Source organism: Irregularibacter muris (assembly GCF_024622505.1).
GTDB classification, from domain to species: domain Bacteria; phylum Bacillota; class Clostridia; order Eubacteriales; family Garciellaceae; genus Irregularibacter; species Irregularibacter muris.
Window position 1 is genome coordinate 57,672 of the sequence record NZ_JANKAS010000011.1, and the last position, 52,349, is coordinate 110,020.

47 protein-coding genes, 2 pseudogenes and 2 other annotated features (1 of these 51 only partly in view) are annotated in these 52,349 nt (G+C 35.4%); of the genes and pseudogenes, 39 read left to right on the forward strand and 10 right to left on the reverse strand.

Features of this window, described 5'->3' with window-relative positions; genetic code table 11:
* Together NSA47_RS11545 and NSA47_RS11550 are read left to right on the forward strand one after the other, a co-directional pair.
* Positions 1 to 1,313, forward strand: the 3' portion of a protein-coding gene (locus NSA47_RS11545; protein WP_257532140.1) for a hypothetical protein. The gene continues 172 nt to the left of window position 1, outside the view; the window shows 1,313 of its 1,485 coding nt (coding positions 173–1,485); the start codon falls outside the window, past its left edge; it ends in the stop codon at positions 1,311 to 1,313.
* A gap of 183 nt (positions 1,314 to 1,496) precedes the next feature.
* Positions 1,497 to 2,195 carry a M15 family metallopeptidase gene (locus tag NSA47_RS11550; RefSeq protein ID WP_257532141.1) on the forward strand — a complete coding sequence of 233 codons (699 nt, stop codon included), beginning with the start codon at positions 1,497 to 1,499 and terminating at the stop codon, positions 2,193 to 2,195.
* A 125-nt stretch (positions 2,196 to 2,320) separates the two neighbouring features.
* Here the strand turns inward: NSA47_RS11550 and NSA47_RS11555 are convergent, their stop codons facing one another.
* The gene (locus NSA47_RS11555) at positions 2,321 to 3,304 is read right to left on the reverse strand and encodes a carbonic anhydrase/acetyltransferase (protein WP_257532232.1); all 984 of its coding nucleotides are present in this window, start codon (positions 3,302 to 3,304) and stop codon (positions 2,321 to 2,323) included.
* 209 nt (positions 3,305 to 3,513) lie between these two features.
* Here NSA47_RS11555 and NSA47_RS11560 point away from each other — a divergent pair, with 209 nt between their 5' ends.
* The 4 genes from NSA47_RS11560 (at position 3,514) to NSA47_RS11575 (ending at position 8,679) form a co-directional block, all read left to right on the forward strand.
* Positions 3,514 to 4,269 carry a DUF438 domain-containing protein gene (locus tag NSA47_RS11560; protein WP_257532143.1) on the forward strand — a complete coding sequence of 252 codons (756 nt, stop codon included), beginning with the start codon at positions 3,514 to 3,516 and terminating at the stop codon, positions 4,267 to 4,269.
* A 167-nt stretch (positions 4,270 to 4,436) separates the two neighbouring features.
* Positions 4,437 to 4,673 (forward strand): DUF2249 domain-containing protein, encoded by a 237-nt coding sequence (locus tag NSA47_RS11565; RefSeq protein ID WP_257532145.1) that lies wholly within the window; start codon positions 4,437 to 4,439, stop codon positions 4,671 to 4,673.
* Positions 4,674 to 4,847: 174 nt separating this feature from the next.
* Positions 4,848 to 5,420, forward strand: a complete 573-nt coding sequence (locus NSA47_RS11570) for a TetR/AcrR family transcriptional regulator (RefSeq protein ID WP_257532147.1) — start codon at positions 4,848 to 4,850, stop codon at positions 5,418 to 5,420.
* A gap of 19 nt (positions 5,421 to 5,439) precedes the next feature.
* Positions 5,440 to 8,679 (forward strand): hydrophobe/amphiphile efflux-3 (HAE3) family transporter, encoded by a 3,240-nt coding sequence (locus tag NSA47_RS11575; RefSeq protein WP_257532149.1) that lies wholly within the window; start codon positions 5,440 to 5,442, stop codon positions 8,677 to 8,679.
* A gap of 658 nt (positions 8,680 to 9,337) precedes the next feature.
* Here NSA47_RS11575 and NSA47_RS11580 read toward each other — a convergent pair.
* From NSA47_RS11580 to NSA47_RS11590, 3 genes are read right to left on the reverse strand one after another with little or no spacing between them, the layout of a single operon-like run.
* Positions 9,338 to 10,021 carry an ABC transporter ATP-binding protein gene (locus NSA47_RS11580; RefSeq protein WP_257532151.1) on the reverse strand — a complete coding sequence of 228 codons (684 nt, stop codon included), beginning with the start codon at positions 10,019 to 10,021 and terminating at the stop codon, positions 9,338 to 9,340.
* Positions 10,018 to 10,794 (reverse strand): ABC transporter permease, encoded by a 777-nt coding sequence (locus NSA47_RS11585; RefSeq protein WP_257532153.1) that lies wholly within the window; start codon positions 10,792 to 10,794, stop codon positions 10,018 to 10,020. Before NSA47_RS11585 ends, NSA47_RS11580 begins: the two co-directional genes overlap by 4 nt.
* Complete coding sequence (locus tag NSA47_RS11590; protein WP_257532154.1) at positions 10,769 to 11,779, reverse strand: ABC transporter substrate-binding protein; 1,011 nt, start codon at positions 11,777 to 11,779, stop codon at positions 10,769 to 10,771. The genes NSA47_RS11585 and NSA47_RS11590 overlap by 26 nt, the downstream gene beginning before the upstream one ends.
* 232 nt (positions 11,780 to 12,011) lie before the next feature.
* Here NSA47_RS11590 and NSA47_RS11595 point away from each other — a divergent pair, with 232 nt between their 5' ends.
* The 11 genes from NSA47_RS11595 to NSA47_RS11645 all read left to right on the forward strand — a co-directional run bounded on the left by NSA47_RS11595 (position 12,012) and on the right by NSA47_RS11645 (position 24,954).
* Entirely contained in the window at positions 12,012 to 12,593 is a 582-nt protein-coding gene (locus tag NSA47_RS11595) for a CDP-alcohol phosphatidyltransferase family protein (RefSeq protein ID WP_257532157.1), read from the forward strand.
* A 167-nt stretch (positions 12,594 to 12,760) separates the two neighbouring features.
* A complete protein-coding gene (locus NSA47_RS11600) occupies positions 12,761 to 13,462 on the forward strand; it encodes a response regulator transcription factor (protein WP_257532159.1) in 702 nt (233 codons plus the stop codon).
* On the forward strand, positions 13,459 to 14,532 hold the full coding sequence (locus NSA47_RS11605; protein WP_257532161.1) for a sensor histidine kinase: 1,074 nt from the start codon (positions 13,459 to 13,461) through the stop codon (positions 14,530 to 14,532). Before NSA47_RS11600 ends, NSA47_RS11605 begins: the two co-directional genes overlap by 4 nt.
* 73 nt (positions 14,533 to 14,605) lie before the next feature.
* Positions 14,606 to 15,289, forward strand: coding sequence for an ABC transporter ATP-binding protein (locus NSA47_RS11610; protein WP_257532163.1), 684 nt, complete (start codon positions 14,606 to 14,608; stop codon positions 15,287 to 15,289).
* Positions 15,283 to 17,946 (forward strand): ABC transporter permease, encoded by a 2,664-nt coding sequence (locus NSA47_RS11615; protein WP_257532165.1) that lies wholly within the window; start codon positions 15,283 to 15,285, stop codon positions 17,944 to 17,946. Before NSA47_RS11610 ends, NSA47_RS11615 begins: the two co-directional genes overlap by 7 nt.
* A gap of 348 nt (positions 17,947 to 18,294) precedes the next feature.
* Complete coding sequence (locus NSA47_RS11620) at positions 18,295 to 19,740, forward strand: sigma-54 interaction domain-containing protein (protein WP_257532166.1); 1,446 nt, start codon at positions 18,295 to 18,297, stop codon at positions 19,738 to 19,740.
* A gap of 456 nt (positions 19,741 to 20,196) precedes the next feature.
* On the forward strand, positions 20,197 to 21,651 hold the full coding sequence (locus NSA47_RS11625) for a 4-hydroxyphenylacetate 3-hydroxylase family protein (protein WP_257532168.1): 1,455 nt from the start codon (positions 20,197 to 20,199) through the stop codon (positions 21,649 to 21,651).
* A gap of 50 nt (positions 21,652 to 21,701) precedes the next feature.
* On the forward strand, positions 21,702 to 22,004 hold the full coding sequence (locus NSA47_RS11630; RefSeq protein ID WP_257532170.1) for a NifU family protein: 303 nt from the start codon (positions 21,702 to 21,704) through the stop codon (positions 22,002 to 22,004).
* The gene (locus NSA47_RS11635; RefSeq protein ID WP_257532172.1) at positions 21,988 to 22,272 is read left to right on the forward strand and encodes a hypothetical protein; all 285 of its coding nucleotides are present in this window, start codon (positions 21,988 to 21,990) and stop codon (positions 22,270 to 22,272) included. The genes NSA47_RS11630 and NSA47_RS11635 overlap by 17 nt, the downstream gene beginning before the upstream one ends.
* Positions 22,269 to 23,567: an acetyl-CoA hydrolase/transferase family protein gene (locus NSA47_RS11640; protein ID WP_257532174.1), complete on the forward strand. Its 1,299-nt coding sequence runs from the start codon at positions 22,269 to 22,271 to the stop codon at positions 23,565 to 23,567. Before NSA47_RS11635 ends, NSA47_RS11640 begins: the two co-directional genes overlap by 4 nt.
* 16 nt (positions 23,568 to 23,583) lie before the next feature.
* Entirely contained in the window at positions 23,584 to 24,954 is a 1,371-nt protein-coding gene (locus tag NSA47_RS11645) for a permease family protein (RefSeq protein WP_257532176.1), read from the forward strand.
* A gap of 110 nt (positions 24,955 to 25,064) precedes the next feature.
* On the opposite strand, the gene NSA47_RS11650 is transcribed toward NSA47_RS11645, so the two are convergent.
* Positions 25,065 to 25,415, reverse strand: coding sequence for a helix-turn-helix domain-containing protein (locus tag NSA47_RS11650; protein WP_257532178.1), 351 nt, complete (start codon positions 25,413 to 25,415; stop codon positions 25,065 to 25,067).
* Positions 25,416 to 25,600: 185 nt separating this feature from the next.
* Here NSA47_RS11650 and NSA47_RS11655 point away from each other — a divergent pair, with 185 nt between their 5' ends.
* From NSA47_RS11655 to NSA47_RS11690, 8 genes and pseudogenes are all read left to right on the forward strand, one after another.
* The gene (locus NSA47_RS11655; protein ID WP_257532180.1) at positions 25,601 to 26,548 is read left to right on the forward strand and encodes an ABC transporter permease; all 948 of its coding nucleotides are present in this window, start codon (positions 25,601 to 25,603) and stop codon (positions 26,546 to 26,548) included.
* Positions 26,545 to 27,495 carry an iron chelate uptake ABC transporter family permease subunit gene (locus NSA47_RS11660; protein WP_257532182.1) on the forward strand — a complete coding sequence of 317 codons (951 nt, stop codon included), beginning with the start codon at positions 26,545 to 26,547 and terminating at the stop codon, positions 27,493 to 27,495. Before NSA47_RS11655 ends, NSA47_RS11660 begins: the two co-directional genes overlap by 4 nt.
* Positions 27,492 to 28,247 carry an iron ABC transporter ATP-binding protein gene (locus tag NSA47_RS11665; RefSeq protein WP_257532184.1) on the forward strand — a complete coding sequence of 252 codons (756 nt, stop codon included), beginning with the start codon at positions 27,492 to 27,494 and terminating at the stop codon, positions 28,245 to 28,247. Before NSA47_RS11660 ends, NSA47_RS11665 begins: the two co-directional genes overlap by 4 nt.
* Before the next feature lie 220 nt (positions 28,248 to 28,467).
* Entirely contained in the window at positions 28,468 to 29,409 is a 942-nt protein-coding gene (locus tag NSA47_RS11670) for a siderophore ABC transporter substrate-binding protein (RefSeq protein WP_257532186.1), read from the forward strand.
* Between the two features lie 233 nt (positions 29,410 to 29,642).
* On the forward strand, positions 29,643 to 31,376 hold the full coding sequence (locus NSA47_RS11675) for a sigma 54-interacting transcriptional regulator (protein ID WP_257532188.1): 1,734 nt from the start codon (positions 29,643 to 29,645) through the stop codon (positions 31,374 to 31,376).
* Positions 31,377 to 31,671: 295 nt separating this feature from the next.
* Positions 31,672 to 33,168, forward strand: a pseudogene (locus NSA47_RS11680) (alanine/glycine:cation symporter family protein).
* Positions 33,169 to 33,350: 182 nt separating this feature from the next.
* Positions 33,351 to 34,043, forward strand: a complete 693-nt coding sequence (locus NSA47_RS11685) for an SDR family oxidoreductase (protein ID WP_257532190.1) — start codon at positions 33,351 to 33,353, stop codon at positions 34,041 to 34,043.
* Between the two features lie 232 nt (positions 34,044 to 34,275).
* Positions 34,276 to 34,785 (forward strand): YbhB/YbcL family Raf kinase inhibitor-like protein, encoded by a 510-nt coding sequence (locus tag NSA47_RS11690; RefSeq protein WP_257532192.1) that lies wholly within the window; start codon positions 34,276 to 34,278, stop codon positions 34,783 to 34,785.
* A 477-nt stretch (positions 34,786 to 35,262) separates the two neighbouring features.
* On the opposite strand, the gene NSA47_RS11695 is transcribed toward NSA47_RS11690, so the two are convergent.
* Entirely contained in the window at positions 35,263 to 36,147 is an 885-nt protein-coding gene (locus tag NSA47_RS11695; RefSeq protein WP_373370325.1) for an SDR family oxidoreductase, read from the reverse strand.
* Positions 36,148 to 36,375: 228 nt separating this feature from the next.
* Between NSA47_RS11695 and NSA47_RS11700 the strand changes: the two genes are divergently transcribed.
* The 5 genes from NSA47_RS11700 (at position 36,376) to NSA47_RS11720 (ending at position 40,138) form a co-directional block, all read left to right on the forward strand.
* Complete coding sequence (locus NSA47_RS11700) at positions 36,376 to 36,549, forward strand: hypothetical protein (protein WP_257532196.1); 174 nt, start codon at positions 36,376 to 36,378, stop codon at positions 36,547 to 36,549.
* A gap of 161 nt (positions 36,550 to 36,710) precedes the next feature.
* Positions 36,711 to 37,625, forward strand: a complete 915-nt coding sequence (locus NSA47_RS11705) for an ABC transporter ATP-binding protein (protein WP_257532197.1) — start codon at positions 36,711 to 36,713, stop codon at positions 37,623 to 37,625.
* Positions 37,625 to 38,863, forward strand: a complete 1,239-nt coding sequence (locus NSA47_RS11710) for an ABC transporter permease (protein WP_257532200.1) — start codon at positions 37,625 to 37,627, stop codon at positions 38,861 to 38,863. The genes NSA47_RS11705 and NSA47_RS11710 overlap by 1 nt, the downstream gene beginning before the upstream one ends.
* Before the next feature lie 175 nt (positions 38,864 to 39,038).
* Positions 39,039 to 39,953, forward strand: a complete 915-nt coding sequence (locus tag NSA47_RS11715; protein ID WP_257532203.1) for a YIEGIA domain-containing protein — start codon at positions 39,039 to 39,041, stop codon at positions 39,951 to 39,953.
* A gap of 2 nt (positions 39,954 to 39,955) precedes the next feature.
* Entirely contained in the window at positions 39,956 to 40,138 is a 183-nt protein-coding gene (locus NSA47_RS11720) for a capping complex subunit for YIEGIA (protein ID WP_257532204.1), read from the forward strand.
* A gap of 53 nt (positions 40,139 to 40,191) precedes the next feature.
* Here the strand turns inward: NSA47_RS11720 and NSA47_RS11725 are convergent, their stop codons facing one another.
* The gene (locus NSA47_RS11725) at positions 40,192 to 41,106 is read right to left on the reverse strand and encodes a DMT family transporter (protein ID WP_257532206.1); all 915 of its coding nucleotides are present in this window, start codon (positions 41,104 to 41,106) and stop codon (positions 40,192 to 40,194) included.
* Positions 41,107 to 41,326: 220 nt separating this feature from the next.
* Here NSA47_RS11725 and NSA47_RS11730 point away from each other — a divergent pair, with 220 nt between their 5' ends.
* Positions 41,327 to 41,527, forward strand: a complete 201-nt coding sequence (locus tag NSA47_RS11730; protein ID WP_257532208.1) for an alpha/beta-type small acid-soluble spore protein — start codon at positions 41,327 to 41,329, stop codon at positions 41,525 to 41,527.
* 73 nt (positions 41,528 to 41,600) lie between these two features.
* Here NSA47_RS11730 and NSA47_RS11735 read toward each other — a convergent pair whose 3' ends face one another.
* Complete coding sequence (locus NSA47_RS11735; protein WP_257532210.1) at positions 41,601 to 42,140, reverse strand: prolyl-tRNA synthetase associated domain-containing protein; 540 nt, start codon at positions 42,138 to 42,140, stop codon at positions 41,601 to 41,603.
* A gap of 367 nt (positions 42,141 to 42,507) precedes the next feature.
* Between NSA47_RS11735 and NSA47_RS11740 the strand changes: the two genes are divergently transcribed.
* The 3 genes and pseudogenes from NSA47_RS11740 to NSA47_RS11750 all read left to right on the forward strand — a co-directional run bounded on the left by NSA47_RS11740 (position 42,508) and on the right by NSA47_RS11750 (position 43,529).
* Complete coding sequence (locus NSA47_RS11740) at positions 42,508 to 42,984, forward strand: DUF2975 domain-containing protein (protein ID WP_257532212.1); 477 nt, start codon at positions 42,508 to 42,510, stop codon at positions 42,982 to 42,984.
* A gap of 9 nt (positions 42,985 to 42,993) precedes the next feature.
* Positions 42,994 to 43,080: pseudogene (locus NSA47_RS11745) on the forward strand (helix-turn-helix domain-containing protein); the annotation flags it as partial.
* A gap of 17 nt (positions 43,081 to 43,097) precedes the next feature.
* Positions 43,098 to 43,529, forward strand: a complete 432-nt coding sequence (locus NSA47_RS11750; RefSeq protein WP_257532214.1) for a YhfM domain-containing protein — start codon at positions 43,098 to 43,100, stop codon at positions 43,527 to 43,529.
* Between the two features lie 75 nt (positions 43,530 to 43,604).
* On the opposite strand, the gene brnQ is transcribed toward NSA47_RS11750, so the two are convergent.
* A complete protein-coding gene (brnQ, locus tag NSA47_RS11755; protein ID WP_257532216.1) occupies positions 43,605 to 44,948 on the reverse strand; it encodes a branched-chain amino acid transport system II carrier protein in 1,344 nt (447 codons plus the stop codon).
* 62 nt (positions 44,949 to 45,010) lie between these two features.
* Positions 45,011 to 45,268 (reverse strand) — a binding site (T-box leader).
* Between the two features lie 204 nt (positions 45,269 to 45,472).
* Positions 45,473 to 45,705, forward strand: a binding site (T-box leader).
* Between the two features lie 58 nt (positions 45,706 to 45,763).
* On the opposite strand from brnQ, the gene NSA47_RS11760 reads away from it, so the two are divergent.
* From NSA47_RS11760 to NSA47_RS11780, 5 genes are all read left to right on the forward strand, one after another.
* Positions 45,764 to 46,942 (forward strand): ABC transporter substrate-binding protein, encoded by a 1,179-nt coding sequence (locus tag NSA47_RS11760; RefSeq protein WP_257532218.1) that lies wholly within the window; start codon positions 45,764 to 45,766, stop codon positions 46,940 to 46,942.
* A gap of 200 nt (positions 46,943 to 47,142) precedes the next feature.
* The gene (locus NSA47_RS11765; RefSeq protein WP_257532220.1) at positions 47,143 to 48,027 is read left to right on the forward strand and encodes a branched-chain amino acid ABC transporter permease; all 885 of its coding nucleotides are present in this window, start codon (positions 47,143 to 47,145) and stop codon (positions 48,025 to 48,027) included.
* Between the two features lie 13 nt (positions 48,028 to 48,040).
* Positions 48,041 to 49,000 (forward strand): branched-chain amino acid ABC transporter permease, encoded by a 960-nt coding sequence (locus NSA47_RS11770; protein ID WP_257532222.1) that lies wholly within the window; start codon positions 48,041 to 48,043, stop codon positions 48,998 to 49,000.
* Positions 48,969 to 49,748 (forward strand): ABC transporter ATP-binding protein, encoded by a 780-nt coding sequence (locus tag NSA47_RS11775; RefSeq protein ID WP_257532224.1) that lies wholly within the window; start codon positions 48,969 to 48,971, stop codon positions 49,746 to 49,748. The genes NSA47_RS11770 and NSA47_RS11775 overlap by 32 nt, the downstream gene beginning before the upstream one ends.
* On the forward strand, positions 49,742 to 50,446 hold the full coding sequence (locus NSA47_RS11780) for an ABC transporter ATP-binding protein (protein WP_257532226.1): 705 nt from the start codon (positions 49,742 to 49,744) through the stop codon (positions 50,444 to 50,446). The genes NSA47_RS11775 and NSA47_RS11780 overlap by 7 nt, the downstream gene beginning before the upstream one ends.
* A 142-nt stretch (positions 50,447 to 50,588) precedes the next feature.
* On the opposite strand, the gene metG is transcribed toward NSA47_RS11780, so the two are convergent.
* Positions 50,589 to 52,214 (reverse strand): methionine--tRNA ligase, encoded by a 1,626-nt coding sequence (gene metG / locus NSA47_RS11785; protein WP_257532228.1) that lies wholly within the window; start codon positions 52,212 to 52,214, stop codon positions 50,589 to 50,591.
* Between the last annotated feature and the right edge of the window lie 135 nt (positions 52,215 to 52,349).

A 52,349-nucleotide genomic window follows, 5' to 3' on the forward strand; every position in this document is an offset into this window, starting at 1 on the left:
ATTCGAGTACCTATAAAGACTGGATAGGGAAAAGAATTTATTTTAATAGGGAGAATGCCCTTCTAGGAGAATATTTTTTACCCCATCCTACCTATCAATTCAAAAAGGTGGAAGGAAGCGCTTATCTTTTATATAACCACCAAGCCTTTCCAGAGGAGTACCAGTTTGATGAAAGGGAGATCCAGGTTATTAATGTTACGGATAATAAAAATGCCCTATGGGAAGTCATAAAAATAAAAGAGGATGAAATCATTATTAAAATCTTTAATAGCAGTTATAGGGCAAAGAGACGGTCAAAGGAAGTAAATCCAGAAGTTTTTCAATCCTATCAGAAGCACGACCAAAAGGAAGATGTCAAAAAGAAAAGTAATACAGAAAGTATAAGAGCCGGTGTATTACTGGGCTTGAGGAGCCCCACTACCCAGGAAGAAAACTATCAGTACAGAACCCTATGGATTGGTATGGAAAATGAAAAGATATTTCCTATAAAGGATATGAATCATATTGTTTTTCCTCGGAAAAATGGTTTTTATGAAATGAAGGTAGAAAAAAACCATGGAGAGGATTCTTTAGTTCTAAAGAGCATCTTGACCGAGCTAAAGAGCAATCCCCAACAAGAAAGTATGGATGCGTTAAGCATTGATCATAAGGAGGAGATCTATAGGAAAATTAATTATATAGGCAATGACTACCTTTCTATTGAAGAAACAAAGGTCACCTTGGCAGAAGATAGAAAAAATAAGCAGGAAAAAAGTTATTTAAAGATGCTTGCTGTAGATAGCTTACCCAATATAAAGGCCATAAAAATATCTGATTTACTAGGAGAAGCTGGGCTAAAGGCTATGGAGGAAGAGGTAAATAAACGAAAGAAGTCATTGGAAATAGATGAAGGGACTACTTCGAAGATAGAAGAAAACTTTGGTTTAGAAAGAAAAATGGGATATTGGTTTTTAAAAGGTAGAATGACTCCAGTGGGAAATAACACTGTTGAATGGGATTATCCTATAAATCTTATTCCTTCTAAACCGATTATATTTTATAATGAATTAAGCGTACCTTGGACTGGGGTGAAGGATCGGGTGCCCAGTGCTATTGATATATTCACCGCCCCTAGTAAGGATATCGCCTTAATTGTGACCAAAGAAGAAATATATATTTACCAGATAGAACAGGGAATATTAAAAAGTCCTTTGGAGAGAATTCCCTTAAAAGAAGGGGAAAGCGTCATTATGGCAGAATGGGCAACAGGCCCTTATGTAAAAAGTTGGAATGCCACTCTATCAAAATATATTTCCGAAGAAGAAAAAAACTAAAAACAAAGGCGGACTCCCAAACCTTATGATATAGGGGAAGCCGTTACTAACCAGTTAAGTTGTCCTACGTTGTAAAATATACTTTCGCTACTTAGTTTCATAGGGTATTATAAATTATGATATAATACTCTTAATCAAGCAAAAACCACCTAATCCAATACTATGAAATAAGGATGTGTTTGCATGAGAAGCAAGATGAAAATAACCTTGGGAGTGGTTGTTTTAGTAACAATAATTGGTGTTTTTTTCCCTCAATTAATTCATAAAGACAGTCCTATAGCTTCAGAAAATATAAACAGGGCCCAAGAGGTTTTCAATAACAATGGGACAAGCCTTGAAGAACCAGAAACAGTTACCGAAAAAACAATCATTAAAGGAATTATATTGGTAAATAAAACCTATGGACTTCCCTCAAATTATAATCCTGGAGAAAATCCTGAGGCAGTAGAGGCATTATATAAAATGACAAAGGCGGCTCAGGAGGAAATAGGAAAAACCATTCAATCAGTTTCGGGATTCAGAAGCTATGAGTATCAAAAAAACCTTTTTAACCAATATGCCCAAAAAGACGGTGTAGAAAAAGCCTCTACCTATTCGGCCAGAGCGGGACATTCAGAACATCAAACAGGACTTGCCTTTGATATAGGAGGAAGAAATAAAGAACATTGGGTGAAAACTTCCTTTGAACGTACAGAAGAAGGAAAATGGCTAAAGGACAATGCCCATAAATATGGCTTTATCCTTAGATACCCAAAGGGCAAAACTCACATCACCGGATATACATATGAACCATGGCATTTTAGATATGTGGGAGTAGAACACGCAGAGATTATTTATAAGAATGATCTTACCCTAGAAGAATATTTACTAGAAGGCAATTAGAGCACAGCAAAACAGAGGATATCGTGATGAAGATATCCTCTGTTTCTTCATTTAGAATAGGAAAATTGCCCTTACGGACAAAAGCAAACTTTTCTAGTTGATAAAAATGAGGCTACAGTCCGTCATTATTTTGTCAATCTATCTTTTTGAAAAGCCCAAGGAGGTTTTTCCAAAGATTTCTCCAACTTACCTATTTCTATGGCAGGAAAGCCTTCTAGAATGGAGTTATTCTTAAAAATACTTCGCTGTTTTACCAAGCTGCCAGCCTTTACCAAAGTATTTTTTCCTAGATTACTATAGTCACATACAATGGAACCTGGTTCAATAATGGTTCCTTCTCCTATAGTGGATCCGTGAATGATGCAGCCTGGCCCTATGGTCACATTGTCTTCAATAATTAATTCATTGTCTGGTAAAAGATGCAAAACACAATTTTCATGTATTTCTACATTCTCTCCAATGGTTACTGGACCATGAGAATCTCCAATGATCTTGACACCGGCGCCGATAATAGAAGTTTTCCCTATGGTTACATCACCAGTGACTTCAGCAGAGTCAAACAAATAAGCCAATTCACTAATCTTTGGGAATTTATTTTTGTATGAATATAGTTTTCCCATTGTTTCACCTTCCTTTGGAATATTTTCAAAAACATTTTCAGTAGTCGGGGGTAGGGAAATATCATGATTTCTCATTCTTTTAATCATATCTCTATCCTCTTGGGTAAGCTTTCTGATGATTCTTGCTGGTCTACCCACCACCACAGATTCATCAGGTATGACCATTCCCCCAGGAATGAGGGTACCCTCACCGAAAATACACATATTCCCTATTTTGCATCCCGGCATAAAAATAACTCCATTTCCAATCTCACATAGATGTCCTATTTTTGCTCCAATAGCTATACATTTATGTCCAAAAATGGTTTTACTCCCTACTTTTAATGGGTTTTCTAGGGTACCTATCAGTACAGAGTTTTCTAAAGCCCAACTATGATTTCCCATGGTAATATTATCTCCATGGGAGCGTAGAACAGTTCCCTGGGCTATGTAAGCCCCTACTCCTAAACAAACTTTTCCCATAATAGTGGCAGAATCTGTTATTCTCACTTTGTTCAAGAATTTTCCCTCCTTAGGTTATGTTGTAATCATCAAACCCACCAGGTCCATAAAGAAGCATATACCCTATTTCCATTCTTTATCACTTTTATTCCATGGAGATTGATGAATATGTTTTTCTACAGGTAATGTGACCCAAATCACATTATCTTCTATACGAAAGGTATAATATGGAGATAACAATATTGGGAGGTAATTTTATGGATAATAAAAGAATTGAAAAACTAACTACGGTACTAGAAAGATTGAATACTGAAGGTGTGACTGAAGAGTTAAGGAAGGAAGCCCTGGATATTGTCTCCAATATAGACCCTATAGAATTATCCATAGCAGAGCAAAAGCTCATTGAAGGAGGCATGGATCCACAGAATCTAAGACATCTTTGCGATGTTCATATGGAAGTATTAAAAGATGAGCTAGAAAGTATGAAAACCAAAATAGAACCGGGTCATGTCATAGACACCCTCATTATAGAACATGAAAAGATAAAGGAATTTTTAACAGAATTAGAAGAGATTAATTTTAAAATCCAAAAAATGCAAAGTAAGGATGAAGACTCTGAAATATTTAAAAAATTACTGGAAGTTGCTGAGCAGATTTTGGATGCTGAAAACCATCATAAGAGGGAAGAAGATGTTCTTTTCCCAGAGATGGAGAAGAGAAATATTACAGGTCCTACTAGGATTATGAGAATGGAACATGATGATTTAAGGAACAGAAAGAAAGTTCTAAAGGATGCCGCTGAGAATGTTGAAACAATGGATTTTGAACTCTTTCAATCTACAGTGGATGAAACTGCAAAATATATTATCTTTAACCTAAGAGATCATATTTATAAAGAAAACTATATTCTATACCCAACGGCTATAGATGCGATACAGGAAAAGGAATTATGGAAAGATATGAAAAACCGTTGTGATCAGGTGGGGTATTGTGGCTTTACCCCCAATCTATAAGGAATGTAAAGTAACCCGTTATGCCAGTGAAATGGAAATTTTGCTTAGCTGCACAATATGGAAAATTAGAATGCTATGAATACAACAATTTGAGTGAATACTTTATAAATGGAAAACATAAATAGTGGAATACAAAAATTATACAGATAAAAAGGAGAGAATTTACTATGTCACAATTTGCTGCCAAGGTAGATGCCAGGGAATATCCACCAAAGGATAAGCATGCCGTTATCTTTGATACTTTTGAGGGTTTGAAAAAGGGAGAAAAAATGGAACTCACCAATGATCATGATCCTAAACCCTTATATTATCAAATGTCTGCAGAATATACAGATCAATTTGAATGGGAGTATTTAGAAGAAGGGCCAGAAATATGGCGAGTAGCCATAGAAAAGAAATTATAGGGAAAAATGAAAAATAATAAAACCTCTAAATTATCATTGAATAATTTAGGGGTTTTTCTTTTTGAAAGAAAAGATTTTATCAGGCTAAGAAATATTCTTGCAAAAAACTTGACAAAAAATTTACTCTAATTTAAAATATGTAAGTAAGTACTTACTAATAAACAGGAGGTTATTATGGGAAATAAAGAAAGTCAAAAAAGAATAAGTAGAGAGGAACGACGAAAACAAATTTTAAATGCTGCCATGGTCGTATTTGTAGAAAAAGGATATAGCGGAAGTACTACAGCAGAGATAGCAAAAGCGGCAAATATTTCAGAAGTAACTTTATTTCGATATTTTTCATCAAAGCAAGAGATTTTTTTAGAGGGAATTAAACCTATATTGCTAAGCACTTTAGAAGAATCCATTGATGTCTCAAAGGACTTGAATTCCAGGGAAAAGTTGGAATATATTCTCTATGAAAGGATTCATTTGATATCTAAAAATTATAAAATAATCAAATTAATTCTCATGGAGGCACCTCTTCTATCCCAGTTGGGAAATGAAAACTTTATGGAAGAGATATTGGGAATGTTAAAAAGATTAATTGATCAAATGGGAGTATCCAAAGAAAAAGAAGAATTTATTTTAAGATTACTGATGGGTTCTATTTTATCCTTTCTTTTTATGCCTGACAGGAAGGAAGAGAGTATAAAAAATTATGTGGAAAAAATATCTACAATGATATTAAATCAGTTTAATCAATAGAAAATGGGGGCAGTATATGATGAATAGAATATTTCATGGGATAGGTAATCTTATTGAAAAACATCCTTTTAAAGTATTATTAGTGACCCTATTAATATTTGCCATCCTAATCGCAACTGGCGTACCTAGTATGGAGATGGCAACTGGGAATGAGACCCTGGTGAAGACGGACAATCCAGCCTTTATATCCAATAAAGAGATGGAAGATACCTTTGGAGGTGACTCTATACTGGTCCTCTTTACAGATGAATCTGGGAAAAAGGTATTATCCTTAGATAACCTGCAAAAGATGTGGAATATAGAGCAGAAATTCCAATACGAGGATAATCTCTTCTCCTTTATGAGCCCTGCAAGTATTGTACATCAAATGACAGAGGCTCAAAGTGGGAAAATAAAAGAAAACGCCCTTATCATAAGTGATGGATTGGATGAAATGGGGAATAAATTAACTGAAATAGGGACGGAACTAAAAAATAAAGAATTGCCAGATCCAAAGGCGGTCGAAGAGAAATTAGATAATTTGATGAGCCGCATGAATCCCGAAAGTATGATGAAGCAAATAGGCAATCAACAAGGCACCGAAATCCAGAGCAAGCTCCTAACCATGGCGGATGGATTAGGTGAAATGGGTGAAAAACTCATAGATATAGGCAGGGAACTGGGCAGCAAAGATGTACCAGATCCAAAAGCTGTAGAAAAAAAATTAAGTGATTTTTCCGAGATGACAAATGTATTTAACAAACTAATGGGTGGACAGGACAATTTAGGGGAAGGCGCAGGGCAATTAAAGGGAAATTTAGTGAATGCCGCCGATGGCCTAGAAAATATTTCTTCCCAATTAAATCAAATGGCAAATCAAATGGGAGATAATCCTCAAATGCAAGGGCAACTCACTATAATTTCTAAAAAGATTAAAGAAAGCTCCCAGGGGCTATCTACTATGTCAGAAAAGACTGGGATGATCACTGAGGGAAGCCAAAATACCTCGAAGACATTAGATCATATGAGCTCCCAATTAAAACAGCAAATTGATGAAATGAAAAAGGGTTTATCCGGTGGTATCTCTCCAGAAGAACTAAAGACGATGTCTGGTGGGTTTGTGACCATGGGAGAAAACTTGACTGAATTAAGCAAGGGATTATCCACCATGTCGGAGGGAAATGAGCTGCTCCCAGATGGATTTGCCGTCCTATCGGATCTAGGTCCTCAGCTGGAAAAAGAAATGGCTGAGATGAAGAAGGGGTTATCTGGAGGGATTTCTCCAGAAGAATTAAGGAATATGTCCGATGGGTTCGTGACCATGGGAGGAAAACTAAAAGAAATAGGTGAAGGTTTGCATACCTTCCATGATAAATCTGGCATGATGGTGCCCAACTTTCCACATAATCAAAAAGAGTTAGATACTATTTTATACGAAGAAGACGGAGTCCTTAGATCTATGTTTTCCGATGTAGTCATAGATGATCAAAACAGCCTAATGGTAATAAAATTGCAAGGAAATATAGGGGATGAAGCAAAGACCCAATTAGCAGAGGATATATCTAATGCCTTGGATAAGGAAGAATTTGAGAATGTCTCCTATGTGGTATCAGGAAAACCTGTATTAGATTCTGCATTAAAATCTGAAATGAGATCCAATATGGTAAAAATGATAGGGCTAGCTGTAATCATTATGCTCATCGTCCTGGCCATAGTTTTTAAAGTAAGATGGAGAATGCTAAGCTTGCTAGTTATTTTAATATCGGTAATTGCAACCTTAGGTTTAATGAGCATTTTAAATGTACCTATTACCATGGTGTCCATGGCAGTATTCCCTATATTAATTGGTTTAGGAATTGATTATTCTATACAATTCCATAACAGATATGAAGAAGAACTATCTGTACAAAGAACAGTAGGGCAGATGGGTACAGCGGTTGCCATAGCGGTGCTGGCCACCGTATTAGGATTTATCTCTCTCTATGCATCCCCTGTTCCAATGATTCAAGATTTTGGTAATATGCTGACCATAGGGGTTATTATAGCTTTTATAGGAAGCATTTTTATCCTTACGCCCATATTGCACCTGAGAGATAATATGGCAAAAAGCGAAAGAAGCGCAAAATCGGGTAAAACCCAGTCACCCTACAAAGAGTCCATGCTGGATAGATTGCTGCAATCCACCACCAAGTTAGTCTTAAAATTGTCTATCCCTATCCTCATTGCCGTGATAGGTCTTGCAGCCCTGGGCTTTGTGGTAGATGGAAATGTAGGAGTAGAAACAGATATTGAAAGCTTTATGCCCCAGGACATGGCAGCACTCAAAGACATCCATCAGATCCGGGATAAAAAGGGTTCTACGGATCAGATTGCCATATATATGAAAGATGATAATATATTAGCTAAGGAAAATCTCCAATGGATGCAAAGCAAGACGAAGGACCTAGAAGAAAAATATAAGAATATTGTCGTGGACGCAAAATCTATAGATGCTTTGGTAGGCAACCTTTCCTCCGAGGAAGATTTAACCACTGAAGAGTATATGGATATAATAGACAGTCTACCAGAGCAGCAAAGAGGTATGTTTATTAGTGAAGACGGAACCCAGTCTGTCATTCTATTAAATATAGAACATTTAGCCATTGGTGATCTACAAGATTTTGTTACGAATTTAAAAGAGGAAGTAAAGGATGCACCTATGGAAGTGGAAGTTACAGGGAAAAGTGTCCTAGATGTAGAAATGGTAAAAGGATTGACTTCTGGGAGAATACAGATGACCCTTATAGGCTTAGGCCTGGTGTTTGTGGCCCTTCTGATTCTATACAGAAATCTCTTTAAAGCATTAATCCCTATATTCCCGGTGGTACTGATCGTGGGAATGTCCAGTGGAATCATGTATCTGTTGGGCATTAAGTTTACACCAATCACCTCAACCCTAGGGGCGCTGGTCCTGGGCATGGGGACGGAGATGACAGTCATGCTGCTGGAAAGATATATTGAGGAGCGAAAGACTGGAAAGGATAAATTAGAATCCATGATGGTGGCCACCACCATGATAGGGAAAGCCATAGTGGCTTCTGGGCTTACTACAGTGGGTGGTTTTTCAGTCCTAATGGCATCAGAATTCATCATTCTAAAAGATTTTGGATTGATGACTGTAATCAATATCACCTTAGCTCTACTCAGTACCTTTATTGTTTTACCACCTACAATAACATTGTTTGATGGGTTCTTATTTAGTAAAAAAGAAAAAAGAGAAGTAGAAGGGCTGTCGCATTAGATAAAAAATGCGTCCTAGACTGCCCTTCTTATCATGAATAGCAACAGCTGGGTTAGTTAAATTCCGACTTGCTCCGTTTGGGGGTAAGAGTTTGTAAAATTTGCTTTCAGCAGCGTCAAAAACTCCCTTCGGTCAAACACTTGACTTAAAACGCTTCCAGCTGCATTAACAAACTCTAAACCCCTGCACTACGTCAAGTCTCCATTTAAATAACCCAGCTGATATATAAATAGTACGCTGTAAAATGATCTTCATGATAAGGCAAACCAAACATCTTGGGTTTTGCTTTTGGGTCTAAGACCCTTTATGGGATAACTATATTTATAACTCACTATTTAAGGGAAGCTGGACGAATTAAATGGAGATTTTGCTTTGTGAAGAGACCTAGAGTTTGTTAATGAAGGCAGATAGGCGCCTTAAGTCAAGTGTTTGAGCGTAGCGAGTTTTTGACGCTTGCCTAGATGGCAAATTTACAAACTCTTCGTCTCGAACATGGGCAAATCGGAATTTAACTCGTCCAGCGGACCACTATTAATAAGCAGAGTGGGGGCCTACGACGCATTTTTTATCTAATATGTCCTATTCCTCATAAAGTATATACTAAAAAAGGCTGTGCACTTATTATGTAGTGCGACAGCTTCAAACAAAGAAATATAGATTAGAGAAGATGGATATTCTGAAGCTTATTTCTTATAAGATGATTATCCTTTCCTTGCACACCAACAATGTTTTCAAGAATTTCTACAGGTGAGTTTTTTAGAACATATATTTCATGGGAAAGGGAGATAGCCTCTTCTATATCATGGGTAATAAATAACACCGTTCGCTTACTTTCAGTCCATAGCCTTTGAAAGGAGGAGAGCATCTCCTGCTTTAGTTTCATGTCAAGGCCCTTAAAGGGCTCATCCATAATGAGGACATTGGAAGGATAGGCAAAGGCACGGGCCAAAGACACCCTTTGGGCCATTCCACCGCTTAACTGCTCAGGTTCATAGTCCCTGAAACTTTCAAGGCCTACCATTTCAAGATACTTCAAAACAACTTTTTTTCTTTCTTGGATAGGGTAAACATCCTTTAACACAAAGTCTATACTTTCATAGACACTATACCAAGGTAGAAGCCGTGGCTCCTGAAATACATAGGAGTATACGGCGTTTTCTATTCCCGTAACCTGACCCTTCTGGGGAAAGATGAGTTTAGCCATCATGTTGGCAATGGTGGTCTTCCCCACTCCTGAAGGGCCCATTAGGCAGCTAATTTGATTTCTCCTAAAGGTAATATGAAAATTTTTTAGGATATCTAAATCATTATATTGAAAGGAAACATTTTGAAATTCAATCATAACGGATTCTCCCTATGTGTATCTATTTTAGAGGATTTTGTATCCAGTAGTCCCATAAGGGTTTTTTCGAAGAGGAAGCTTAGGATTACGATCATCACAGTCCATGCAAATAAATCCGGTACTTCCAAATATACTTTTGAATCATAAAGAAATCTTCCAATGGAGTATTTAGGTAGACTTAAAACTTCCGCTGCGGATGTCACTTTCCAGCCAATCCCTAATGCAGAGATCATGGCAGATTTTATATAGGGCAAGGCCGAAGGAAAATATACAGATTGAATCACCCTGAGCTTTTTTACCTGATACACTTTGCACATTTCTAGAAGTTTTTTATCGGTATTTTTTATCCCCATCACTGTATTTATCCATAGAATAGGGAAACCCATGAGAAAGGCCACAAATACGGGTACATGGGTATCTTGAAACCATAAAAGAGCAATGATGATAATAGACATTACAGGTACAGTGCGGAGAGTGCTAATGAAGGGATTGAATAAGTCATATAAAAAGTCATTGATTCCGCAGAAATACCCAAGAACGATTCCCCAAAAGCAAGACAATATAAATCCAAAAATGGTCCGATAGGAGCTAAATAATATGGTCCTGTAGGTATCTTTTATAAACAATAAGCGATAGAAGGCTTTACATGTGGAAAAGGGAGAAGGGAGATAGATCTCCTGATTGATTCTCCCAGCGACTATCTCCCATATGAAAACCCAAAATAATACTATGAATACTTTCTTAAATTTACTCCGAATAATAGAAATCTTCATCAGGCAAATTTCCCCCTATTGAAGCTGGATTGGCATCCAATAATATTTTATAGAAATGGTTTATGCTTTCTTTTTCATCCTTGGCAAGCTTGTAGGTTATGCCAGAGTGAGGAATGGCTTTTTCTACTAAAGCTGCACTGGGCATAATATCATTTTTTTCTACCAATACAGATGCATCGGCAGGATTTTCGTTTACCCAATTTACAGAAGCCTCATATTGCTTTAGAAACTCGGAGACAAATTCCTTGTTGTTTTGGGCAAATTCTTTATTTACAATGATGGCTCCAGTGATCAGTTCACTTTCTCCTTTGGTAGCCTTTTTCCACTCCTCATTTAAATCCATAAGTATTTTGACATCTGGATTTTTCATGGTCACTTGGGTAACAAAAGGCTGGGGCAAAAGAGCAATTTTGGTATCCCCAGCAATAATGCTTTGGGCAAGGCTTGCATGATCTAAGGCATAATCTAGCTCAACCTTATCTTGTAGTCCATTTTCCTCTAAAAGATAATTCATTGCATAATCAGGGGTAGAACCCTTACCACTCATTCCTAAGGTTTTTCCTTCTAAATTCTGTAGGGAAGAAATCTCTTCACTACCTACGATATATAAATTTCCTATCGTATTTAATCCCATAATTTGTACTGCACCTTTTGTTTTATTGTATAAAACAGAAGCCAAGTTGATAGGAACAGAGGAAATCTGTATATCCCCATTGATAATTTTTCCCGTTAGGCTATCTGGAGCACCTTCGGCGATGTAGTCTACCTTATATTCATCACCATTTAAAGTTTTTTCATCTATCATTTTAATCATACCTATGGAAGTGGGCCCCTTTAATCCCGCGATAGTCACCTTTGTAGGTTCTTCTGGTAGGGACTTCACAGCTTCAGTAGGCGTACCTTCATTTGATTGTTTTGAAGCACAACCTGAAAATAAAAGGCTAAATGCCAATAGGAATACCAAGAATAAATTCATTTTTTTCATTTTCTAACCTCCAGTAAATAAGTTTTTTAGAAAGATAACTTTTTATATCCAATCCCCGAATTTTTCTAAGCTTTCTAGGAAAAACCTTAAGTTTAGATTTGACATTATCTTAACATCCCCAGTACAATAATTCAAGAAAAAGGCTGTTTGAAGTAGGAAATTGATAGCTAGGCTTATTGCTTGCCCCCTTTAATCATGATATTATTGTAGCATTATAGAAAGGAGTTTAATCATGAATTTTAATCATAAAGAATGGTTTACCATTCCTAATATTTTATCCTGTGCTCGTATTATTCTTATCCCTATTTTTATATCTAGCTATATTCATGCAATGAAATCAGGAGATTATTATATCCCTGGAATGATTATTATTTTATCAGGATTAACAGATTTACTAGATGGATTGATTGCACGAAAATTTAATCAGATTACTGAATTGGGAAAGGTTCTCGATCCCATTGCAGACAAACTAACCCAGGGGGCCATTGTGTTCACCTTAATGTTTCGCTATAGAAAAATGTGGATATTAGTGGCACTATTTATGATAAAAGAACTTTCTATGGCTATTAACAGCTTTATTCTATTTCGTAGAGGAAAGAAGCTGGATGGATCTCTATGGTTTGGAAAGCTTTCAACCACAGTTTTTTATGCAACCATGACCGTCCTCATTATATTTCCCAGAATCAGTCTTGCCACCACCCATCTCTTAATGGGTATTACAGGAATTTTTCTATTATTATCCTTTGTTATGTATACTAAAGTATTTTTAAATATGCATCATTCAGATACTCAAGGGAATAAAAAGCTTATCTAAATATCAAAAAATCGGAGTATAAAGCAAAAAGCTTTATACTCCGATTTTTTGTATTGATGAGGTGGATCATTTCTATGGGGCGTGGAAAAAATTCTTGCCTTGTTTTTTTGTTTATTTATATGATTTTTAACCTTATAATAGACTTATTAATACAAAAGGGTGATGGTATGAATCATTTAATCAATATATTATTAGTAGAAGATGACGAATCCTTAAATAGAGGGATTAGCTTTACATTGAAAAAAGAAGGGTATAGGGTTTTTTCAGCAACTTGCCTAGAGGAAGGCAGAAGGATATATAATGAAGAGAATATTCATCTTATTGTACTAGATGTAGGATTACCTGATGGAGATGGATTTGAATTTTGTAAGGAAATCAAGAAGTCATCGGATGTTTTCATTATATTTCTCACCGCTTGCATCCAAGAAGTAGATATTGTTACGGGTTATGATTTAGGGGCTGATGATTATATACCCAAACCCTTTAGTCTCATGGTTCTTATCTCTAAGGTTAATGCAGTTTTAAGAAGAAGGATTACAAATAGAGAAAGTCAGAAAATCCAATGCAAGGATATCACTTACTATCCGAAAACCATGAGAATATATAAAAATAATGAAGAAATCTTTCTATCAAAAGTAGAATTTAAATTATTTAAATATTTTATGGACAACCCCCAACAAGTAATTTCTAAGGAACAGTTCTTCAGCCAATTATGGGACATAGAAGGGGATTTTTTAGATGAAAGTACCCTTCCAGTAAATATTAGAAGACTCAGGGAAAAAATTGAGGATGACCCCTCTAAACCTAAATATATCAAGACTATTCGGGGCATAGGATATACATGGACGGAGAGGTGTATTAGACAATGATTCTTAGAAAAGAACCCGCTATAAAAAAAGCCTTTATTATTCTAGTCGTAGGTATTACTTTTATTACTTTAATGATAATTTTAAATAATTATTTCTTTATCAGTCAATTTGAAAATGGAGGGATAAAGATAAGTGAAGGTCCTGGGAGTCAATTTTTATGGAGAAGTATTGTCCCCATGCTTTTGGTTATTGCATTAAATGTTATTTTATTTATATATGTACTGAAACAGATCATAAATAAATTAGAAAAGATGTCCCTAGCCATTGATAGAATTATGGATGGGGATTTTTCCATTATTTCAAATGTGGACCAGGAAGGTATTCTATCTAGGCTGGAATCTCAATTTTATCAAATGTCTAGAAGAGTACAATTAAGCATGGACAATATCAATACGGAAAAAGAAAAGGTAAAATCCCTAGTTACCGATATTTCTCACCAAATCAGAACCCCCTTGGCTTCCATAAAGATATTTAACTCCCTATTAATTCAAGGAGGATTAGAAAAACAAGAGGAAGAGGAATTTTTTAAAAGAACAGAAAATGAAGTGGATAAGCTGGAATGGTTGGCCAATTCCCTAGTTAAAATATCCACCATGGAATCAGGTATTATACAACTTAAAAAAGAGAAAGAGAATATTAAAAAAACTATACTGGAGGCTGTGAATGGGGTTTATCTGGATGCTTTAGAAAAAAACATAGAGATCAACATAAATAACCTAGAAAGCATTTATATAGACCATGACACCAAATGGACCAAAGAGGCCATATTTAATGTTTTGGATAATGCCATTAAGTATACTCCTGAAAATGGACAAGTTCACATTTCCCTGGAAAAATTAGAAACCTATATAAAAATAGATATCCAAGATACGGGGATTGGAATCCCACAAAAAGATAGGGGAAAGATTTTTGAACGATTTTATAGAGGACAGGCAGAAATCATAAAGAAAGCTGAAGGCTCTGGGATAGGGCTATACCTTACTCGGAAAATAGTGGAAGAACAAGGGGGAGGGATTATGGTTACCTCTAAAGAGGGACAGGGAAGCAAATTTACTTTACTCTTCACATGACAAAACTGTCAAGAAGATGAAATGGTTTTGTAAACTACAGATGCTATCCTTGAACAAAAGGAGGTAAGCAAAAATGAAAATATTAGAAACCAAGGCATTAAAAAAATATTATGGAAAAGAGTCCAATTTAGTAAAGGCTTTAAATGGAATAGATTTATCCATAGAAGAAAGGCAATTTGTAGCCATTGTAGGTTCCTCTGGCTCTGGGAAAACTACTCTGCTTCATATGATGGGAGGCCTGGATAAACCCACTGATGGACAAGTCTTTATCGATGGGAAGGATATCTACAAAATGAAGGATGAAAATTTAGCCATATTTAGAAGAAGGAAAGTGGGCTTTGTTTTTCAGTCCTATAATTTAATTCCAGTATTAAATGTATGGGAAAATATTACCCTGCCCTTAGAATTTGACTTAAAGGCCATAGATAAAGAGTTTGTGGAAGAACTTATGAAAACCTTAGGGATTTATGATAAGAAAAATGCCCTTCCCAATCAACTATCTGGGGGACAACAACAGAGGGTAGCCATTGCAAGAGCCCTTGTTACTAGACCCTCTATCGTCCTTGCGGATGAACCCACGGGAAATCTGGATTCCAAAACCAGCTTAGAGGTAATCAATCTTTTAAAACAGTCAGTGAGAAAATATCATCAAACCCTAGTCATGATCACCCATGATGACAAACTAGCCCAAATGGCAGACAAAATAATAAGAATTGAAGATGGGAAGTTGATGAGCAAGGGGGAAGACCTTTGCTAAGATATACAAAAATTGGGTGGAAATATATCAAAGAATATAAGAAAAGATCTATTGCCATGGTATTAAGCATTGCCCTTAGTGTCTTTTTGGTAGTGACCATAGGTTCATTATCTGAAAGTGCAAGGGTACTACAAGTGGAGGATATGAGGCAAAATGTAGGTAAAAATCATGTTTTTTATCGAGGGTTAAATAAAAGTCAAGTTAATCAAATCAAGAAGGAAACCAAGGTAAAAGAAGTGACAAGCCGTTTTTCCTATGATACTTGGAAAAGTACAAATGGTGTAAAAGTAGATATTTCATGTGGAGACGAAAAAATTTTATATATGCTAGACACCGAGATCTTAGAGGGGAAATATCCAACTAAGTCCAATGAAATTGCCATGGAGAAATGGGTTTTAGATAGATTGGATTTATCCCATGAGCTAAACAAAGCCATCAAATTATCCTCAAAAGAAAATGGAGAAAAAGAGTTCATCTTGGTGGGGATTATTAAAAATAGACTCCATAGCCAAAGCCATGATTTTCGCGATGCCTTTATGGCCTTTGATGAGGGGAAATTAGCTGATGGTGAAGGTTCTGTAGAGACTTTGGTAGAGCTTCAAGAGGGATTAAAATATAAAACTGAGGCAACAAAATTAGGAAAAGCTATAGGGATTAAAGAAAAAGAACAAATAGAACTCAATGAAATGCTCCTGGAGGCCATGGGAGAACTTAATGCGATAGACTGGAATTTAGTGAAAATTTCTTTACTGCTTACTGTGGTAGGAGGAATGGTTATTTATAGCCTTTATAGTATTTCGGTATTAAAGAGGGTACAGGAATACGGAATGATGAGAGCCATATGCAGCACAAAAAAGCAAATTCTATATGTGATCTTATCAGAAATATGTATGGTATATGTGATAGGTGCGTTATTAGGTATATTTACAGGAGTATTTTTGACCTATTCCCTCAAAGGAAGTGCCATGGCAAGCTTAGTGACAGAGGCAAATTATCGGTTAGATATCATCATTATTTCAAGTTTTGCTATTAAACTAGCGATGTTATCCACCTTCGGTTCTATACTCTTGGCGGGATTAAGGGGAGGCATTTTAGCCAATCGAGTAACTCCTATAGAAGCCATGAATAGAAGTACCCAAGATAAGAAGATCAAATTAAGGGTAAAGAAAAGTTTTATTGAAAGATTTATGACCATGCCCCAAAAAATATCCTATAAAAATATGAAAAGAAATAAAAAAGTTTTACTCTTTACCATAATCGCCATGGCCATAGGATCTACCTTTTTTATGGTTCAATCCTTTCAAGAGGAGTTAAATACAAGAAGTATAGAGGCATTGAAAAGCATTGGAGATAAATCCCCCTGGTGTGATTTTCTTTTGAATATCGATATGGATCAGCCCATGAAGGAAGGTTTTAGCCAAGAAGAATTGGAAGAAATCGGAAAACTACCCCAGGTGGACAACATATCCTCTGCACAAATTGCTTATTCAAAACTCATTTTAAAGAAAGAACAGTTAAACAAAGCAAATGCTGAAAACTATATCCATTTCATGAATAAAGAAGGTTTTCCAAAACCCCTTGTAGGAGACTTCTCCTTCGAAGGAAATACCAAAGATGAAGTCATCATCAGAAATACGGTATCTGGATTATCTGATAAAGATTTGGAATATCTAAGGAGAACCTTTAAAATATTGCAAAATGAGGAAATCGATACATGGAAAATGAAAGATGAAGCCCTAGCAGTCATTCATATTCCCAAAACCAAAAAAAATGGAGTTCCCTATGATGAAAAAGCTAAGGGGCAATATCAGCCGGTACTTAATGTGAAAATTGGGGATAAGATTAAATTGTCTGTACCAAAGAAAGGGTATGGTGAAGGTATAGACAATAAGGAACTTTTAGCAGAACATAAACAATATGCTTCTCAATATTTGGAAAAGGAATTTACCATAATAGGGATAGTGGAGGAGTTGCCAGACCAATATAGGGATCAAAGTGTAGCAGGGACTCTAATAGCACCTTACCTATTGATATCAGAAAATATGTTTAAAGAAATATCTGGGATCGACAATTATCGGGCAGTGAGGATAAACTTAAAAGAGGATACCCATCAACAAGATTATAAAATAGTTAAAAAAGAAATTCAGCAATTGTCAGAGCAATTCGAGGATACCTTATTCGTGGATGCTTATGATTATCGACTGGAAGAAGAAAAGTCTATCGTCACCGATGATCTGCTCAAAAGCTCCATAGCCATTATCTTAATTCTCATTAGTGGGCTAAGTATATATAACAACATTAATTATAATCTCATCTCCAGAATAAGAGAGCATGGGATGATGAAAGCTATAGGACTCACGAAAAAACAATTTAGGAGAATGATAAGGTTTGAGGGATTGATGTATGGAACTGTATCGGCTATATTCTCCTGTATCATCGCCCTAGTGATTGAATTAGGTATTTTTATCTATAAAGGATATATCTTTCCTCTCTATGTGTGGCCTTTTCCATTACCTATAAAAGAATTTTTCATCGAATGGAAATCCTTTGCCATAGTCATTTTGATTAACTTAGCCCTAGGCTATATCGCCACAATAGGCCCTAGAAGGCAAGTGGATAAAATAGAAATAACAGAAGCCATAAAAGCTGTTGAATAGTGACAGAGGCACGGCAGAGAGGGTGACAATTCTTTCACAGTGTGATGGATCGAATGTCATTTTAAGGAAATAATTTTTATAATAAAGAATAGTAAACTTGGAGATGAGTAATTAAGTAACCAAAGAAATCTAGGCTTGACCTAGATTTTTTTTGGTTATAATTTCCTTAAAAAACATGCTATACTATTGATAACAATAGATAAAATAGGAGATATCTTTTCTAGAAAACAAGAATTTAAAAAATGAAATGGTCTCGAAAATTTTTATAAATGAAATTACGATTATAATATTGATGATATTTAAATAGTTAAGAAAATAACCAAGGTTATTATATCGGGGGGAATTTAAATGTATACATATAATAAGAGTATACCTTCATTAAAGGAAAAAAGTGGGGACCAAAATAAAGAGATAGAAAGAATGAGATTTATATGTAAACAGCTTGATGCAGTTATTGAAAATTCCTATGATGGAATTTACATAACTGATGGAAATGCCAACACAATTTTAGTCAATAAATCCTATGAAGAAATAACCGGTGTTAAAGGGAAAGATATGCTAGAAAGAAATATGAAAGACATCGTAAAAGAGGGCATCATTTCTCAATCAGGAACATTATTAGTATTAGGAAAAAAGAAGCCTGTGACAATAGAACAAACCTTTAAAAATGGCAAAACGGTATTAGTATCTTCTAATCCAGTATTTGATGAAAAAAATAATATTAATATGGTCGTGACCAATGTTCGGGATATCACTAAATTAAATGAATTGACAGAAAAACTTGTTAGGAATGAGGAAATAACAAAAAGGTATCATTCTGAAATTGAGTCAATTAAATCACAAGCCCGTAGATATTCAAAAATAATTACCGAAGATAAAAATATGTTAGAAATAATAAGAAGAGCCAAAAAGGTTGCATCTATGAATTTAACAACTCTATTATTGGGGGAATCTGGGGTTGGTAAAGAAGTTATAGCGAGATATATATATGAAAATGGGAATCGACGAGACAAGTATTTTTTAAAAGTAAACTGTGGAGCCATACCTGTAAATCTTATAGAAAGTCAGTTATTTGGATATGAAAAGGGAGCCTTTAGTGGAGCAGATAAAAGAGGTAAGATGGGTATTTTTGAAACAGCCAATGGAGGAACAGTTTTTTTAGATGAAATAGGAGAACTTTCTTTAGATATGCAAGTTAAATTTTTGCGGGTACTACAAGAAAATGAAATTGTTAGAGTTGGAGGAACAAAGCCCGTCAAAATAGATGTAAGAATCATAGCTGCTACCAATAAAAATCTACAGGATATGGTTAAAAGAAAGCTGTTTAGAGAAGATTTATACTATAGATTAAATGTTGTACCCTTAAATATCCCTCCCCTTAGGGAAAGACCAAAGGATATTCCATTATTAATTGAACATTTTCTGAATCAGCTAAATCTAAAACTTGGATTTAATAAAAAGATAGATGAAAATGTTATTAAAATTCTTACGAAGTATAATTGGCCAGGGAATATAAGAGAGCTTAAAAATATAATTACAAGACTTGTAGCTATGAGTAATTCAGATTTAATAACGCCTAGAGATTTACCCGTTGAAATGGATCTTTCTTTAACCATGCCACAAGTTGAATTTTCAACCTGTGGTATAAATTTAGATAAATTAATCAAACAGTATGAAAAAAATATTATGGATAGAGCCTATGAGAAATTCAATAATGTAAGAGATGCAGCAAATTATTTAGGAATGCATCCATCTACTTTCGTAAGAAAAAGAAAAAGATATAATTGTATTTAAGTTGCATTAGTGCATTTGTTGCATAAATGCAACAAAATGATATATTCATCATAGAAGTATTGGTTTATACAAAGCTAATCTCAATTTAGTTGCAAAAATGCAACTAGATTGAGCCAATAGCTTTTTTTATTTACTCATAATCGTTAAAAAAATGTCCATAAAAGGCCTGATATTCTGAAAAATAGCCCTTTTAAAAAGAATGGCATAGATATTGCAACTTTCTTTAGGTAGATCTAAATTAACTCATTGTGCTAGTTAAACTTCGATTTGTCGCAGTTATTCGGCTAAGGGTTTGTAAATTCTGCTATATAGGCAGCGTCAAAAACTCGTTTCACTCAAACACCTGACTGAAGACGCCTACCTAGCTTCATGAGCATTCTCTAACCCTTTGAATAAAACAAATCTCCATTTAACGAGCATAACAGGTTAAATTAATAAAATGAAAGGATGATATTAATGGCTTTGATGACAGGAGAGCAATACGAAGAGAGTTTAAGAAAATTAAACTTACAGGTTTATATGTTTGGTGAAAAAGTAGAAAATGTTGTAGACAATCCAATATTACGTCCTTCTATGAATTCAGTGAAAATGACCTATGAATTAGCTCAACAACCAGAGTATGAGGATCTAATGACAACCACATCGGCAATTACTGGCAATAAAATTAATCGCTTTAATACTATTCATATGAGTACTGAGGATTTAGTCAAAAAAGTAAAAATGCAGAGACTACTAGGGCAAAAAACAGCTTCATGTTTTCAAAGATGTGTTGGAATGGATGCCTTTAATGCCGAGTACAGTACTACCTATGAAACCGATAAAAAATATGGAACGGAATATCACAAAAGATTTAAAGAATTTATGAGGTTTGTAGAGGAAAATGATTATACTGTAGATGGCGCAATGACAGATCCAAAGGGGGATAGAGGATTACCCCCAAGCAAACAAGCAGACCCAGATCTATATCTAAGAGTTGTGGAAAGAAGAGAGGATGGAGTGGTTGTCAGAGGAGCAAAATGTCACCAAACCGGCATGACAAACTCTCATGAGGTCTTAGTTATGCCTACCCAAGCCATGAAGCCCGAAGATAAAGATTATGCCATTTCTTTTGCAGTACCAACAGATACAGAAGGCATTATTATTATTGTTGGTCGTCAATCCTGTGATACGAGAAAACTAGAAGAAAATGCAGATATGGACTTAGGAAACAGAGAATTTGGTGGAATGGAAGCACTGGTTGTCTTTGATGATGTTTTTGTTCCCAATGAAAGAATTTTCTTAAATGGTGAAACAGAATTTGCAGGGATGTTAGTAGAAAGATTTGCTGGTTATCATAGACAAAGTTATGGTGGGTGTAAGGTAGGGGTAGGAGATGTTTTAATCGGCGCCGCTGCTCTTATAGCAGAATATAACGGAGTACCTAGGGTTTCCCATATTAAGGATAAATTAATTGAAATGACCCACTTAAATGAAACATTATATTCTTGCGGAATAGCTTGTTCATCAGAAGGGTATCCAACAGAATCAGGAAATTATATTATAGATCTTTTACTTGCCAATGTATGCAAGCAAAATGTGACTAGATTCCCCTATGAAATTGTAAGATTGGCTGAGGATATCGCAGGAGGACTTATGGTCACCGCACCTTCTGAGCAGGATTTAAGAGATGAAAAAGTTGGAAAATACGTAGAGAAATACTTAAAGGGTGTAAAATCAGTGTCAACAGAAAATCGCTTAAGAATTCTACGATTAATAGAAAACTTATCCTTAGGAACAGCAGCTGTAGGCTATAGAACTGAGTCAATGCATGGTGCTGGTTCACCTCAAGCCCAAAGAATTATGATTTCTAGACAAGGAAACCTAGAGCATAAGAAAGAATTAGCAAAAACAATAGCCAATATTAAAGAATAGCATTCATTCATCACAATATCCCATGGCCTGACGAAAGGAGCATAGTACAGATGTTAAATAAAATTGAAGAGGTAATTAAAAAAGAAATAAGACCTTACTTATTAAGCCATTACGGAGATATGGAGGTAGTATCTTATCATAATGGAACCCTTTACGTGAGGCTATTGGGGCATTGCCAAAATTGTCCATCTGCTGAATTGACGGCTCAAGATATCATTGAAAGTAAATTAAAAGAATATATTCCAGAGATTAAAGAGGTTATTTTAAATAAGGATATAAGCGAAGATTTATATACATTGGCAAAGGAAATATTAAATAAAAAAAGCAGGAGTAAAGATGAATATATGTCTTAAATATTGTGGGGGATGCAATTCAAGATATGATAGAAATAAAGTAATAGAGCAATTAAATAAAAAGTTTAGCAATATTAATTTTGTTACAAATTTAGATCAGGACGGAGTGTGTGATTTTGTCATTGTACTATCTGGTTGTCCAAGCTCATGTGTAAATCACAAACATCTGAATGGAAGATTTGGGAAAATGATAATCAGAGACCTAAAAGATTACGAGGATCTAGAATCTAAGTTAGAAAAAGTAATAAAAAAGGGGGCTGCAAAATGAGTTGGCAATCCATTTATAAGGAAAAATTACTTTTAGCGGATGAAGCTATACAGTACATTAAACCCAAAGATAGAGTTGCGGTAGGTCATGCTGTTGGGGAACCATCTTTTATTCTTGATGCAATGGTTAAAAATAGAGAGAGATATTCAGATGTGGAAATAGTACACTTGGTACCCATGGGAAAAGCCGAATATGCACAAGTGGGTATGGAACCTTATTTTAGGCATAATGCAATTTTTGCTGGTGGAGTAACAAGGGATGCTATACAATCGGGAAGGGCAGATTTTACTCCTTGTTTCTTTTATCAAGTTCCCAAACTTTTACAGGAGAGTATTCCTGTAGATGTTGCTTTGATCCAATTGTCTTCTCCCGATGAACATGGATACTGTAGTTTTGGAGTTTCAAATGATTATACAAAGCCTGTGGCTGAATCAGCTAAAAGGGTAATTGCAGAAATAAATGATCAAATGCCAAGAATATTGGGAGACAATTTTATCCACATATCAGATATAGATTTTCTTGTAGAAAACTCTCATCCGGTTATAGAATTACCGCCTGCTAAGATTGGAGAGGTAGAAAAAGAAATCGGAAGATATTGTGCTTCTTTGATAGAAGATGGTTCTACACTTCAATTAGGAATAGGTTCGATTCCGGATGCCGTTCTTTTATGTTTAAAAGATAAAAAGGATCTAGGTATACATTCAGAAATGATATCTGATGGAGTAATTGAATTGGTAGAAGCTGGAGTAATTACAAATAAGAAAAAAACTCTTCATCCAGGAAAATCGGTAGTCGCATTTTTAATGGGGAGTAAAAGATTATATGATTATGCAAATAATAATCCTTCTATAGAAATGCGCCCGGTAGATTATGTTAATAATCCCTTAATCATTATGCAAAATCATAAGATGGTATCCATTAATTCTTGTGTACAAGTAGATTTAATGGGGCAAGTGGCTTCGGAAAGCATTGGACTGAAACAGATTAGTGGAGTAGGTGGGCAAGTTGATTTCGTGAGAGGAGCAAGTATGGGATTGGAGGGTAAGTCAATAATAGCAATACCTTCCACTGCTGCTAGAGGGAAGGTTTCCAGGATAGTGCCTTTACTAGACCAAGGAGCTGCAGTGACAACTTCTAGAAACGATGTAGATTATATCGTGACGGAATATGGAATTGCTAGACTTAAAGGCAAAACCCTTAGAGAGAGAGCAAAAGCTTTAATAACCATTGCCCATCCGGATTTCCAAGGCGGCCTAATTAATGAATATGAAAAAAGGTTTAAAGCTAGATTTTAAAACAGGGGGGTAAATCATGGCTAAATATAGGCAAAGTGGTGAAGAACAACCATATTTATCGGCAGGCATCTTTAAGATTAGAATACCTTTTATACATTATAAATGGGAATGGTCAGAAGCATTACAAGGCATTCTAATGTGTGCTACGTGTTTGGGAGCCATACCGATTATGACTGATGTAATAGGGGTATCTTTTGAAATTGCATGGAGTATGGTTATAATTAATGGACTACTCTATAGTTTACACGCTCTTTTGGGAGATCCTGTTGTTCCAGGGTGGATCACACCATCTATACCATTGACTACAGCTTTTTTAATGAACTTTGTTGAAGGACCTGAAAGAATACATGTGCTTATCGCCTTACAACTGCTGCTATCAATAATTTTTCTGTTTATGGGGATTTCTGGTGGAGCAGCAAAGATTATGAACATTGTACCAAACTCTGTTAAAGGGGGAATATTACTTGGTGCAGGTATATCAGCAATTACTGGAGAGTTTACTGCAGGAGGAAGATTTGGTATATATCCCATTGCTATAACCATAGGTGCGATTGTATCTTATTATATATTATTTTCTGAAGGCTTTAGGAAATTAAAGAAAAAAAATAAAGTAGCCTATAGATTCGGGAAATATGGGATGTTACCAGCGATCATCATCAGTATAATTATTGGGCCTCTTGCAGGAGAATTACCTATCCCTCAGATAGAAGTGGGTTCAATAATAAAAATTCCTGATTTTGCAGGAATTATTAGAACGGTAAGTCCCTTCGGAGTAGGATTTCCGGGAATAGATGCCTTTATAGCGGCTATACCAATGGCAATCATGGTGTACATAATTGCATTTGGTGATTTTGTCACAAGTGAAGCATTAATAGGCGAGGCTGATGAAGTAAGGATGGATGAAAAAATTGATTTTAATTCAAATCGATCAAATTTAATTAGCGGAATTAGAAACTTAATTATGGCACTTATTTCACCATATGTTCCTCTATGTGGACCACTTTGGTCAGCGGTAACAGCAGCTGTCTCTGAAAGATATAAAGAAGGACGTAAGGTGATGGATTCCATATTTGGTGGAGTAGGGACCTTTAGATGGTCGACATTTATATGTGTTACTTTAGTACCCATTGTATCTTTAGTTCAGCCTGTATTACCTGTTGCATTAGCATTGACTATGCTGGTGCAAGGATTTGTATGTACCAGACTGGCGATGAATACATTGACCACGGACACAGAAAGAGGCGTTGCTGGTGTTATGGCAGCAGTATTAGCAGTTAAAGGAGCCGCTTGGGGATTAGCCATAGGAATTATCTTACATGTTCTATTAATAGCCTCTAAAAAAAATAAGGATATTGATTTAACCCAAGTGTCAGAAGTAGAAGCATAATCATTAAAAACATAAAAAATGTAATTATTCATATAGAGGGCTTGACAGGATTCTTTTGTTTCAGCTCTATAGGACTTGGTGTTGGCCAGTAAAAAGCCAACACCTTTTTATTATGCTCTATTTCTATACTTGAGGGGTGTAGTACCGGTAAGTTTTTTAAAGGACATATTATAATAATTTTGGTTATTATAGCCTACAGAAAGGGCTATCTCTAATATAGATAGATTGGTATGGAGCAGCAATCTTTTACTATTTTCTACCCTGACCTCGTTGAGAAACTGAGAATAGGTTTTCTTGGTTTCCTTTTTAAATAAATCACAGAAGTAACATTTGTTGATCCCTAAATACTGGGTCAACTTATCCAAGGTCAAAGGTTCTTTATAATGTTTTACTGTATAATGCATAGCCCTTCTTACATGAAAGCTAAAAGGAACCTCATCCATGGCTTTTCTCCTACCCAAATAAAACCTCTCCTTTTCAAAAACACCTAAATATAGTTATAAAAATATAAATATATTTAAGAAGTTTCATATTCTAAATGATAATCTTGGTATATTGATAATAATTATCAATCTCAACAATGTTGTTTATTATATCAAAATTTACCCATAGCAGTCAATGAAGGGAACGGTGTAGGGGAGACATGATGAAAAGGAAATACTTACGATTATCACTATTTGTATTATCTATTGCTTCACTATTTATAGGCGTAAAGGAAATCTCTCCTCTAGATATCTTTCATTTGGGAGAGGATAAAATTCAAATATTAATCCTGGCGAGGATACCAAGGCTGATCAGTATTATTGTAGCCGGTATGGGAATGAGTATAAGTGGTCTAATTATGCAGCAAATATCCCAAAACAAGTTTGTATCTCCTACCACAGCAGCAACTATAGATTCAGCTAAGCTAGGTATTTTGGTTTCTCTTATTTTATTTTCTGGGGCAAATACTTTTAGTAAAATGACCATATCCTTCATTTTTGCCCTAGGGGGAAGTTTTTTATTTATGGGGATTTTAAAAAGAATAAAGTATAAAAATGTAGTTATGGTTCCCCTTTTGGGGATTATGCTGGGCAATATCATTGATTCTATTACAACTTTTTTTGCCTATAGATATGATCTTGTACAGAATATATCCTCTTGGATGCAGGGGAACTTTTCAATGATTATCAAGGGAAGATATGAGCTTTTATATTTAAGCATTCCCCTTGTCCTGGTGGCCTATATCTATGCCAATAAGTTTACTTTGGCTGGCATGGGGGAGGACTTTTCCACAAATTTAGGATTAAACTACAATACTATTGTAAATTTGGGAATTTCCATCGTAGCCTTAATCTCCTCCTTAGTGGTGATTACCGTAGGGAAGATACCCTTTTTAGGGTTGATTATTCCCAATATCGTGACGATGTACCAGGGAGATAACCTAAAGAAAAATATTTTCCCTACGGCTTTATTTGGGGCAATATTTCTTTTGTTTTGCGATATATTGGGACGACTACTCATATTCCCCTATGAAATTTCCATTGGTCTTACTGTGGGAGTGATAGGAAGCTTTATTTTCCTTTATCTCCTTGTTAGGAGGAATGCACAATGAAAATAGAAAAGAAAATTGTTTTCCTTGGTATCCTTTTGTTGATCTTGATAGCCCTGTTTATGTTCATAGGATTGAATAGTAGAAACTTTGAATATGCCCTATCCCAACGTATACCCAAAATCATTGCCATACTGCTGACAGGGAGTTCTATAGCTTTTTCTTCTACAATATTTCAGACCATTACGAATAATCGAATATTAACCCCTAGCGTATTGGGACTGGATTCTATATATATGTTCATACAAACCTTTATGGTATTTGTATTTGGTTCCAGCACTCTAGCTAAGGTAGGAGGCAGTTTTAATTTTGTCCTATCTGTGGGTTTAATGGCTTTATTTTCAGTGCTATTGTTTAAATTACTTTTTAAAAGAGAAGGGAATAATATATTTTTTCTTCTTCTCCTAGGATTGGTATTTGGAACCTTTTTTCAAAGCTTATCATCCTTCATGCAGGTGTTAATAGATCCCAATGAGTTTATGATTGTGCAAAATAAGATGTTTGCCAGTTTTAATAATATCAACACCAATATTTTAGGTCTAGCCCTAGTGGGGGTAATGGTGGCCCTAGTATTCACTTATAAGCATTTAAAGGCTTTAGATGTTCTATCCCTAGGAAGGGAAAATGCCATTAACCTTGGGGTGGAATATGACAAGACAGTAAAGACCATGCTCATGGTCATTTCTATCTTAGTGTCTGTATCTACAGCTCTAGTAGGACCCATAACTTTTTTAGGGTTATTGGTGGTCAATGTCACCCGAGAATTTTTAAAGACCTATAAACATAAATATTTGATTGTAGGATCCATGTTGGTAGGTTCTATCGCTCTTGTAGGGGGACAGTTGATGGCTGAAAGAATAATGAAGTTCAGTACACCCATAAGCGTAATCATCAATTTTATTGGAGGCGTTTATTTTATCTACCTATTATTCAAGGAGGGAAAAAATTGATAGAGGTAAGGGATGTTATCAAACAATATGGTTGTAAAAATGTAGTAGATCATGTCAGCGTAGAAATAGAAAAGGGAAAGATCACTTCCTTCATTGGACCCAATGGAGCAGGAAAAAGCACTTTGCTATCCATGATTAGTAGAATGATTAGTAAAGATGGAGGAGAAGTTTTTATAGATAATCAGGAAATTGGTCAGTGGGAGAGTAAGGAGCTGGCTAAGAAAATATCTATTTTAAAGCAAACAAATCATATGAATATTAGACTGACCATTAGAGAACTTGTGGTCTTTGGTCGCTTTCCCCATTGTCAAGGGAAAATGACTGCTAAGGATTGGCAAGCTGTGGATGAGGCCATAGGATATATGAAATTGGAGGATATTGAGGATAAATATTTAGATGAGCTTAGTGGTGGGCAAAGACAAAGAGCCTATATCGCCATGGTTATCGCCCAGGATACAGAGTATATTCTCTTGGACGAACCCCTGAATAATCTAGATATGAAGCATTCAGTAGATATTATGAAAACCTTGAGACAGTTGGTGGATGATCTGGGAAAGACAGTAGTCATCGTTATCCATGATATTAACTTTGCATCCTGCTATTCAGATTATATTGTAGCCCTAAAGGATGGAAAAATAGCCAATGAGGGAGAGGCCTATGAGATTATTGACAAGGAGGTATTAGAGGAAATTTATGAAATGCAATTTAGTATAGAAAACATAGAAAACAGTAGAATTTGCGTGTATTACTAGATCTGTTGTACTAATTAAATGGAGAGTTTGCTTTGTGTAGAGGCTTAGAGAATGCTCAAGAAGCTAGACAGGCGTTTTAAGTCAAGTGTTTGAGCATAGCGAGTTGCAGGCGTGTCCTAGGTAGCCAATTTACAAACTCTTAGCCGGAGAACTGCGGCAAATCGGAATTTAACCAGTACAACAAGTTACTAAAGAAAAATTTAAGAATAGGGTGAAGAAAATGACAAAAAGAAAAGGTTTACTGATATCAGTATTGTTAATTTTTAGTATTTTATTATTTACTGCCTGCGGGACCACAAAGGAAAAGGGAAATGCAGAGGAGAGCACAGATACCATAACCATTCAGCATAGTTTAGGAGAAACTAAGGTAGATAAAAATCCCAAAAGAGTAGTGGTTTTTGACTATGGTACATTGGATTCCTTAGACAAAATGAATGTAGAAATAGTAGGACTGCCAAAGGCCAACATACCTTCTTCATTGGAAAAATTTAATGATGACAAGTATGAAAATGTGGGAGCTTTAAAGGAACCTGATTTTGAAAAAATATTTGAGCTTCAACCAGACATCATATTTATTTCAGGAAGACAGGCAGAATCCTATGAAGAATTTGAAAAAATTGCTCCAACGGTTTATATGGAAGTAGACGGAGCAGATTATATGGGATCAGTGATCAAAAATGCAAAAATTTTGGGAGAAATATTTGATAAGGAAGAATTTGTAGAACAAGAACTAGCAAACATCAATGATGCTATCCAAGAGTTAAACCAAGAAGTAGTGGATAGTGAAAAAAATGCTTTAATTGTTTTAGCTAATGATGGAATGATTAGTGCCTATGGAGAAGGATCAAGATTTGGTATTATCCATAGAGAATTTGGATTTATTCCCGTAGATAAGGGGATAGAAGTAAGCAATCACGGTCAAAGCATAACCTTTGAATATATCTTAGAGAAAAATCCTGATGTTGTATTTGTCGTGGATAGGGCTGCTGTAACTGGTGGCAGCACCTCTGCAAAACAAATTTTTGATAATGACATTATTAAACAAACAGAAGCTTATAAAAATGGCAAAATAGTATATTTGAATTCTGAAATCTGGTATGTGGCTTCAGGAGGGCTAACAGGAACAAAGACAATGATAGAGGATGTACAATCTAATTTTTAGGAGGCGAACAATGTTCGCCTCTTTTATTTATCCTATGTCTTCCTTTGGGATCGGGCAACCTTCCCATTTCTTATTATAATGAGTTTTCTACTCTATGATTTACTGGACGGAAATTTAGAAACAGATATAATAGGATTATGAAGAATTACTTTTATAGAATAGTATTTAAAGAGCCAAAAAATTTGTTGTGTGATTTTTGATCTACCCTAGGCATATGTGAGGAGGACAGAACTTTGTTAACTGCATTAGAAAAAGAGTTATATATAGATATTAATGAAAAAAGTAAGGAAAAAGTGATTTATGTATTTAATGTTGGTAAGACAATTCAATTGCCGGTGGTTGAAAATCTAAGAGTAGTCGGGATATTGGATTTGTTTGTACTTTTAGGAAACACAAGTAGAAGTATAAACATAAATGATTTAATGTATAAAGATATCATAGTGGCTGGTGAATATCAAAATGTGTTTAGTTTCAAGAATTCCAATCAATTGATCTTACCAATTGTAGATGTGAATGGAAATTATATTGGGTTTGTAAATAAATTTACTCAAAAAACCTATTTGCCTAGCAAAGAATATATGCAGTTTGTAGAAATGAATCTGAAAAGTATTCTTGATGAAGATAAAGAAATTAACTTTGATCATCTCAAGAAAAATTTTTTCACAATCATTGAATCAAATTATGATGGAATTTATATCACCGTGGATAAAGGAACGACGTTAAGCATTAATAATCAATGTAATTATATAGATGATACTATTGTGGAAAGTGAGTCATTTTCAGAGAATACTGTAAAAGGAGAGTATATAAATGTAATACAAAACATTCAAAAGAGAAAGGAAATTTCCGTATCTCAAGAATGTAGTTCCAATAGAGGTATTATTAGAGTCAGCGAAAATATTAATGACTTTAATCAAATCAAGAGTGAACTGAATGAAATGAAAAAGCTTGCTAAGAAATATCAGACTGAACTTGAATTTTTGAGGTGGGAACAGAAAAAAACGGATAAGGTAATTGCCCATAGTAATGAAATGAAAAAGGTTATTAATTTGGCAGTAAGAGTTGCTAAATTTGACACTACAGTTTTAATACAGGGACAATCAGGTGTTGGAAAAGGAGAATTAAGCAAGCTGATTCATAATAACAGCGAACGTAAGAATGGACCTTTTATTAAAATAGATTGTGGATCTATACCAGAGCATCTGTTAGAGTCAGAACTGTATGGATACGAACCGGGATCTTTTTCGGGAGCAAAACAGGAGGGAAAAATTGGCTTAATTGAACTGGCAAATGAGGGGACTCTTTTTCTGGATGAAATCGGGGAATTACCGCTTAATCTGCAGTCGAAAATACTCCGTGTTCTACAGGATAAAGAAATTGTCCGAGTGGGTGGAAAAAAAACTATACCTGTAGATATTAGGATTATTGCTGCTACAAATAGAGATTTAGAAGAAATGGTTCAGCAAAAAAAGTTTAGACAAGATCTATATTTTCGGCTGAATGTTTTTCCCATAAAAATTTTAACACTTCAGGAGAGAAGGGAGGATATAAAACCGTTAGTTGAAAATTGCCTAAATCTATTCAATAAAAAATACAAATTAAATAAGTATGTGGATTGTGTCGCATTACGATATTTAATAAACTATAATTGGCCTGGCAATGTGAGAGAAGTGGAAAATGTTATAGAATATTTAATAATCACAACTGATTCTGTTGAAATATCAAAAGAAGATCTTCCCAGCAATATTGTCAACCATGATAATAATATGAATAATAACCTGCCTACGACTAGTATCCTAGGTTTTAATTCCATGAAGGAAGCTATCGATTCAATAGAGAAGGAATTATTAATAGATGCAATGCGGAATTCAAAAAATACAACTGAGATGGCAGAAATATTGAAAATTGATCGAAGTACAGTATCCAGAAAGCTGAAAAGGCATAATATTGAGGTAAAGTTCAATTGATTGTGCATTTTGTCACATATTGTGAAATAATGCACAAAACACGAATCTTGTAGATAAGATGGAGTGAAGTAGATGAATACAGCTATTTTTGTGAAATATTGCACAAAGTATAAAGAAATACGAGTCTAGATGAAATTCTAGATTCGTATTTTTTTATTTAAACAGCCTGAAATAATCACACCTTATGGGGATTACTAAAATAATTCGACAACTTGGTATGGTAATTGCAATAGTTATATCTGTGCAAACCTAAAACATGCAGCACAAAACAAATCATAAAGGAGGTTCAAAGAGAATGGAATTAATTGGTAACATTATTACGTTTCTAAATGGCTATATTTGGTCAACACCTTTAATCATTCTTATCGTAGGCTGTAGCTTGTATTTTACTATCAGATTAAGGTTTGTCCAAGTCCGCTTAATAAAAGATATGCTGAAAAATATACTAGGGGGTAAAAGTTCAGATAGTGGCATATCCTCACTTTCTGCATTTTGGGTTGCCCTGTCTACTAGGATCGGTACTGGTAGTATAGCGGGGGTTGCAATGGCGATCTATATGGGAGGTCCAGGTGCTGTGTTTTGGATGTGGATTACAACCATTCTTCTTTCCGCGACATCGTTGGTTGAGTGTACATTGGGGCAGTTATACAAAGTCAGAATAGACGATGAGTACCGTGGAGGAGCTGCGTACTGCGCGGTTGGAGCAAAGAACTGAAAATGGTTTGGCGTTCTCTTCGCCGGAGTTACTGCTTTTACAGTTACACTCTTAGTGCCAGCTATACAGTCCAACATGATTAGTGAAGCTATGTACAATGGATTAAATATTCCCCCTTTGTATACTGGAGTAACCCTCGGGATAGTGCTAGGCATTATTGTCTTAGGTGGAATCAAGCGGATCGGAAAGGTTTCTAATTTTCTCATTCCCCTTAAGGTATTTGGTTACTTTGGGTTAGTTATCATTGTATTAGGGTTCAATTTTACAGAAATTCCCAAAGTGTTGAGCTGGATTTTTACATCTGCTTTTAATGGTACAGCTGCATTTGGCGGCATGATGGGCAGTGCTTTTGCATGGGGTGTCAGACGAGCCACCTTTTCTACCGGAGCTGGTTTAGGTGAGCAGACTCCTGCTGCAGCGGCAGCTGAGTCTAGTCACCCGATTAAAGAAGGGTTATCAAACGCCTTTGGTATCTATATTAATCTTTTAGTGTGTACTTGTACTGCACTGATGATCTTGGTAACAGACTGCTTTAATACAGTTAATGGCTACATCGGCTCTGGGTCGGCTTCTATGGCTGGATTATTTGAAACTGATCAGTACGGCGTAGCATTTGCCCAAGAAGCTGTTAATACTTTCATTCCAGGAGCTGGCAGGATTTTGATTGGCATCTTCGTTTTCTTATTTGCCTTTACTTGCGTTATAAGTTATGCCTACTATGCTGAAACTTCATTAGTATATCTCTTAGGCAAGAAAAGTGAGCGATTTCGTAAAAGTACCATTTTGATTGCCAGAATACTATTAGTAGGGTCGTATATGTTCTTCTCTGTTGCCACTTCAGAAGTTGCTTGGAATGCAGCTGATTTGGGTAACGGTCTCATGGCATGGTTAAATATATTCCTAATATTTATTTTATTCAAAGATGTAGTTAAGTTACTCAAGGACTATGAGGCACAGAAGAAGGCAGGAAAGGATCCATACCTTGATCCAGCAAAGGTAGATATTAAGAACATAGACCTTTGGGCAGATATAAACAAAGAAAGAATTACTGCTGAAAATGCTAAAAATATAATCTGATTATGCTCTTGAGGGAGCAAAAGTAGACGGTTGCAGACTATTCATAGGCCCAAAGGGTGGAAGAATGTACTAGATGGTAAGAGACTGTATTCTAAACAGATATTTCCTAGGAAGACTGGATATATACGAGTAAATGAGTATTATAAAAAACATAAATTTAAAACTAGGAGGCTGAATTTATAATGAAAGAGAAAATTGTTACGATTACCGGTGCTGGAAGTGGTCTGGGTGCTCGCCTTGCAAAGAAGTATTCAGAAGAAGGAGCTAAAGTAGTTTTGCTTGATATATCAAAGGAGAATTTATCAAGAGTTTCTGAATCATTACCGGGTGAAAATCATACTTATGTAGTCGATATTTCTTCAAATGAAAATGTGAACAAGGTATTCAATTTGATTTATTCAGAAGTAGGAGGTATAGATATTCTCATTAACTGTGCGGGAATAGGACGTTTTGATCTTGCAGAAAAGATCGATGGGAGTTCCGTGGACGCAATGATTGATATTAACCTAAAAGGGACAATTTACTGCACACAGCAAGTAATAAGTAGTATGAAGAAAAGGAATCAAGGTCAGATCATTAATATTATATCTATGTCTGGTAAGCGCCCTGTCGTCACAGAATCCGTATACTGTGCAAGCAAATATGGTGTGACGGGATTTACACAGGCATTGGCATTAGAATTAGAAAACACGAATGTCCGTGTCATGGGCGTTTATATGGGAAATATGGCCACGGAATTATGGAAAGGGGAAAAGCCTGATAACTTTAATAAATTTATTAGCCCCGATGATATGGCTGACATAATTATGGAAAATGCAAAATACAGAAATAATCTGTCTATTGAGGAAGTAATGGTAAAAAATATAAGAAATTAGGAACAGCACGGTAATGCACAGGGCAGAGTTGGGTGTGGAATGGGTCAGCAAATATCAGTTGCAGCAAGAAGTGATGAAAAGTAAAAAAGGAGATGAACACTCCTGTTGAAACGGTGATTGGGTAGTATTTCCCAAGAACTCTCTATCAAAAATCATATCATAAACATAAAGAAGTGGTTCAAATGAGTGGAGTAAAAATCTATCGTAGCATGGCTACGAGAGGGAGGTAGAAATGACATTTGAATTATATAGTTCCGCACTGGTAAACAACAGATTTAAAGATGAATATGGAAACCTATCAAAAGAAGGGAATACTATCTGTGGCATACCTCAGAGGTCGTTTCCTCTTAATTGGAAAGGTATACCTGAGGGAACAGAGAGCTTTGCCATTGTTTTTATTGATTATGACAACTCAGAAGGGTTTCCATTTGTTCATTGGCTGGCTTGCAATATTCCGGGAAATGTTACAAGCTTAGAAGAGAATGCAAGTAGAGAAGCAGATTTTTTTATTCAAGGGATGAACAGTTGGTCAATCCCTTACGGCCCATATGAAAATATTCCAGAGGATTTAACTTTGCATTTTGGTGGACCAGCGCCGTCAAGCGAGCATGAATACGAAATTGTTATCTATGCATTAGACAGAGTCCTCAATTTAGAAAAAGGATTCCATTATAATGAGTTGAGAAAGGCTATGAGGGGTCATATTCTTTCAAAAGCAACATTAATAGGTCTTTATGGATAAGATTACAGATTATACTTTTAATGTTTTTGAAAAGGGTAAACCCTTTACAGATAGGACTATGAAGGATATAGTCGAAATGGATTACTGCTAAGATATACAATAGCAAAGACCTCTACGTTGCAATTTCGTCTGGAAGTAATCGACCAAATATCCCCTCTCTCTGTAGCGGATTTATTAATTTGTTTGAAACCCAGAATCTTTTAGAAACTAGTAAATCTATCAATCACTTGATCTTGTTTATGGTAAGCTGTATTCAAATAACGGATATAAAAAGAAGAAGCACCCCTGGAAAACAAATTTTTAATAATGACATTATTAAACAAACAGAAGCTTATAAAAATGGCAAAATAGTATATTTGAATTCTGAAATCTGGTATGTGGCTTCAAGGGGGGCTAACAGGAACAAAGACAAGGATAGAGGGTGTACAATCTAATTTTTAGGAGGCGAACAATGTTCGCCTCTTTTATTATAAGTATTTAGGATGGCATGACTTGCCCACCATTTACGTGAAGGGTTTGGCCTGTCACGAATCGAGAATCATCAGAAGCGAGATACACAAAAGTAGGAGCTACTTCAAAGGGCTGCCCTTGGCGCTCCATGGGATTGCCCGCTTGGGTCACCACATCGGCAGAGAAACTTGAGGGAATAAGGGGGGTCCATATTCGCCCAGGGGCGATAGCATTTACCCGAATGCCTTTACTTACTAAACTATTTGCCAGAGCCCGAGTAAAACCGATATTTGCTCCCTTAGTTGCGGTATAATCAATCAATTGATCATTTCCCTCATAGGTCACCACAGAGGATGTATTGATAATAGAACTTCCTGCCTTTAAGTAGGGTAAGGCTGCTCGAGTGGTATAGAAATGGGAGTATATATTTACTTTAAAGGTATCATCAAATTGCTCATCGGTAATATCCAACAAACTTAGTTGCTGAAACTGAATGCCTACATGATTACATAAAATATCCAATTGTCCAAATTCCTGTATAGTCTTTTTCACAATATAAATACACTGTTGTTTTTGCCGTAAATCACCAGGTAATAATATACAACATTGCCCAAGTTGTTCAATTCTTCTCTTTGTCCTTTGGGCATCCTCATGCTCATCTAAATAGGCAATAGCTACATTGGCTCCTTCTTTGGCAAAGGCAATGGCTGCTGCTGCACCCATTCCACTGTCTCCTCCTGTGATTAGGGCAACTTTTCCCTCAAGCTTTCCGCTACCTTTATAATGAGGGTTTTCAATAATAGGTCTTGGCACCATGAGTTTTTCCACACCAGGCTGACGGTATTGCCGTTGCTCAGGCACGGTAATTGGTACGTCTTGGTATTGAGTGATTTTCCCATAGTTGGGGTGCATGGGGTAGTCCTGATGGTTTATCATTTTTGGGTTATTTTGATCCTTTTGAGACATAGTAATCTCCTCCTAAAAATATAACTTTCATTAAGTAGTTTATGTAGTAGAGGGCAGGGAGGTGTATGTAATTTCAGAGGATAGAGTCTATCTCTAGTACTGGCACTTTGTTAAGGAAAATGCCATAAAGTGAAAGGGAACATACAAAATAGTAAATCTAAGGAGGTGACAATTATGCAAACCTACAAACCTTGTCCAGGGGTAAACCTATTGCTAGTCAATTATTCTAATGAAAGAGTACAGATTATATATAATGCAAATTCTAAGGCTTTTGAATTACCTAAAATTGGACCACGACCACCCTATTATTGTAATCCCCGTTGTGAACAGTATTATCCTATCATCTAGTGATAGCAGACGGAGGAGATGGCATATCTTAGAACGGTCACCAACTCCGTCCTTTTTTACATTATTTTTATCGTAAAATGGTAGAGGTTTTTAAAAATTGTGATAATTATGATATAATAAAATACATGTCAATAAAAAGTTATAAGGAGAAGGGGGAAATTATGAAACTTGAAGTAAAGAATATACATAAAAGCTTTTCAAATACCGAAGTCTTGCATGGCATTTCTTTTTCGGTAGAAAAGGGAAGGGCTTTAGGGCTATTGGGAAGAAATGGTGCGGGAAAGACGACCACGATTAGAATCCTCATGAACTTATTTAATGCGGACAGCGGAGAAATTCTTTTGGATGGAGAAAAATTTATAGCAAAGAATCATCAGATAGGATATTTGCCTGAAGAGAGAGGATTATATCCAAAAAAGAAAGTTTTTGAACAATTGGTTTACCTAGGAAAACTTAGGGGCCTATCTACTAAGGTTGCCAAGGAGAATACCCTATATTGGTTGGAAAGATTAGGAGTATTAGAATATAAAGAGAAAAAACTAGAGACCCTATCCAAAGGGAATCAACAAAAAGTCCAGCTGGCAGAAACCTTTCTTTGTAATCCGGATATTATCATATTGGATGAACCCTTTAGTGGGTTAGACCCCGTAAACTCACAGATTTTAAAAAATATTATTCGAGAATTAATTGAAGACAATAAATTATTAATCTTCTCCAGTCATCAAATGAACTATGTGGAAGAATTTTGTGAAGAAATTGCCTTGATTAATAAAGGAGAAATTGTTTTAACAGGAGATTTAAAAGAAATAAAAAATAAATATGGTATGAACAGATTGACCATAAGTGATGTGAATTTATCTCCTAGTGAATTACAAGGGGTTATTTCAAATAAACTCAGGGAGATTGCTACAGTGGTAGATCAAAAGAAAAATTATTTAATCATAGAATTATTAGAAAATAAAACAAAAAATGATTTACTTAAAGGGCTAATAGAGTCAGACATAAATATTGAAAAATTTTCTACATATCAGCCCACCTTGGAAGATATTTTTGTCAGTAAGGTAGGTGACAAATAATGAAAGATTTTTTTATTGTACTAAAATTTGAATTAATGCATTTTATGAAAAACAAAACCTTTATTATTTCCACGGTGATTATTTGTTTGCTTTTGGCCATTGGGTTATCTATACCCACGATAAAAGATACTTTTTTCAGTTCTTCCCAGGAGGAACAACCTATAGATGAGCAGGGGGAAGAACTAAGTCAAACCTATGGCTTTATTAATAAAAATAATGCCATATCTAAGGTAGAGGATTTAAAGAAATCTTTTGACGGTGGAAAACTAGTAGAATTTGATAGCCAGGACCAATTAGAAAAAAATATATTAGATGAGAAAATAGAAGCAGGTTACATTATAGAATCTGCTACTAAATATCAATATATGGTTAAAAATAACGAGATGATGGACTCAAATAGCTTTATATTTGAGGAAGCGCTCAAAAAGGCCTATAGAATGCAAGGTTTTGAGGAGAGAGGTATAAACTATCAGGATGTTGAAGATCTTGTTCATGCCAATATAGAGCAAGAAACTATGGTTTTAGGTAAAGATAGTGCTAGTAATTATGCCTATACTTATATTTTAATCTTTGGTCTATATTTTATGATCATACTTTACGGTCAGCTGATTGCTACCTCAGTAGCCAGTGAAAAAAGCAATAGAACCATGGAGGTTCTTATCACCAGTACCGATAGTAGGAATTTGATATTTGGCAAAGTTTTAGGGGGAGCCTTGGCAGGAGTCATACAATTTGGATTAGTGATTGCCGTAGGGGGTATAGTCTATAAGCTAAATGCCTCTGCTTGGGATCATGCTCTAGACTTTATATTTGAAATACCTGGAAGTGTTCTTCTGTGGTTTTCTCTATTTGGTATTTTAGGTTACTTGCTTTATTCCTTTGTCTTTGGTGCTTTGGGGGCTTTAGTATCTAGAACAGAAGATATTAGTGCCAGTTCAACACCTGTAACGATCGTTTTTGTGGCGGTATTTTTTGTTACCATGATGGGCATGAATAATACAGAATCGGTAGTATTAAAAATTGCTTCCTTTATTCCCTTTAGTTCCTTCATGTCTATGTTTGTTAGAGTATCTATGGGGAGTGTTTCCAATATGGAAATCATTCTATCTTTACTGATCTTGGTGGCCACCACGGGGATCATAGGGGGCTTTGCAGCCATGATTTATCGTTTGGGAACCCTCATGTATGGAAATCCTGTGAAATTGAAAAATGCAATTAAGCTATTAAGACAAAAATAGATATCCTTATAAAAAGCGGCGATTGCCGCTTTTTATATTTAAATTTTTTAACTTTTGAGAAGCTTTGATAATAATATAGTAAGAATAAAAAACAATGTTCAAATAGAGGGTAAATTGTATAATATCTATCCAGATGACTTACAATAACAAAAAGCATATCATAGGGAGATTATACATGGAGCCTAATCAACTGATAAAAAATTATGAGTTTCTATTTATTGTAACGGGCATTGTTATAGGATTTGTTAGTAGAATGTGGATGTTAAAAAGTGATGTACGACAATATCCAACCTTACCCAATGGATATTTAATCCATTTAACTACAGGTTTTATTGCTGCGGCAATGGGAGCAGTGGCCTATCCAGCACTGCATAGTAAAAACTATATTGCCGTAACTATTCTGGCCACAGCTATCCAACAATTTAGAGATATCCGAAAGATGGAGAAAGAATCTTTAGAGTCCTTAGAAAAGGATGCTTACGTACCTAGAGGAGAAGCCTATATAGATGGAATAGCGAAGACCTTTGAAGCACGAAATTACATCGTGATCATTGTTTCTATGCTCACCACAATATTAGCCTTTATACTTAGCCATTACATTCAGAGTATTATCATTGTCCTGATTGTTGTTGTCGTAGCGGGGCTTGGGATGGCATACTTACTAAAAACCTATACTAGAGGGTATTCTTTGGGGGATATCGTACTTGTTGAAGAAGCCCCTCTAGAGTTTAGAGATAATTGCAATTTATACGTTGGAGATATTTCTGTAGGGAATATAGGCCTATACTCTAGAAGAAAACGTATATTGGAAAATGGAGTGGGGATAATTTTAAAACCTAAAAATGATAATGAAAATGAAAAAATAATACTCAATCATAAGGGGCAGATGGATGCTATACTACACGAATGCTCTAGGCGATTAGGAGTAGAAAGATACGCTATAATTCGAAGGGATTACAAGAGTCCTAGAGTGGGATTAATGATGGTACCCATCGTCAGGGATATTGAAACAATAAAAGAAACTATTCTTAATGTTCCAATTTTAGAAACCGTTAGAAAAGTAAACCAACGGGTTACTAAGGAGAGTTAAATATGGGGAAAGTAATATTGGCCATGGTCACTTTAGATCAAAAGAAAATTATAGAGGGCGGAGTACCTACCTTTCAGGCTACAGACAAAGAAGATCAGGAAAAAATAGCCCTAGAGCTAGTCCTAGCCCTAAAGGGGAGTATTTACGAACTTTCCAATGGGGTGATCATTATTACTGAAAAATGATATTATGCATAAAATCAAGGAGGGATTATATTTTTAGCTCCCTCCTTGATTTTTTATTTCCTATTCAATTTATTAAAATAATTAGTCCCAATTACACCGCCAACAATAAAAATTGAGCCAAGGATATGGTAAGAATAAATATTTTCCCTTAGGAATATCATTCCCGCAAGAATAGAAATTACCGTTCCCAGATTGGCAAAGACACTCATTCTAGAAGCTTCTATTTTAGATAAAATAAAATTAGTCATTAAAGAGGTTGCAAAGGAAGACAATACTCCTAAATAAATGATAGAGAGAATAAAATTCACATTACTCCAGGGGGCAAAATATTGGCTTACATTTCCATGGATTATATACTTTCCAATGGCGATGGTATTATAACACAAAAAGCTAATGGTGATCATGACAATACTAAGTTCAAGACTTGAAAAATCTTGAGTTAAGACTCTTCCTAAAACATTATATCCTGCAAGGGATAGGGAGGAGAAAAGAAGAAGGATAATGCCTAGGATATTATGAAAGTCCAAAGTGGCACTCTTCATTATGGTAATAAAGATTACTCCTGCTACCGATATCAATATAGATATTTTTTGCAATAGAGTGCTTTCTTCCTTTAAAAAATAAGAGGCTAAGATTAAAGTGAATATAGGAGAGGAGGCCAATAATATTCCACCCTCAGCAGAAGTAGCGTATTGAAGTCCAGTGGTTTGAAACCCGAAAAATAATAGGGGATAAAATAGGGCTAAAGGTAAAATTTTTTTAATTTTTTCCTTGGTAACGCTTAATTTAATCCAACCAAATAATATAGGGATTAAGGCACCTATAAATGCTGCAGTAAAACGATGGGCGAGGATATCGATAGGATCAGTGATTTGTAAAGCAATCTTGTTAAATAAAAATGAGAGGCCTGTAATAAGAGCATAGAGTATAGCCAATAAATAAATCAGATGATTTTCCTTTTTTTCCATAGAATTCTCCTTTACTGATTATTCTAGATGGAACAGCGATTAGGCGAAAATGTTCAAGATAATTATACCATAATTAACCATAAAATACCTTCGAGAACTTTATGTAAAAGGCTATTTTACTCTATAATGAAATCATTTACCAAAACAAAACTAAGGATAATTTCATGGATTTTTCCCATACTATTTAATAAGCATAACAATAAAAAGGGAGATGTTTATTATGGCAAAAAATAAATTGCTTGTCCCAGAGGCTAGAAAAGCTTTGGATAAATTTAAAATTGAACTTGCCAATGAATTTGATGTAGATGATCCCAATCATTTAGCTTCCATGCATACAGGAGTAATTGTTAGGGATTTAATAGAAATGGGAAAACAAAATATTATTGATGAAAAACTTCAATATGATGAGAAGATAAAATAATATAAATAAGATAAAAAAGACGTCTCAGCAGACGTCTTTTAAAATAATCAATAAAAATATTCTTTATTCAGGTTTATAATTCAATCATTTCAGCCTTATGTCCGATTTGAGGAAGGAATTTATGCAATAGGTCGCTGGTTTTTATTTTTATATGGCTGGTATTCATACCCGTATTAGAACCAAACCACTCTGCTTCCGCGACTTCCTTGTCTATAATTAATTGTACATAATCATCCTCATCGTTCACAAGTCCCATAACTGAAGCAGAACCAGGCTTAGCACCAAGATGTTTTTCCATCAATTCTCCAGAAGCAAAGGATAAACCTGAGACACCTATTTTTCTTCCAAGGGATTTGACATCTAAGGATTTGTTTGCTGGCATTACGACGAGAAAAAAACTGGTTTTTTTCCTATTGCATAGAAAAATGCTCTTTCGAATCTCAGTACCAAGAACTTGATTAATTTCTTCGCACTCTTCCATGGTCTCCACCACATCATTATCCACTCTCTCAAAAGGAATATTTAATTTCTGTAATAATGAAAATACTGTCTTTTCAGTTTTGGTGCGATCATCTGAGGGGATAGTTGTTACAATTTCGCTAATGTTTATCATTTTGCTACCTCCTATCCTTTTTACATCATCCTATTGTTTTGCAATGGTAACACAATTATATGAATTACAAAACTTACTTTAATATCCATATATTAACATATTGATTTCTTTTTTGCAAATCATAGAATATGCCCCATCAATGGATAGAATCATACCCTTTGTAGACGAAAAAACTTCATTTCTCCTAATGTACATAGTATTTCTTAGGGATAGGATCATCCTACCTGTAGGGCAGATAATTTATCATTATGTGTAAGCAATAAGGATATCCTAACCATCGTTATTTATTGTTATTCGATAAAAATCAATTGACTAATAATAACATACTTTGTTATACTATAGATAAAATAATATAGGTGGTGAAGATATGCAAAAATGGGAGATAAATACTTTAAGGATATCTATTATTTTAATTGGAATGGCTATTTTATTGATTTTTATACTTTGGTTACCAGATATAGCAAAGTTTTCTGCTGTGGAATATCCAGAATATGCACATTTGAGATACCCCATACTCATTGGGCTTTATATCACAGGTGCTCCCTTTTATTTAGGAATTTTCCATACCTTTAAATTACTTAAACTAATAGAAAGGGATGGTGCCTTTACTGAAGAGGCCTGCAAATCCTTAGGGGCAATAAATTTATATGCCATAATAGTAATCCTTTTATATATTTCAGGTATGATTTTTCTTCTTTTGAATAATGCTCTCCATCCAGGACTATTTTTAGTAGGCCTGGGAATAATGTTGGTGGCATTTATCATTTCCGTATTTGCTGCAATACTTAAGGGATTGCTGATGAAGGTAGTGGAAATTAAAAATGAAAATGATTATACAATATAGAGTGATGATATGGTGATTATCATTAATATTGCTGGGATGTTGGCGAAGAGAAAAATGAGCGTGACAGAACTATCAGAAAGAGTAAGCATTACCATATTGAAGGGAAGGATTATTTGAAAAAATTACTTTTAGGGATATTGGTTATTTACTGTACAACTCTTCTCTTTGGTTGTCAGTCGCCAAAGGAAATGAAATTGTTAGGAGAGATAAAGGAAATCTCTATATCAGAGTTTTATAAATATGGAGGCACAAATGAAGAGTATTTTGCTTCTATAAATCAGCCGGAAAGTTTATCGAAATTCAAAGAGATTGTAGAAAATGCAGAAAAAAGGGACAATAACACAAGTAAAGTAGATCCAAATTATGATCTGCGCATTGAGTATGAAAATGGGGACATCCATATATTACATATGCTTTTAGGTCATCCAGATCAAGAAAGTGCTTTGATGTATGCAGGAAATGAAAACAAGGTGTTCTATATTTCGTCGGAAGCCACAGCAGAATTAAGAAAAATATTGCCCGTGGAAGAAAAGAATAATCGATAGGATAAAAAGGCTGGGGATATAAAGAAATCCCAGCCTTTTTATCCTACCAATTGCTTAAATTTTTTCAAATGTGAGTTAAGCTTCTAAGCTCTCTAATTCACATAAGGACTGTTCTTCAAAGCCCTTATCCCTTAACTTTCCATAGATGAATCCCACTAAGGCACCTACAATTGCTGGGATTATCCAGCCTAAACCTTTTGAATAAAGGGGCAAATGATTGAAGAGATCAAACTTTAGCCCAAATTCTCCTAGGGCATCTATAATACTTATGCAAGCCGTACAAACCATGGAAAATTGATAAACATAGATATTTCCCTGGAAAAATCTATGGACTAGAGCCAATAACATAAGTACAATGGCCATTGGATAGATGGCAGTTAGTGCAGGCACTGAGAATTTAAGAATTTGGGTGAGACCCACATTAGCAAACATCATGCTAGATACTGAAAGTAGGATCACCCATGTCCTATAGGAGACTTTAGGGATTAATTTGGTAAAATACTGACTACAAGAGGTCAAAAGTCCAACAGAGGTGGTTAAACAAGCCAGGGAAAAGATGAGCCCTAGTAAAATTGAACCATAGTGACCAAATAGGTAAAACACCACATTGGTAAGGGTTTGAGCGCCATTTTCAGTTGCACCAAATCTAGCTTGGGAGGTAGCTCCCAAGTAGGCAAGCATCCCATAGATAAGGATGAGAAATAGACCTGCAATTGCCCCTGCTTTTATTGTATTGGAAACTAGATTTTGCTCCTTTTTTATGCCCATTTCCCTTAGGGTAATGGAGATGACAATGCCAAAGTTTAAAGCGGCTATAGCATCCATGGTCATATATCCTTCTAAAAATCCCTTCAGTAGAGGGAGCTCTCCATAATCTCCTACTGGAGCAGAAAATCCTCCTAGGGGTTTGAAAATACTAAAAACAAAAACACTTGTGATTAGTACTAACAAAGTAGGTGTTATAACTTTTCCAAATCTATCCACAAGTTTTGTAGGAGATAGACATAACCAAAAGGCCAGAGAAAAATAAAGAAGAGTATATATTAACAATGGCAGTTTACTTATCCCCAATGTACTAGGTAAAAAGGGGGAAATTCCCATTTCAAAGGCCAAACTGGCTGCCCTAGGTATACCTAAAAAGGGTCCTATAGATAAATAGATTAATAAAGTAAAGGCTAAAGCAAATTTTGGATGCACTCGACCGGCCAAGACATGTAAACCATTGGCTTTGGCAACTACAGCAATAGCTAAAATAGGAAGACCCACTGCTGAAACTAAAAATCCTCCCATGGAGACCAGAATATTGCTTCCTGATAATTGCCCTAGTTGAGGAGGGAATATAAGATTACCTGCACCAAAAAACATTGAAAATATCATTAAACTTACAAATAACAAATTCTTTCTGCTTAATTTTTCCACATTGAAGACCTCCATATTTTTTGTTTGATTATTTTCATCCAAATAAAAAAACTCATCCCTATAAAAGGGACGAGTTAAACTCGCGTTACCACCCTAGTTCTATGAATTCATAAAGGATTATTCATTCATAACTCTCACAACGTACATAATAATACGTGTTCCAGATAAAGGTGGACAGCCTACATAGCTTACTTACTCTTATCTTCAGCCATGCTTCTCAGAGATGATTTTGGGCTATTTGTTGAACATTGGCTTTCAGCAGGACACCAACTCTCTGGAGGACTTCAAGATAGCTTACTTTTTCTCTTCATAGAATTTGTAGATATATTGACTTTGATACTCTATTTTATACCACAGATTCTTCCCAGGTGTCAACAATTTATTTTTTGTCAAAGAAATGTGGTAAGGGATGAAAAGATAAATTTTTAGACAATTCTAAAAATAACTATTGACAGTAGAATATTTCCATGGTATTCTAGTGAGCAATAAGAATAATATGCATATTATGAATTTTCAAAAAATTATAAAAGACTATGATGAAGAGAAAACTATTTAAGCCTTAATTACAGAGAGCCAGTGGTTGGTGTGAACTGGTATTAAGAGAATAGACAATAATCACTTCGGAGTTGCACGACTGAACAGAGTAAGTTGTGACGGATGGCCCCGTTATGAAGCTAGGGTTTGATGGAACCGACAAAGATAACTTTCTAAGGATTGTTATGAAGTAGAGTGGTACAGCGTTAGTTGCGCCTCTATTGTGTATATTGATTTATACATAATAGAGGTTTTTTATTTAATAGGAGAGGGGATTAAAAATGAAAAAGAGATTTTATGTAGTCATGATATTATTATTAACTTTTAGTTTGACGGTAGGATGTACTCAAAATTCCAATTCTGCTTCTGCCTCTGGTTCAGAAGGGGATACTCTTAAGGTGGGACTTAATTATGAACTTTCCGGTGATGTTGCTACCTATGGACAAAGTTTGACCAGCGGAATAGAACTGGCCATAGAGGAAATCAATGCAGCCGATGGGGTTCTTGGGAAGCAAATTGAAATAGTCAAGGTGGACAATAAATCAGACACTGCTGAAGCCGCAAATGTTTCCACTAGACTTGCCACAAGGGATAAGGTGATTGCTATCTTAGGTCCTGCCACCTCAGGAAATACCAAGGCTGCTTCGCCAGCAGCTATACAAAACAAGGTGCCATTGATATCTGGTTCTGCTACTGCAGATGATGTTACTGTAGACAGCAATGGCAAGGTAAGGGAGTATATCTTTAAAACTTGTTTTAGTGATTCCTTCCAAGGGGTAATTATGGCTGATTTTGCAGCTAAGGATTTAGAATTGAAAAAAGCAGCCATTCTTATGGATAATACAAGTGATTATAGCAAGGGCTTAGTAAAAAGTTTTAAAGAAACCTATGGGAAACATGGGGGAAAAGTAGTTGCTGAAGAAGCGTACCAGGCGAAGGATACTGACTATAAACCAGTTTTAACTACCATAAAAGGAACAGATGCTGAAGTTTTATTTGTACCTGGTTATTATGAGGAAGTTGGTTTGATTATAAAGCAAGCTAGAGAATTAGGATTAGATATTCCTGTCCTTGGGGGAGACGGTTTTGACTCTCCAAAACTAGCAGAAATTGCTGGGAAAGATGCTTTAAACAAAGTATATTATACAAACCATTACTCACCGGAAGATGATGCTGAAGAAGTAGTAAAATTTAGGGAAGCCTTTAATAAAAAGCATAGTAAAGAAGCAGATGCTTTCAATGCATTAGGCTATGACCTTGCTTATTTGTTGGCCAATGCTATAGAAAGAGCAGGAGAGGCTAATCCAGAAAAAGTCAAAGAAGCTTTAGCATCAACAGTTGATTTTAAGGGTATTACAGGAACCCTATCCATGGATGAAAATCACAACCCTGTAAAGGCAGTGACCATATTAGAAGTGAAGGATGGAGCACCTACTTTCCTGAAAAAATTAGAACCATAAGAAACAGGTAGATAGTGGAAAATCAAGATTCTTGGCCAAAAGCTCAAAATGCAGGCTTTGGAGAAAAACCTAAGGTTGTTATCCAAAGCCATGGCGAAGAATCTTAGCCTTTCAACCAGCTATTTTCAATTGTCTATGGATATTCTCAACGAAGAATTCAAGCAATAGAGTAGATATATTAAATTTTAAGGGGTGAGAAAATGGAACAATTTATACAGCAGATGGTAAATGGCATATCCTTGGGCAGCATATACGCACTAATTGCCCTTGGATATACCATGGTATATGGAATAATAAACTTAATCAATTTTGCCCACGGAGAAATCTATATGATAGGAGCCTATATAGGTTTTGCAGTAACGACTTTTTTGGGTCTGGGATTTTTCCCTGCCATTATTGTATCCATGATAGGCTGTGGTATTTTGGGCGTAATTATAGAAAAGGTTGCCTATAAACCCGTGAGAAATTCTACAAGAATTGCGGCTTTAATTACCGCCATAGCCGTTTCGTTATTTTTACAATATGGGATGATGTACTTTGTCCATGCTGAAACGAGAACTTTTCCAGAGCTTTTACCAAATACATCTATAAAACTATTTAATACCAACGTACTTTTAGATATGAGAAATCTTTATATTATTTTAGTGACGGTATTTCTTATGGCTGTTCTCCAATATGTCATAAAGAAGACTAAGGTAGGAAAGGCTATGAGAGCCGTATCCCTAGATAGAGATGCCGCCCAGCTTATGGGAATTGATATGAACAAGACAATTGCTTACACCTTTGCCATAGGATCTGCCTTGGCAGGGGCAGCAGGAGTGTTGGTAGGAACCTATTATAACTCAATTAACCCCCTTATGGGTGCAGGACCTGGCCTTAAAGCTTTTGTAGCTGCAGTAATAGGAGGAATCGGTATGATTCCCGGTGCTGTATTTGGTGGCTTTTTCCTTGGTATAACAGAAACCATGGTCAGTGCTTTTGGTGGCTCTCTGTATAAGGACGCCGTTGCCTTTGGAGTGCTGATATTGGTGCTTTTAATTAAGCCTAATGGACTGCTGGGTGCGAATATAAAGGAAAAAGTGTAAAGGGGGTATACCGATGAAACTTCTAAATAAGAAAAAAATACTCATTCTATTGGCTATCTTTATTGTCTATATGATAGGTGGGTTTTTAATAAATAATGGAATAATTGACTCATATATTTATTTAAACATTGTGGTCATAGGTATAAACATCATTCTTGCAGTTAGTTTAAATCTTATTACCGGCTATACAGGTCAGCTTTCCTTAGGGCATGCAGCCTTTATGTCCATTGGAGCCTACGCATCAGGAGTTTTAACAGCAAAGCTAGGGCAACCCTTTATTATAGGAATTTTAGGAGGGGCAATATTTGCAGCTATTGCAGGGATAATCATTGGCATTCCTACCCTGAGGCTTAAGGGCGATTATCTTGCTATTGCTACTTTGGGTTTTGGTGAGATTGTGAGGATTATTGGACTCAATAATGAATATATCGGTGGTGCCATTGGGCTAAATGATATTCCTCAATATACCACTTGGACTTGGCTTTTCTTTTGTGTTGTGACTACTGTCTTACTCATTCATAATTTTATAAAATCTTATCATGGAAGAGCTTGTATATCTATAAGAGAGGATGAAATTGCGGCAGAAGCTATGGGGGTAAATACAACTTACTACAAAGTATTGGTATTTGCCCTTGGTGCCCTATTTGCAGGGGTAGCCGGTGCATTATATGCCAATTATTTTTATTTTATCAAGCCTGATTCCTTTGGATTTATGAAATCAATAGACATCTTGGTTATTGTTGTTTTTGGAGGAATGGGAAGTATAGTAGGTTCAATAACGGGAGCAGTTGTACTTTCAGTTATATCCGTGTTTTTACAAGGGATTCCAGAACTGCGTATGGTAGTTTATGCGGTTATCTTATTTTTAATCATGGTTTATCGGCCCCAAGGACTTATGGGCAATAGCCAAGGGAAATTTTTCAAGAAAAGAGGTGTTTTAGGTGGCCATAATGAAAGTAAACAATCTGCATAAATCCTTCGGTGGCGTAAAAGCTGTATCTGATATTCAATTGACCATTGAAGAGGGAGAAATCGTAGGCATCATTGGGCCAAATGGAGCAGGGAAAACCACCCTTTTTAACTTGCTCACAGGAATTTATAGACCTACCTCTGGTGAAATTATTTATAATTTTGATACTTCCATTACATCGAAAAGCTTCAAGCCTCATAAAATGGCAAAATACGGTGTAGCTAGGACCTTTCAAAATATCAGACTCTTTAAAAATATGACCATATTGGATAATGTGCTTATGGGATACCACAATAATATGAATTATGGTGTTCTCCATTCCTTATTTCGCTTACCTTCCTTTTATCAAAATGAAGATAAGGCAAACGATGAAGTGATAGAGCTTTTAAAGGTTTTTGACCTATACGATAAAAGAGATGAACTAGCAAAAAATCTTCCCTATGGAGAACAAAGGAAGCTAGAGATTGCTAGAGCTCTTGCTTGTAAACCAAGGCTACTTTTGCTTGATGAACCAGCAGCAGGGATGAATCCCAAGGAAACAAAGGAACTGACGTCTCTTATTACTTGGATTAAAGACAAATTTGATTTGACCATAATATTAATCGAGCATGATATGTCTTTGGTCATGCAAATATGCAGCAAGATATTCGTATTTGATTATGGAAAATTAATTGCCGGCGGTACACCCCAGGAAATTCAAAACAATCCTAGGGTAATTAAAGCCTATCTTGGAGGTGAAGAATCGTGTTAGAAATTCAAAATCTCAATGTCTATTATGGAGCAATCCACGCATTAAAGGGAATAAATCTTAAAATTAATCAAGGGGAAATTGTCACCTTAATTGGGGCCAATGGTGCTGGCAAAACAACCACTCTTCGCACCATATCAGGCATTGAAAAAGCCAAGTCAGGAGATATTCTATATAAAGGGAAATCGATAAAATCCCTATCTGCTCCTGATATGGTTAAAGCAGGTATTTCCCATTCTCCTGAGGGAAGGAGAGTCTTTTCCACCATGAGTGTGTTGGAAAATCTTGAATTAGGAGCTTATACCAGAAAGGACAAAGTCCAAGTGAAGAAGGATATGGACTATATATTTTCGTTGTTTCCAAGACTATTGGAAAGAAGAGAACAATATGCAGGGACTCTATCTGGGGGAGAACAACAAATGCTAGCCATAGGGCGCGCCCTACTTTCAAGGCCAAAGCTACTGCTCCTAGATGAACCTTCCATGGGTCTTGCCCCATTAATTGTTAAAGAGATTTTCTCGATCATCAAAGACATTAATAAAAAAGGAACCACTATCCTATTGGTAGAACAAAATGCAAACATGGCTCTGCAGTGTGCCCATAGGGCTTATATTATTCAAAATGGGAAAATTGATATAGAAGGGGATACAGAAAGTCTTTTAAATGACAATAAAGTAAAAGAAGCCTATCTTGCGGGATAGGCTTCTTTTACTTTAAAGAAACACAAGACTTTTTCCCATCCATTTTCTTTTAAGTCAATTATATATTAATACTTCTACAAGATTAATACTCTACAATCAATAAATGGGATTATGCAAATTGTTGTACCTTAACGGCTTTAATTTAATAATGAACCAACTTATTCAATTCTTTCTCTATTATTTTTTTATCCAATCTTTCAAATAAAATATCAAACTCATTTATTGTAGTTCCTATTTCTAGATCAATATATTGCCAAACTTCTATGTCACAGTTCAGCCACCTCTTGACTTTAGTCGATGAAAATGGCAGGAAGGGGTGGAGTAAATTAGCTATATTTGCAATTGATATTAAACAATTATAAATAGTATTTGCACATTCAGATTTATCTGTATTTATTGTGATCCAAGGAGTCTTCTCATCAAAATATTTATTTATCCTTCTTGCAAAATCAAAAACTACTTCTATAGCCGATTTTAAATTTCCATGCTCTATAAGTTGCCCAACCTCATCATATAAAAGTTGAATTTTTGAATTTATATAAGGGTTTAACTCACCTTCAGGTATTTGATTGTCAAAATATTTTTTTGCAAATACTAATGTCCTATTTACTAAATTACCATATACCCCTAGTAATTCACCGTTATTTCTATTGACAAACTCTCGCCATGAAAAATCAGTATCCCTTTTTTCTGGACCGTTTGCTATAAAAAAATATCTTAGTGAATCTATATTATATCTTTCAATAATGTCTGGAATCCACACCGCCCAATTATTACTAGTGGATATTTTTTTCCCTTCAAGAGTAACATATTCACTTGAAATTATATTATCAGGAAGTTTATTAATTCCAGCCCCATTTAATAATGCGGGTAAGATTATTGTATGAAAAGGAATATTATCTTTACCATGAATGTAGTATGATCTAGTTTCATTATCCCAAAACCCACTCCAATCTCTATGGTTCTGGAATGCCCACTTTTTGCCTACTGTTAAATATCCCAATACTGCATCTACCCATACATATACTTTTTTATCCTCATGCCCTTTAATGGGTATATTAATACCCCATTGTAGAGACCTAGATATTGCTCTATCTTTTAAACCTTCATTTAAATATCTTTCCGTATTATTGATTGCATTTATTCTCCAATTATCCTTATTCTTTCGGATTAAATCTCTTAGTTCCTTATCGAATTCAGATAACTTAAAAAACAACTGTTTATTACGTTTAATAGACGGTTCATTATTACAAAGCTTGCATTTTCTATTTTCTAATTGAAGTGGATCTAGAATAGTTGAACAAGCATCACATTGATCGCCACGAGCGTTATTTTTACATACTGGACACTGGCCTTCAATAAATCTGTCTGCTAAAAATTCATTGCAGCTTATACAAAATAATTGTTCCACTTCCTTCTCATAAATTAGTCCTCGATTATATAATATATTAATAATATTTTGTACTTCTGTCTTATGAAATTCATCATCAGTTCTTAAATATAGGTTATAAGAAAATCCTAACTTTTCAAAACAATATTTAAACTCATTATGGTATCTGTCGGCTATTTCCTTAGGGGTTACATTGTTTTTTTTAGCTCTTATAGATATAGGTGTACCATGACAATCACTTCCTGATACATACAATACATCTTTCCCTTTTGCCCTAAAGTATCTTGCTATAATATCCCCGGGTAATAGTGCTGCAATATGTCCGATGTGCAATGAGCCATTTGCATACGGCCATGCTCCTCCAATAAAAATTTTCATAACTTTTCCTCCTCGTATAATAAGTTTGTAGCTAATAATCGTAGCTATAAACTTATTTATTTTTATTAAGAATACCCTAATGCTAAAATAACCTTATAGGACATTAGCGAAGGTTTGAGCTTTTTCTCCTTGCAA

What these genes read in the sequence shown, in the direction of transcription:
- NSA47_RS11690 (WP_257532192.1), top strand. Translation starts at nt 34,276, where the DNA reads ATGACATTTGAATTATATAGTTCCGCACTGGTAAACAACAGATTTAAA.
- metG (WP_257532228.1), bottom strand. Translation starts at nt 52,214, where the DNA reads ATGAAAATTTTTATTGGAGGAGCATGGCCGTATGCAAATGGCTCATTG.
- NSA47_RS11605 (WP_257532161.1), top strand. Translation starts at nt 13,459, where the DNA reads ATGATTCTTAGAAAAGAACCCGCTATAAAAAAAGCCTTTATTATTCTA.
- NSA47_RS11765 (WP_257532220.1), top strand. Translation starts at nt 47,143, where the DNA reads ATGGAACAATTTATACAGCAGATGGTAAATGGCATATCCTTGGGCAGC.
- NSA47_RS11725 (WP_257532206.1), bottom strand. Translation starts at nt 41,106, where the DNA reads ATGGAAAAAAAGGAAAATCATCTGATTTATTTATTGGCTATACTCTAT.
- NSA47_RS11700 (WP_257532196.1), top strand. Translation starts at nt 36,376, where the DNA reads ATGCAAACCTACAAACCTTGTCCAGGGGTAAACCTATTGCTAGTCAAT.
- NSA47_RS11580 (WP_257532151.1), bottom strand. Translation starts at nt 10,021, where the DNA reads ATGATTGAATTTCAAAATGTTTCCTTTCAATATAATGATTTAGATATC.
- NSA47_RS11640 (WP_257532174.1), top strand. Translation starts at nt 22,269, where the DNA reads ATGAGTTGGCAATCCATTTATAAGGAAAAATTACTTTTAGCGGATGAA.
- NSA47_RS11560 (WP_257532143.1), top strand. Translation starts at nt 3,514, where the DNA reads ATGGATAATAAAAGAATTGAAAAACTAACTACGGTACTAGAAAGATTG.
- NSA47_RS11585 (WP_257532153.1), bottom strand. Translation starts at nt 10,794, where the DNA reads ATGAAGATTTCTATTATTCGGAGTAAATTTAAGAAAGTATTCATAGTA.
- NSA47_RS11670 (WP_257532186.1), top strand. Translation starts at nt 28,468, where the DNA reads ATGACAAAAAGAAAAGGTTTACTGATATCAGTATTGTTAATTTTTAGT.
- NSA47_RS11550 (WP_257532141.1), top strand. Translation starts at nt 1,497, where the DNA reads ATGAGAAGCAAGATGAAAATAACCTTGGGAGTGGTTGTTTTAGTAACA.
- NSA47_RS11600 (WP_257532159.1), top strand. Translation starts at nt 12,761, where the DNA reads ATGAATCATTTAATCAATATATTATTAGTAGAAGATGACGAATCCTTA.
- NSA47_RS11575 (WP_257532149.1), top strand. Translation starts at nt 5,440, where the DNA reads ATGAATAGAATATTTCATGGGATAGGTAATCTTATTGAAAAACATCCT.
- NSA47_RS11710 (WP_257532200.1), top strand. Translation starts at nt 37,625, where the DNA reads ATGAAAGATTTTTTTATTGTACTAAAATTTGAATTAATGCATTTTATG.
- NSA47_RS11660 (WP_257532182.1), top strand. Translation starts at nt 26,545, where the DNA reads ATGAAAATAGAAAAGAAAATTGTTTTCCTTGGTATCCTTTTGTTGATC.
- NSA47_RS11630 (WP_257532170.1), top strand. Translation starts at nt 21,702, where the DNA reads ATGTTAAATAAAATTGAAGAGGTAATTAAAAAAGAAATAAGACCTTAC.
- NSA47_RS11705 (WP_257532197.1), top strand. Translation starts at nt 36,711, where the DNA reads ATGAAACTTGAAGTAAAGAATATACATAAAAGCTTTTCAAATACCGAA.
- NSA47_RS11715 (WP_257532203.1), top strand. Translation starts at nt 39,039, where the DNA reads ATGGAGCCTAATCAACTGATAAAAAATTATGAGTTTCTATTTATTGTA.
- NSA47_RS11685 (WP_257532190.1), top strand. Translation starts at nt 33,351, where the DNA reads ATGAAAGAGAAAATTGTTACGATTACCGGTGCTGGAAGTGGTCTGGGT.
- NSA47_RS11760 (WP_257532218.1), top strand. Translation starts at nt 45,764, where the DNA reads ATGAAAAAGAGATTTTATGTAGTCATGATATTATTATTAACTTTTAGT.
- NSA47_RS11625 (WP_257532168.1), top strand. Translation starts at nt 20,197, where the DNA reads ATGGCTTTGATGACAGGAGAGCAATACGAAGAGAGTTTAAGAAAATTA.
- NSA47_RS11570 (WP_257532147.1), top strand. Translation starts at nt 4,848, where the DNA reads ATGGGAAATAAAGAAAGTCAAAAAAGAATAAGTAGAGAGGAACGACGA.
- NSA47_RS11730 (WP_257532208.1), top strand. Translation starts at nt 41,327, where the DNA reads ATGGCAAAAAATAAATTGCTTGTCCCAGAGGCTAGAAAAGCTTTGGAT.
- NSA47_RS11740 (WP_257532212.1), top strand. Translation starts at nt 42,508, where the DNA reads ATGCAAAAATGGGAGATAAATACTTTAAGGATATCTATTATTTTAATT.
- NSA47_RS11655 (WP_257532180.1), top strand. Translation starts at nt 25,601, where the DNA reads ATGAAAAGGAAATACTTACGATTATCACTATTTGTATTATCTATTGCT.
- NSA47_RS11695 (WP_373370325.1), bottom strand. Translation starts at nt 36,147, where the DNA reads ATGCACCCCAACTATGGGAAAATCACTCAATACCAAGACGTACCAATT.
- NSA47_RS11720 (WP_257532204.1), top strand. Translation starts at nt 39,956, where the DNA reads ATGGGGAAAGTAATATTGGCCATGGTCACTTTAGATCAAAAGAAAATT.
- NSA47_RS11610 (WP_257532163.1), top strand. Translation starts at nt 14,606, where the DNA reads ATGAAAATATTAGAAACCAAGGCATTAAAAAAATATTATGGAAAAGAG.
- NSA47_RS11770 (WP_257532222.1), top strand. Translation starts at nt 48,041, where the DNA reads ATGAAACTTCTAAATAAGAAAAAAATACTCATTCTATTGGCTATCTTT.
- NSA47_RS11735 (WP_257532210.1), bottom strand. Translation starts at nt 42,140, where the DNA reads ATGATAAACATTAGCGAAATTGTAACAACTATCCCCTCAGATGATCGC.
- NSA47_RS11620 (WP_257532166.1), top strand. Translation starts at nt 18,295, where the DNA reads ATGTATACATATAATAAGAGTATACCTTCATTAAAGGAAAAAAGTGGG.
- NSA47_RS11645 (WP_257532176.1), top strand. Translation starts at nt 23,584, where the DNA reads ATGGCTAAATATAGGCAAAGTGGTGAAGAACAACCATATTTATCGGCA.
- NSA47_RS11595 (WP_257532157.1), top strand. Translation starts at nt 12,012, where the DNA reads ATGAATTTTAATCATAAAGAATGGTTTACCATTCCTAATATTTTATCC.
- NSA47_RS11590 (WP_257532154.1), bottom strand. Translation starts at nt 11,779, where the DNA reads ATGAAAAAAATGAATTTATTCTTGGTATTCCTATTGGCATTTAGCCTT.
- NSA47_RS11635 (WP_257532172.1), top strand. Translation starts at nt 21,988, where the DNA reads ATGAATATATGTCTTAAATATTGTGGGGGATGCAATTCAAGATATGAT.
- NSA47_RS11565 (WP_257532145.1), top strand. Translation starts at nt 4,437, where the DNA reads ATGTCACAATTTGCTGCCAAGGTAGATGCCAGGGAATATCCACCAAAG.